53 protein-coding genes, 1 pseudogene and 3 other annotated features (1 of these 57 only partly in view) are annotated in these 57671 nt (G+C 36.2%); of the genes and pseudogenes, 7 read left to right on the forward strand and 47 right to left on the reverse strand.

What is annotated here, in order from left to right; all coding sequences use genetic code 11:
• From polX to zapA, 3 genes are all read right to left on the reverse strand, one after another.
• Nucleotides 1-1718: the 5' portion of a DNA polymerase/3'-5' exonuclease PolX gene (gene polX / locus J2S19_RS10540; protein ID WP_307341200.1), read on the reverse strand. It extends 10 nt beyond the left edge of the window; 1718 of the gene's 1728 nt are visible here — the first part of the coding sequence; its start codon is at nucleotides 1716-1718; its stop codon lies off the left edge, out of view.
• 91 nt (nucleotides 1719-1809) lie between these two features.
• Entirely contained in the window at nucleotides 1810-2349 is a 540-nt protein-coding gene (locus J2S19_RS10545; protein ID WP_307341203.1) for a CvpA family protein, read from the reverse strand.
• A 10-nt stretch (nucleotides 2350-2359) separates the two neighbouring features.
• Complete coding sequence (gene zapA, locus J2S19_RS10550) at nucleotides 2360-2614, reverse strand: cell division protein ZapA (protein WP_307341205.1); 255 nt, start codon at nucleotides 2612-2614, stop codon at nucleotides 2360-2362.
• Between the two features lie 163 nt (nucleotides 2615-2777).
• Here zapA and rnhC point away from each other — a divergent pair, with 163 nt between their 5' ends.
• Entirely contained in the window at nucleotides 2778-3710 is a 933-nt protein-coding gene (gene rnhC / locus J2S19_RS10555; RefSeq protein WP_307341209.1) for a ribonuclease HIII, read from the forward strand.
• Between the two features lie 152 nt (nucleotides 3711-3862).
• Here rnhC and pheT read toward each other — a convergent pair whose 3' ends face one another.
• From pheT to J2S19_RS10570, 3 genes are all read right to left on the reverse strand, one after another.
• Nucleotides 3863-6277, reverse strand: coding sequence for a phenylalanine--tRNA ligase subunit beta (gene pheT, locus J2S19_RS10560; protein ID WP_307341211.1), 2415 nt, complete (start codon nucleotides 6275-6277; stop codon nucleotides 3863-3865).
• 17 nt (nucleotides 6278-6294) lie between these two features.
• Complete coding sequence (pheS, locus tag J2S19_RS10565) at nucleotides 6295-7329, reverse strand: phenylalanine--tRNA ligase subunit alpha (protein ID WP_307341213.1); 1035 nt, start codon at nucleotides 7327-7329, stop codon at nucleotides 6295-6297.
• A gap of 65 nt (nucleotides 7330-7394) precedes the next feature.
• Nucleotides 7395-7638 (reverse strand) — a binding site (T-box leader).
• 49 nt (nucleotides 7639-7687) lie between these two features.
• On the reverse strand, nucleotides 7688-8440 hold the full coding sequence (locus J2S19_RS10570) for a TrmH family RNA methyltransferase (protein WP_307341216.1): 753 nt from the start codon (nucleotides 8438-8440) through the stop codon (nucleotides 7688-7690).
• Between the two features lie 127 nt (nucleotides 8441-8567).
• Here J2S19_RS10570 and sspI point away from each other — a divergent pair, with 127 nt between their 5' ends.
• Nucleotides 8568-8777, forward strand: a complete 210-nt coding sequence (sspI, locus tag J2S19_RS10575) for a small acid-soluble spore protein SspI (RefSeq protein ID WP_307341218.1) — start codon at nucleotides 8568-8570, stop codon at nucleotides 8775-8777.
• A gap of 28 nt (nucleotides 8778-8805) precedes the next feature.
• Here the strand turns inward: sspI and J2S19_RS10580 are convergent, their stop codons facing one another.
• A complete protein-coding gene (locus J2S19_RS10580; protein WP_307341221.1) occupies nucleotides 8806-9891 on the reverse strand; it encodes a M42 family metallopeptidase in 1086 nt (361 codons plus the stop codon).
• 78 nt (nucleotides 9892-9969) lie between these two features.
• Nucleotides 9970-10458, reverse strand: a complete 489-nt coding sequence (locus tag J2S19_RS10585; RefSeq protein WP_307341225.1) for a dUTP diphosphatase — start codon at nucleotides 10456-10458, stop codon at nucleotides 9970-9972.
• Between the two features lie 234 nt (nucleotides 10459-10692).
• Here J2S19_RS10585 and J2S19_RS10590 point away from each other — a divergent pair, with 234 nt between their 5' ends.
• Nucleotides 10693-11103: a sigma-w pathway protein ysdB gene (locus tag J2S19_RS10590; protein WP_307341228.1), complete on the forward strand. Its 411-nt coding sequence runs from the start codon at nucleotides 10693-10695 to the stop codon at nucleotides 11101-11103.
• 105 nt (nucleotides 11104-11208) lie between these two features.
• On the opposite strand, the gene J2S19_RS10595 is transcribed toward J2S19_RS10590, so the two are convergent.
• The 26 genes from J2S19_RS10595 to J2S19_RS10720 all read right to left on the reverse strand — a co-directional run bounded on the left by J2S19_RS10595 (nucleotide 11209) and on the right by J2S19_RS10720 (nucleotide 38301).
• Complete coding sequence (locus J2S19_RS10595) at nucleotides 11209-11343, reverse strand: hypothetical protein (RefSeq protein WP_307341230.1); 135 nt, start codon at nucleotides 11341-11343, stop codon at nucleotides 11209-11211.
• A 61-nt stretch (nucleotides 11344-11404) separates the two neighbouring features.
• Nucleotides 11405-11992, reverse strand: a complete 588-nt coding sequence (locus tag J2S19_RS10600) for a TVP38/TMEM64 family protein (RefSeq protein WP_307341233.1) — start codon at nucleotides 11990-11992, stop codon at nucleotides 11405-11407.
• A 66-nt stretch (nucleotides 11993-12058) separates the two neighbouring features.
• The gene (locus J2S19_RS10605; protein WP_370875122.1) at nucleotides 12059-12328 is read right to left on the reverse strand and encodes a DUF1294 domain-containing protein; all 270 of its coding nucleotides are present in this window, start codon (nucleotides 12326-12328) and stop codon (nucleotides 12059-12061) included.
• Between the two features lie 65 nt (nucleotides 12329-12393).
• The gene (rplT, locus tag J2S19_RS10610) at nucleotides 12394-12753 is read right to left on the reverse strand and encodes a 50S ribosomal protein L20 (RefSeq protein WP_095300629.1); all 360 of its coding nucleotides are present in this window, start codon (nucleotides 12751-12753) and stop codon (nucleotides 12394-12396) included.
• 32 nt (nucleotides 12754-12785) lie between these two features.
• Nucleotides 12786-12986 carry a 50S ribosomal protein L35 gene (gene rpmI, locus J2S19_RS10615; protein WP_066326889.1) on the reverse strand — a complete coding sequence of 67 codons (201 nt, stop codon included), beginning with the start codon at nucleotides 12984-12986 and terminating at the stop codon, nucleotides 12786-12788.
• A gap of 20 nt (nucleotides 12987-13006) precedes the next feature.
• On the reverse strand, nucleotides 13007-13528 hold the full coding sequence (gene infC / locus J2S19_RS10620) for a translation initiation factor IF-3 (protein ID WP_307341446.1): 522 nt from the start codon (nucleotides 13526-13528) through the stop codon (nucleotides 13007-13009).
• Between the two features lie 84 nt (nucleotides 13529-13612).
• Nucleotides 13613-13741: a sequence feature (ribosomal protein L20 leader region), on the reverse strand.
• Between the two features lie 341 nt (nucleotides 13742-14082).
• Nucleotides 14083-16020, reverse strand: a complete 1938-nt coding sequence (gene thrS, locus J2S19_RS10625) for a threonine--tRNA ligase (RefSeq protein WP_307341241.1) — start codon at nucleotides 16018-16020, stop codon at nucleotides 14083-14085.
• 107 nt (nucleotides 16021-16127) lie between these two features.
• Nucleotides 16128-16372: a binding site (T-box leader), on the reverse strand.
• A 68-nt stretch (nucleotides 16373-16440) separates the two neighbouring features.
• Nucleotides 16441-17274 carry a putative sporulation protein YtxC gene (ytxC, locus tag J2S19_RS10630; protein WP_307341245.1) on the reverse strand — a complete coding sequence of 278 codons (834 nt, stop codon included), beginning with the start codon at nucleotides 17272-17274 and terminating at the stop codon, nucleotides 16441-16443.
• Between the two features lie 182 nt (nucleotides 17275-17456).
• The gene (gene dnaI, locus J2S19_RS10635; RefSeq protein ID WP_307341246.1) at nucleotides 17457-18392 is read right to left on the reverse strand and encodes a primosomal protein DnaI; all 936 of its coding nucleotides are present in this window, start codon (nucleotides 18390-18392) and stop codon (nucleotides 17457-17459) included.
• Nucleotides 18393-18421: 29 nt separating this feature from the next.
• Nucleotides 18422-19876, reverse strand: a complete 1455-nt coding sequence (locus J2S19_RS10640) for a replication initiation and membrane attachment family protein (protein ID WP_307341249.1) — start codon at nucleotides 19874-19876, stop codon at nucleotides 18422-18424.
• 84 nt (nucleotides 19877-19960) lie between these two features.
• Entirely contained in the window at nucleotides 19961-20419 is a 459-nt protein-coding gene (gene nrdR / locus J2S19_RS10645; protein WP_307341253.1) for a transcriptional regulator NrdR, read from the reverse strand.
• Nucleotides 20420-20452: 33 nt separating this feature from the next.
• Nucleotides 20453-20848: a cytosolic protein gene (locus tag J2S19_RS10650; protein ID WP_307341256.1), complete on the reverse strand. Its 396-nt coding sequence runs from the start codon at nucleotides 20846-20848 to the stop codon at nucleotides 20453-20455.
• A 429-nt stretch (nucleotides 20849-21277) separates the two neighbouring features.
• Nucleotides 21278-21658, reverse strand: coding sequence for an adenosylmethionine decarboxylase (speD, locus tag J2S19_RS10655; RefSeq protein WP_307341259.1), 381 nt, complete (start codon nucleotides 21656-21658; stop codon nucleotides 21278-21280).
• A 342-nt stretch (nucleotides 21659-22000) separates the two neighbouring features.
• Nucleotides 22001-22597, reverse strand: a complete 597-nt coding sequence (coaE, locus tag J2S19_RS10660) for a dephospho-CoA kinase (RefSeq protein ID WP_307341262.1) — start codon at nucleotides 22595-22597, stop codon at nucleotides 22001-22003.
• 17 nt (nucleotides 22598-22614) lie between these two features.
• Nucleotides 22615-23253 (reverse strand): sporulation membrane protein YtaF, encoded by a 639-nt coding sequence (gene ytaF / locus J2S19_RS10665; protein ID WP_307341264.1) that lies wholly within the window; start codon nucleotides 23251-23253, stop codon nucleotides 22615-22617.
• 386 nt (nucleotides 23254-23639) lie between these two features.
• On the reverse strand, nucleotides 23640-24464 hold the full coding sequence (mutM, locus tag J2S19_RS10670; RefSeq protein ID WP_307341267.1) for a DNA-formamidopyrimidine glycosylase: 825 nt from the start codon (nucleotides 24462-24464) through the stop codon (nucleotides 23640-23642).
• Between the two features lie 28 nt (nucleotides 24465-24492).
• Nucleotides 24493-27135 carry a DNA polymerase I gene (gene polA / locus J2S19_RS10675; protein ID WP_307341448.1) on the reverse strand — a complete coding sequence of 881 codons (2643 nt, stop codon included), beginning with the start codon at nucleotides 27133-27135 and terminating at the stop codon, nucleotides 24493-24495.
• A gap of 288 nt (nucleotides 27136-27423) precedes the next feature.
• On the reverse strand, nucleotides 27424-28350 hold the full coding sequence (hflC, locus tag J2S19_RS10680) for a protease modulator HflC (RefSeq protein WP_307341269.1): 927 nt from the start codon (nucleotides 28348-28350) through the stop codon (nucleotides 27424-27426).
• Nucleotides 28340-29332, reverse strand: a complete 993-nt coding sequence (gene hflK, locus J2S19_RS10685) for an FtsH protease activity modulator HflK (RefSeq protein WP_307341271.1) — start codon at nucleotides 29330-29332, stop codon at nucleotides 28340-28342. The genes hflC and hflK overlap by 11 nt, the downstream gene beginning before the upstream one ends.
• Before the next feature lie 725 nt (nucleotides 29333-30057).
• Nucleotides 30058-31815, reverse strand: coding sequence for a two-component system histidine kinase PnpS (gene pnpS, locus J2S19_RS10690; protein WP_307341273.1), 1758 nt, complete (start codon nucleotides 31813-31815; stop codon nucleotides 30058-30060).
• On the reverse strand, nucleotides 31808-32533 hold the full coding sequence (locus tag J2S19_RS10695; RefSeq protein ID WP_307341276.1) for a response regulator transcription factor: 726 nt from the start codon (nucleotides 32531-32533) through the stop codon (nucleotides 31808-31810). Before J2S19_RS10695 ends, pnpS begins: the two co-directional genes overlap by 8 nt.
• A gap of 482 nt (nucleotides 32534-33015) precedes the next feature.
• Complete coding sequence (locus J2S19_RS10700; RefSeq protein ID WP_307341281.1) at nucleotides 33016-33480, reverse strand: MaoC/PaaZ C-terminal domain-containing protein; 465 nt, start codon at nucleotides 33478-33480, stop codon at nucleotides 33016-33018.
• A 167-nt stretch (nucleotides 33481-33647) separates the two neighbouring features.
• Nucleotides 33648-34586, reverse strand: coding sequence for a malate dehydrogenase (gene mdh / locus J2S19_RS10705; RefSeq protein ID WP_307341284.1), 939 nt, complete (start codon nucleotides 34584-34586; stop codon nucleotides 33648-33650).
• A 116-nt stretch (nucleotides 34587-34702) separates the two neighbouring features.
• Entirely contained in the window at nucleotides 34703-35974 is a 1272-nt protein-coding gene (icd, locus tag J2S19_RS10710; protein ID WP_307341287.1) for an NADP-dependent isocitrate dehydrogenase, read from the reverse strand.
• 215 nt (nucleotides 35975-36189) lie between these two features.
• On the reverse strand, nucleotides 36190-37308 hold the full coding sequence (gene citZ / locus J2S19_RS10715; protein WP_307341289.1) for a citrate synthase: 1119 nt from the start codon (nucleotides 37306-37308) through the stop codon (nucleotides 36190-36192).
• Nucleotides 37309-37839: 531 nt separating this feature from the next.
• Nucleotides 37840-38301, reverse strand: a complete 462-nt coding sequence (locus J2S19_RS10720; RefSeq protein ID WP_307341292.1) for a DUF441 domain-containing protein — start codon at nucleotides 38299-38301, stop codon at nucleotides 37840-37842.
• Nucleotides 38302-38667: 366 nt separating this feature from the next.
• Between J2S19_RS10720 and ytvI the strand changes: the two genes are divergently transcribed.
• The gene (gene ytvI / locus J2S19_RS10725; protein ID WP_307341294.1) at nucleotides 38668-39783 is read left to right on the forward strand and encodes a sporulation integral membrane protein YtvI; all 1116 of its coding nucleotides are present in this window, start codon (nucleotides 38668-38670) and stop codon (nucleotides 39781-39783) included.
• Nucleotides 39784-40102: 319 nt separating this feature from the next.
• On the opposite strand, the gene J2S19_RS10730 is transcribed toward ytvI, so the two are convergent.
• The 8 genes from J2S19_RS10730 to dnaE form a co-directional block, all read right to left on the reverse strand.
• Nucleotides 40103-40489, reverse strand: a complete 387-nt coding sequence (locus J2S19_RS10730) for an FxsA family protein (protein WP_307341297.1) — start codon at nucleotides 40487-40489, stop codon at nucleotides 40103-40105.
• A 202-nt stretch (nucleotides 40490-40691) separates the two neighbouring features.
• Nucleotides 40692-42452 (reverse strand): pyruvate kinase, encoded by a 1761-nt coding sequence (pyk, locus tag J2S19_RS10735; protein WP_307341299.1) that lies wholly within the window; start codon nucleotides 42450-42452, stop codon nucleotides 40692-40694.
• Nucleotides 42453-42608: 156 nt separating this feature from the next.
• Nucleotides 42609-43568: a 6-phosphofructokinase gene (gene pfkA, locus J2S19_RS10740; RefSeq protein WP_307341302.1), complete on the reverse strand. Its 960-nt coding sequence runs from the start codon at nucleotides 43566-43568 to the stop codon at nucleotides 42609-42611.
• A gap of 344 nt (nucleotides 43569-43912) precedes the next feature.
• The gene (gene accA, locus J2S19_RS10745; protein ID WP_307341305.1) at nucleotides 43913-44890 is read right to left on the reverse strand and encodes an acetyl-CoA carboxylase carboxyl transferase subunit alpha; all 978 of its coding nucleotides are present in this window, start codon (nucleotides 44888-44890) and stop codon (nucleotides 43913-43915) included.
• Complete coding sequence (gene accD, locus J2S19_RS10750) at nucleotides 44884-45762, reverse strand: acetyl-CoA carboxylase, carboxyltransferase subunit beta (protein ID WP_307341308.1); 879 nt, start codon at nucleotides 45760-45762, stop codon at nucleotides 44884-44886. Before accD ends, accA begins: the two co-directional genes overlap by 7 nt.
• A gap of 368 nt (nucleotides 45763-46130) precedes the next feature.
• Complete coding sequence (locus tag J2S19_RS10755; RefSeq protein ID WP_307341311.1) at nucleotides 46131-46757, reverse strand: FadR/GntR family transcriptional regulator; 627 nt, start codon at nucleotides 46755-46757, stop codon at nucleotides 46131-46133.
• A gap of 15 nt (nucleotides 46758-46772) precedes the next feature.
• Complete coding sequence (gene ystJ, locus J2S19_RS10760; protein ID WP_307341314.1) at nucleotides 46773-48002, reverse strand: NADP-dependent malic enzyme; 1230 nt, start codon at nucleotides 48000-48002, stop codon at nucleotides 46773-46775.
• A 125-nt stretch (nucleotides 48003-48127) separates the two neighbouring features.
• A complete protein-coding gene (gene dnaE, locus J2S19_RS10765) occupies nucleotides 48128-51511 on the reverse strand; it encodes a DNA polymerase III subunit alpha (RefSeq protein WP_307341316.1) in 3384 nt (1127 codons plus the stop codon).
• A gap of 172 nt (nucleotides 51512-51683) precedes the next feature.
• Between dnaE and ytrH the strand changes: the two genes are divergently transcribed.
• Together ytrH and ytrI are read left to right on the forward strand one after the other, a co-directional pair.
• The gene (ytrH, locus tag J2S19_RS10770; protein WP_307341319.1) at nucleotides 51684-52019 is read left to right on the forward strand and encodes a sporulation membrane protein YtrH; all 336 of its coding nucleotides are present in this window, start codon (nucleotides 51684-51686) and stop codon (nucleotides 52017-52019) included.
• On the forward strand, nucleotides 52016-52516 hold the full coding sequence (gene ytrI, locus J2S19_RS10775; protein ID WP_307341322.1) for a sporulation membrane protein YtrI: 501 nt from the start codon (nucleotides 52016-52018) through the stop codon (nucleotides 52514-52516). Before ytrH ends, ytrI begins: the two co-directional genes overlap by 4 nt.
• A 433-nt stretch (nucleotides 52517-52949) precedes the next feature.
• Here ytrI and J2S19_RS10780 read toward each other — a convergent pair whose 3' ends face one another.
• Nucleotides 52950-53891: a DHH family phosphoesterase gene (locus J2S19_RS10780; protein ID WP_307341324.1), complete on the reverse strand. Its 942-nt coding sequence runs from the start codon at nucleotides 53889-53891 to the stop codon at nucleotides 52950-52952.
• 231 nt (nucleotides 53892-54122) lie between these two features.
• Here J2S19_RS10780 and J2S19_RS10785 point away from each other — a divergent pair, with 231 nt between their 5' ends.
• The gene (locus J2S19_RS10785; RefSeq protein ID WP_307341326.1) at nucleotides 54123-54416 is read left to right on the forward strand and encodes a YtpI family protein; all 294 of its coding nucleotides are present in this window, start codon (nucleotides 54123-54125) and stop codon (nucleotides 54414-54416) included.
• 47 nt (nucleotides 54417-54463) lie between these two features.
• Here the strand turns inward: J2S19_RS10785 and J2S19_RS10790 are convergent, their stop codons facing one another.
• From J2S19_RS10790 to ald, 4 genes and pseudogenes are all read right to left on the reverse strand, one after another.
• Nucleotides 54464-55780, reverse strand: a complete 1317-nt coding sequence (locus tag J2S19_RS10790; RefSeq protein ID WP_307341328.1) for a DRTGG domain-containing protein — start codon at nucleotides 55778-55780, stop codon at nucleotides 54464-54466.
• Between the two features lie 92 nt (nucleotides 55781-55872).
• Nucleotides 55873-56118 carry a hypothetical protein gene (locus tag J2S19_RS10795; RefSeq protein WP_307341329.1) on the reverse strand — a complete coding sequence of 82 codons (246 nt, stop codon included), beginning with the start codon at nucleotides 56116-56118 and terminating at the stop codon, nucleotides 55873-55875.
• 116 nt (nucleotides 56119-56234) lie between these two features.
• Nucleotides 56235-56333, reverse strand: a pseudogene (locus J2S19_RS10800) (metal-dependent hydrolase); the annotation flags it as partial.
• Between the two features lie 4 nt (nucleotides 56334-56337).
• Nucleotides 56338-57450, reverse strand: a complete 1113-nt coding sequence (ald, locus tag J2S19_RS10805) for an alanine dehydrogenase (RefSeq protein WP_307341331.1) — start codon at nucleotides 57448-57450, stop codon at nucleotides 56338-56340.
• Nucleotides 57451-57671: the final 221 nt, after the last annotated feature.

The following is a 57671-nucleotide window of genomic DNA, read 5'->3' on the forward strand; positions in this document are numbered from 1 at the left end:
TGTTGATGACGCTGTAAGAATGATTCTAAACGTTTAAAATCCCAGGTATTAATGACATTTTCACTGTTTATCCATCCTTTTTTTGCGGTTGATACTCCAATTGCCATATCGTTTAGCATATCTTTATTATGTGCATCTGTGTTTATAACTAGTTTTACTCCTGCCGCTTGTGCCTTCTTAATATGCTCGGCACTTAAATCTAATCGATTTGGATTTGCATTCAACTCCAAAGCAGTGTCCGTTTCCTTTGCAAGCTTTATTAACATATCAAGATCAACATCATACCCCGCACGTCTTCCTATGAGTCGTCCTGTTGGATGTGCAATTATATCAACATGTGGATTGTTAAGCGCCGCTTTTAAACGTTTCATAATGATATCTTGAGCTTGTGAAAAGCTTGAATGGATTGATGCAATGACTATATCCATTTCACTTAGTAATTCATCATCATAATCCAATGTTGCATCTGGTAAAATATCCATTTCGACACCTGCAAGGATAGTTATATCATTATATTCCTCATTTAAAGCACGTATTTCTTCTCTTTGTGCTCTTAAACGTTCTGGTGTAAGTCCATTTGCAACTCTCAAATATTGTGAGTGATCAGTAATCGCGATGTATTTATATCCTTTTTCACGGCAAGCTTCAACCATTTCTCTTATCGTATAAGCGCCATCGCTCCAAGTTGAGTGCATATGTAAATCACCTTGTATATGCTCTATTTCGACTAATTTTTCATCACCTGAAAACAGATCTACTTCCGACCCATCTTCCCGTAACTCTGGAGCAAAATGCGGCAAGTTAAAATACGAATAAAAGTCTGCTTCGGTTTCAAATGTTTTGATTTCACCCGTTTCAATATTTTCAACGCCATACTCACTTATTTTTTCTCCACGTTCTTTTGCTAGTTGTCTCATTCTTACATTATGGTCTTTAGAACCTGTAAAATGATGGAGGGTTGTTGCAAATTGTTCGTCAGTCACGAGTCGAAAATCAACACTTACTTCGTATTCATAACCTAATTGAATGGATACCTTCGTATCACCATTTGCAATAACATCCGTTAATAGCGGAATTGCTAGCAGCTTCTTTCGTACTACTTCCGGATTGTTAGTCGATATTATGAAATCCAAATCTTTAATTGTTTCTCTCATTCTTCTTAAACTACCTGCACGTGAAAATCTAACAACCTCAGCAATGTTGCTTAAATAAGCCTCTATTTCATTAGCAATTGGAAGCATAAATGCAAGCGGCAGACGTTCTGGGCGGTTTCCTGCCTCATCGATTGCAGCAAGAATTTTTTCTTCTGTTTTCTTCCCAAAGCCAGCAAGTGCTTGAATTTTGTTTGCTTCACAAGCCTCCTTTAGAGCCTCGATACTATCAATTTGCAATTCTTTGTATAGCTTTGCAATTTTCTTGCCGCCTAAGCCCGGGAGCTTTAACATTGGCAAGAGCCCTTTAGGAACTTCTTCTTCAAGACTATCTAGCACTTCAGACTTACCTGTTTCCACATATTCTTTAATAACCGCTGAAGTCCCTTTTCCAATTCCGGCAATCGCTGTAAAATCTTCAATAAGTGCTAAACTGCGATCATCACTTTCTAGTGCATTTGCTGCTTTTCGAAACGCTGATATTTTAAACGGGTTTTCTCCCTTTAACTCCATAAGTACGGCAATTTTTTCTAATAATCGAATAATATCCTTTTTATGTATGTCCATCAAATTTCACCTCAGTAAAATGATACAAATAATTCTGCTAAATGTACAATTTTCTATATACAAAAAAACTTCTCCATGTTAACTAGAGAAGTTAAGATATGTACTGAATCCAAAGTTCATTAATCTTATCAGAGAAAAATGGAGTATGATTAACTATTAAATCTGCTAATAATGATTGGTCAAGTAATTGCTGTAATTGTTCTACTGGAAGAAGTGCACCAATAAATAGTAAAATAAATAAAACTAAGTATGATTCCAAAAAACCTAGCAACATGCCTGCCAAACTATTTAATTGCTTTAATATCGGTAACAGTGCTACAAAATCTAACATTGAACCAATGATATGCATCGCTATTTTAGTGCCAATAAATAAAATCACGAAGGCTACTGCACGATAATATGCTCCTTCAAGGTCTTCACCATTTAATAATGAAAGCATCGCAGGGCCATCATTTGTGACAGGATAGGGCACCCATAACGTTAATTTCGGTGCAAGATCATCAAAAAATTGGTATGCTACAATATATGCAACAATAAATCCAGTCAGGTGAATAAATTGAAGGATAAAACCGCGTTTTAAGCCGACTAGTATCCCTAACAAAAGAATAATAATTAATACTAAATCAAGCATCTTCTTAGCTTCAATCCTTTTCTATGAGTTTCTCAAGCTTTTCAAGTTCTTCTTTTAACTTTAAATAATCATGAACAACATTAACTGCAGTTAACACAGCTAATTTATTTATATCAAGAGATGGATTCTTACTATTAATCTCTCGCATTTTATCATCAACGATCGAAGCAACTGCTCTTATATGACTGGTGCTTTCAGTTCCGATGATTGAAAATTGCTGACCATATATATCTACTGTTGTTTTCGTTTTTGGGCGATTTGACAAAGATAAATCCTCCATTTCTGCAAATCCTATTCATTATCATACCATGAGATATAACAATATGGGAAGATATTCAATCATTGAGATAAAACAAGACAGCAAGCTACAAATTTAATGAAAATAACCAATAATCCGACCTATAAAGTGGATGCGAAAGGATGTTATGATGGGCAATTCAGTTATACAAGTTGATTTATCCACGATAAAGAAAATGGAAAGCTATTATGCAATAAATAAGGTAACGAAAACACCACAAGGGGCAATTTTTTCCGCAAAAATTTCTGGGTGTACTCTTACTGCTTATAAATCTGGAAAAGTTCTTTTTCAAGGTACAAATGCAGAAGTTGAATCAAGTAGATGGGGAAAGACGCTCGCTTCAAAGGCGAAGCCAAACTTGAGTAAAACCCCTGAGAGATATCAGCCACCTCAAAATATTGCAAACCTTTCAATCATTGGTTCAGATGAAGTTGGCACTGGTGATTTCTTTGGACCTATGACGGTTGTTGCCGCTTATGTGAAAAGTGACCAAATATTATTGTTGCAGGAGCTCGGAGTAAAGGATTCTAAACATTTAAAAGATCCACAAATCGTTAATATCGCAAAAGACTTAATTCAGACAATCCCTTATAGTCTCCTTGTTTTACATAACGAAAAATATAACAAACTACAACAGCAAGGTTATTCTCAAGGGAAAATGAAGGCGTTATTGCATAATCAGGCGATTAATCACTTACTCAAGAAAATCTCTCCTGAAAGGCCTGACGGAATATTAATTGACCAATTTGCTGAACCTGCAATATATTTTAAACATTTGCAAGGAAAACAAATTGGAGATGAAAAATTTTACTTCTCGACAAAAGCTGAAGGCGTACATTTAGCTGTTGCGGCCGCTTCAATTATTGCGCGATATTCGTTTATTAAAGAGTTCGATCGAATTAGTGAAATAGCTGGGGTACAAATACCAAAAGGTGCTGGCGCTCAAGTTGACATAGCCGCAGCGAAGATTTTACGGAAGAATGGACGTGAATTTTTAGAATCGATTACGAAAAAACACTTTGCAAATACTGAGAAAGCAATTAAGCTTGCAAACAAGTCATAGTTATAATTAGATACATTGCAAAAGTTATTTTCCTTCAAATAAGAAAGAGGGTGACTCATATGCGTCAATACCCTTCAACAAGCACAAAAAGCTCGTGTTTGATAGGTCTGGCACTTTAGTTTGAGTTCACCCTCTAGTTTTTTAACTATTTACTAACCACGTAAAATAGCGCCGAATTGTTCTTCAACTGCTTTTAACACTTTATCATGGGCTTTTGACACATCTTCGTCTGTAAGTGTTCGTTCCGGGTCAAAATAGCGTAATGAGAACGCAACTGATTTCTTGCCTTCCTCAAGACGGTCACCTTCATATAAATCAAAAACAGAAACATCCTTTAAAATCTTGCCACCAGCTTGAGTAATCACTTTTTGAATCTCTCCTGCAACGACATCAGCATTAACAACTAATGCAATATCTCGACTAATCGAAGGATATCTTGGGATGACTTCAAAACGTGTCTCCTCGACCTCGACGTTCAGTATGTCTGCTAACGACAATTCAAATACATATGTTTCTGATAAATCTAATTCTTTTTGTACAGATGGATGTAATTGGCCAACAAATCCAATAAATAAATCTCCTAAATAGATTTCAGCTGTTCGTCCAGGATGCATATCATCACGTGTTGCTTGTTTAAATTCAACTTGATTTGATAACCCTAGTAGGTCAAATAATCCTTCTGCTATCCCTTTTATTACGTAGAAATCTACAGGTTTCTTCTCTGCTTGCCACATATGTGAATGCCATAGACCCGTTATTGCAACAGATAATCGTTCTTTTTCAAGTGGCTGCTTATTGCTTCCGTTAGCTAGGAAAACTGAGCCAATTTCATATAATGCTACTTGATCAATTTGTCTTGCAACATTGTATTTTAAGGCTTCTAGTAAATGGGGAAGTAAGCTTAAGCGTAAAACGCTTCGTTCCTCACTTATTGGTAATGAAAGCTTCGTTACATCTGTCTTTTCAATTGCAAATTTCCCTGCTTTTTCTTCGCTCGTTAATGAATAAGTAATCGCCTGATATAAGCCTGTGCCTTCTAAGTAACGTCTTACTTTTCGGCGTTTTTCTTGATAGCTTGTTAGTTTACCCGGGAACGCTTGACCGACTGGTAACGTTGTTGGGATGTTGTCATATCCATATAGTCGAGCAATTTCTTCCACTAAGTCTTCTTCAATTGTAATATCACCGCGACGTGTCGGTACTGTGACAATTAAAGTTGTTCCATCTAATTCAACACCAAATTGCAGGCGGTCTAAAATTGATTTCATTTCTTCTGCAGATACATCCATCCCTAAAACTCTATTAACCTTTTCGACTGTAGTTTTAACAATTACAGGCTCAAAAGTTTTTGTTTGGACTTCAGCAATACCTTCTAATACATCTCCACCAGCATATAACGAAATTAATTGGGCCGCACGTTCTGCTGCTGCATGAACACGGTTCGGGTCAACACCTTTTTCATATCGGGCACTTGCTTCACTTCGTAAGCCATGGTCTTTCGATGCTTTTCTAATCGTTTGTGCCGTAAATAATGCAGATTCAAGTAAAACAGTTGTCGTATCTGCTTGTACTTCTGAGTTCGCACCGCCCATTACACCAGCTAAAGCGACAGGCTCATTGCCGTTCGTTATCACTAAATGGTCAGGTGCTAAAGTACGTTCTTGTTCATCCAATGTGACGATTTTTTCGCCTGCTTTTGCCCGTCTCACAACAATTTCCTTTGAACCGAAGCGGTCGTAATCAAACGCGTGTAATGGTTGGCCATATTCTAAAAGGACAAAGTTTGTAATATCAACTACATTATTATGCGGACGTATGCCAGCTGCCATTAAGCGTGATTGCATCCATAATGGAGATGGTGCAATCGTAACGTTTTTAATCACTTTAGCAACATAAAGTGGATTGTCATCAGCTGCATCTATTCGTACTGCAATTACATCACTAGCCTTCTCATTTGAGCTTTCGTATGAGATTTCAGGGTACTTTACGTCACGCTCTAATATCGCAGCAACTTCATGCGCAACACCTAGCATACTTAATGCATCAGAGCGATTCGGTGTCAAACCCAGCTCTAAAACTGCATCATCTAATCCTAATTGTTCAAGTGCATCAACACCAACTTCGACATCGTTAGGAAAGACAAAAATCCCTTCAGAATACTCTTTAGCAACAAGCTTTGATTCAATTCCCAGTTCTTGTAACGAACAAATCATTCCATTAGATACTTCGCCACGTAGCTTTGCTTTTTTTATTTTGAAATTACCAGGTAGAACTGCACCAACTGTTGCGACTGCTACCTTTTGCCCTTTATCAACATTTTTCGCACCACAAATAATTTGAACGACTTCACCTTCACCAAGGTCTACTTGGCATTTATTTAATTTATCTGCATCCGGGTGCTGTTCCTTTTCAACTACATACCCTACTTTCACACCTTTTAGACCTTCGTTACGTACATCAACACTTTCAACTTCAATACCACTTCTTGTAATTTTCTCTGCTAATTGTTCTGGCGTAATTCCAGACAAGTCTACATATTCAGCTAACCATTTATATGATACAAACATTCTTGTAACCTCCTTTATTAAGCTCGTTTAAATTGTTTTAAGAAACGCACATCATCTGTATAGAAATGACGAATGTCATCAACGCCGTATTTAAGCATCGCTATACGCTCTGCGCCAATTCCAAATGCAAAGCCACTGTATTCATTTGGATCAAATCCACCCATTTCGAGAACATTCGGATGAACCATTCCTGCTCCTAGTATTTCAATCCAACCTGTTCCTTTACAGATGTTACAGCCTTTACCTCCACATGAGAAACATGATACATCAACTTCTACAGACGGCTCTGTAAATGGGAAGAAACTTGGTCTAAGACGGATTTCACGTTCAGCACCAAACATTTTTTTCGCAAATACCTCAAGTGTCCCTTTCAAGTCACTCATTCTAATGTTTTTATCTACAACAAGTCCTTCAATTTGTGTAAATTGGTGTGAGTGTGTCGCATCATCATTGTCGCGTCGGTACACTTTACCTGGACAAATGATTTTAACCGGTCCTTTACCTTCATGTTTTTGCATTGTTCTCGCTTGTACTGGTGATGTATGTGTACGAAGTAACAATTCTTCCGTAATATAGAAAGTATCCTGCATATCGCGTGCTGGATGACCTTTCGGCAGATTCATGGCTTCAAAGTTAAAATAGTCTGTTTCCACTTCAGGACCTTCTGCAATTTGATAGCCCATGCCGAGGAATAAATCTTCAATCTCTTCTAATACAGCTGTTAAAGGATGATGATTACCAACTCGGATTGGTCTTCCAGGTAATGTAACATCAATTGTTTCTTTCGCTAGTTTCTTTTCAACTTCCGCTTGTTCAAGAAGTACCTGCTTATTTGTAATAGCTGTCGCGATTGCTTCGCGTACTTCATTTGCAAGTGCTCCCATTACTGGACGCTCTTCAGCAGAGAGCTTGCCCATGCCTCTAAGTACTTCAGTAATTGGCCCTTTCTTACCTAAATACGCAACACGAATGTCATTTAATGCTTTTAATTCTAGTGCCTGTTCTACTTTTTCAAGTGCTTCTTGTTGTAGCTGCTTTAGTTGCTCTTGCATTGTATTTCCTCCTTTAAATTGACTTTACTTCATTAACATTTTGGCAAAATAAAAAACCCGCCCCAAAAAGGGACGAGTTGATATCGCGTTACCACCCTTGTTAGCCAATGCTCAAATTTTCAGCATTCGACTCACTTCATTTCGTTAACGGCAAAAACCGGAGCACCTTTACGTATGAAGCTTTCATACGGTCCAAGTGTCAACTCGAGAGGTGAATTCATTTACTACCATCTAAAAATGCTTCCAGTCTATGGCATTTCTCCCTGTGTAGACGTACTGTAAACTACTCTTCTCTGTCAACGTTGCTACTTCATATGTAATTCTATCTTATTATAATCAAAACGAATTGTTCCCGCAACTACTCATGTAAATGATAAAGAAGAATACCTGTCGCAATGGCTACGTTTAATGATTCAGCCCCGCCATAAATTGGGATAAAGAGATTTTTAGAAGTCTTCTCTAGCAGTTCAGTGTGAACACCATTTCCTTCGTTACCAATTAATAGACTATATTTTTTTTGCGGAGATACGTTACGATAATCGACTCCGTTTTGCAACGAGGTCCCATAAACAGGGATATCTTTCGACTTCAGGTTATCGATCCAATCAGATAGATTACCTTTTATTATCGGTAAATGGAAAATCGAACCTTGACTCGAACGAATCACTTTTGAGTTGTAGTGATCGACTGTTCCGTCACCTAAGACAATTCCATCAACCCCTGCAGCATCAGCCGTTCTAATAATTGTTCCTAAGTTGCCAGGATCTTGTATACTGTCGATTAACAGGATACGTTCCCAGTTATCTGAAGAAGCACTTGGTTTCATTTCACAGATGGCCGCAACCCCCTGCGGTGCCTCTGTATCACTAATCGTCTTCATAACTTCTTTCGTTACAAGCTTTACACTTAAATCATCTACATTCCAGTGGCTTGGCAGGGATACTTCAGTTGATATAATCAAATCCCGAATGATTTCTTTAGTCTTCAAGGCTTCTTCTACTAAATGAAGTCCTTCGATTAAGTATGTTCCAGTCGCTTCACGTTCTTTTTTAGTATGTAATTTCTTCCATTGTTTAACTTTTTGATTTTTGACAGATTCTATACGTTCCACTTGTATTCTCCTTACTTAGCTATTACAAATACTCTTATCATCATACATAATTTTCAAGCGTTTAACAAATGATAATCGTAAATCTGAGCCTAACTACCGGCTTAATCAAAAAAAGGGGTGTTTTATCGTGAACTTAAATTTACGAAATGCTGTTATTTCAAATGTATCTGGCAATACGCAAGCACAGTTAGAGGATACTATCGTCGATGCGATTCAAAGTGGTGAAGAAAAGATGTTACCTGGGTTAGGTGTATTATTTGAAGTCATTTGGCAAAATGCGGATAGAAAAGATAAACAGGAGATGTTAGAGACATTAGAGAATGGGTTGAAGAAGTAATGAAAAGGAGGCATTTCGCCTCCTTTTTTTAATCAAATGTAATACGATTGACCGTTTCGCGGTCAAGTCGTTTGACAACTTCAGTAATTAATTTTACCGCATGTTCATAATCATCACGATGCAGCATCGCAGCATGTGAGTGAATATAACGAGTCGCAATTGTTATAGACAATGCGGGTACTCCATTTGCTGAAATGTGAATCGAACCGGAATCAGTGCCACCGCCCGGCATAGATTCAAATTGATATGGGATATCTAGCTCTTCAGCAGTCGAAATGACAAAATCACGTAAACCTTTATGTGAAACCATTGAAGCATCGTATAACACAATTTGTGGACCGTCACCCATTTTACTCGCTGCTTCTTTATCTGTAACTCCCGGTGTATCTCCTGCAATTCCTACATCTACACCGAACGCAATATCTGGTTCAATGAGATTAGCCGATGTTTTCGCACCGCGTAATCCAACTTCCTCTTGAACAGTACCTACTCCATACACAATGTTTGGATGCTTTTCATTCTTTAAGTTTTTCAATACGTCAATAGCGATTGCACAGCCAATACGATTGTCCCACGCTTTTGCTAGAAGCATTTTTTCATTTTTCATCACAGTAAATTCAAAGTATGGAACAACTTGATCTCCTGGCATGACACCAAATTCCTTTGCTTCCTCACGACTTGAAGCACCAATATCGATAAACATATCTTTAATTTCTACTGGTTTTTTGCGTGCATCCGGTGAAAGGATATGTGGCGGCTTAGAACCGATGATTCCTGTCACATCACCTTTTTTCGTAATAATTGTTACGCGCTGTGCAAGCATAACTTGCGACCACCAGCCACCAACTGTTTGGAAACGAAGAAAGCCTTTGTCATCTATTTGTGTGACCATAAAGCCTACTTCATCTAAATGACCAGCAATCATAATTTTAGGTCCGTTTTCCTCACCGACCTTTTTGGCAACTAAACTTCCTAAATTATCCGTTGTTACTTCATCAGCATAATTTGATATGTACTTTTTCATCACGTCACGAACTTCACGTTCATTACCTGGAATACCTCGAGCATCTGTTAGCTCTTTCAGCATTGTTAATGTTTCATCTAGCTTTGTCATCCATTTTGCCTCCTTCAATTAACAAGCTACAATTAAGTATACATGAAGATGTAATGATTACGAAATCATTCAACCTGATTAATAGCCCTGCATCTGTCTTTCGTGGTTTACATCATTTTTAGCTACGTAAGCCTGTTCAATTTGCTCATTTGAAAAACCTAGTAGTTTACCCAAGTGGATATAGTGGTTAAATAGCGTTACATAGTTCTCAGATGTTAGTTTTTGTTTTAATGTTGCAATTGATTCATAAATTGTTAGAAATTGCTCCGTAACCGTGCGATCCTCACCACCTTCAAAATGCAAATCTGTTTTATCTAGTTTCAATTCTAGGCCAATTGATAAAATAAAGTGAATGCCATCAACATATTCCTCTAAGATGACTTGAACAGGTGCAGGTGGCTTCACACTCCAAAACTTAAAACATCTTGTTTCATTGGCAAGCTCACCTACCTCAACAAGTAACGCTAATAGTTTTTTCTCAATTAATGGTTCATTATGAAGGCCATGTTTCGCTTCAATTTTTTCGTCTAATTCTTTCTGCATTGAAAATAGTTTATCTAAATTCAAATGTATTCCTCCATTCACTAAATACTTCTTATACTGTTTCTAAAAGGTTTCTACCCATGAATTTCCTCTCACATATTACGAGAATTCGTAATGAACTTAATCTCCACTAATACTTAGAAACAACATTTTTTTAGTAAGACCTTAAAAAAATTATAACAAATTGAAAAAAACTTGAAACCTTTTTTAAACTCATCCGTAAATAAGGGTAAAATACCTCCCGGGAGGGTCTCAATTATGTTTATCATATTAATTCGTTTACTAGTTTTCGCTTTGATCATATTCCTTATTTACAGTGGATTTAAATATTTATTTAACCCTAAAAGAAAATTAGAGTTGGCTAAAGAGCAAAAGCAATTTTATTTTTTAGACGATAAGGAAGATGTCAGAAAAAACTTTATGGTGACCTATAAAGGTGTCTTATTTGAAGGAGAAAAATACTTAGGGACGACTTCACAATCATTTGAAGTTGTATCGATTTTTGTTTGGGCAAAATCCTCTAGTGCCCTGCAAGGATTAACCCTTAAGGACTTTTATTATATAGAAGAGGAAATTAAGCAGCGTTATCCATATGCAGACGTCGATTGGAAAAGTCCGATAAAAGAATTACTAGATAAAAAACGCAGCCAAGGTGAAAAATGGAGTTAGACAAAGCGAGGTACAAAAAGGGGGTCTGACTTCTCGCAACTCAAATTTCTAGAATGAGAGGTAATCATTCTAGAAATTGTGTTTGTGGGGTCGACCCTTTTGTTTTTAATCAAGTTCATGTTTGATAAATCTTTCAACTGATTCATCTAATAACCTTTCCCGATTCGGGTCCTCATTCACATCTGAATCTACTTCTAAGTGTTGGTTTGAAATATGCTTATCATTGTCTTTTCTCTTCATTTGTCTGTTTCCATTCCTTTAAAGGTAGTAGATAAAATAAATAAACAATTAAAATTTTACATTAACCTTTTTGCTTCACAAAAAAATCATCCCACTTAATGAATGCTTGTTTCTCACGTAGGACGTAGACAAGAATGAATAAGATAATCATTAGTGATCCTAAAAATAAAGGTGATAGCTTTTGAAGGAAAGCACCTAAAAAAGTGAAACATATGCATGACGGGATGTGTGTGACCAAAGATAATTTAACGTATCGCTTAAAAGATTTAGCCTTTTCTAATATACAAAAGCATATTAATGAGAAGTTCATAAATGGAATTAATCTCAGTATAATAATTTGGCCAAAAGATATATTTGTATACGCCCCAATATATTTCTCTTTCATATTGACTAATCTTTCATAAAATGATGGCAGCAGTTTTGTCATACTGTAAAAAAGAATACTCGACCCCGTTAACCCGATTAACGAGTAAATTGACCCTAATTCTCCTCCGAATAACACACCACCAACAATACATACGACAGCAACCGGAATAAAGAGAAACTGTCTAATGAGATGAAATAAAATAAAAACGATAGGTGCAAAAAAACCTGTTGTCTGAATCGCACTTACGACAGAGGATGTAGCTAGTTCAATCGTCCTCACCACTTTCTTGTTAGCATTTCAAAAGATGTGTGCAGTGCTTCGATACAGTTTACGAGGACTTCGCTATAGTTATGCTAAACTTTTATATAGGTAAACAAAAAGTAATAAATGACCTATAAAAATAAGCGGGAGTCCATATTTAAATATGGCATGCTTTGTTTTATGACGAAAGTGATTCATTCCTAGAGTTGCACCTAATGCTCCCCCGATAATTGCAATAAGCCATATCGTAGATTCCTTTATACGCCATTCTCCACGTCTAGCGCGGTTTTTATCAATCCCCATTAAACTAAAGCTAATCAGATTAACGGCAAGATAGATTGTAATTAAGATAACCATTACTACGCTCCTTTCAAGAAAATGGAAAAAAGCTGACTCATCGGTGAGTCAGCTTTATATTACAATTATTTGTTTAGTTGTGCTTTTGCAGCATCAGCTAATTGTGCAAATGCTTTTTCATCAGCCACAGCTAAGTCAGCAAGCATTTTACGGTTTACTTCAATACCAGCTAGCTTTAAGCCATGCATTAAACGGCTATATGAAAGACCATTTACACGAGCAGCTGCGTTGATACGAGTAATCCAAAGCTTACGGAAGTCACGTTTTTTCTGACGACGGTCACGGTAAGCATATAAGTAAGATTTCATTACTTGTTGGTTTGCTACTTTATATAATGTATGTTTAGAACCGAAATAACCTTTAGCTAATTTTAAAACTTTTTTACGACGTTTACGTGAAACGATACCGCCTTTTACTCTTGGCATATAAATTCCCTCCTATATTACGGTGTGTACGATTATTTAATGTTATCTAATAAGTGACGAATGCGTTTGAAATCGCCTTTACTTACAACTGTTGATTTACGTAATTTACGTTTTGCTTTTGTAGATTTGTTTGCAAATAAGTGACTAGTGTAAGCATGTGAACGTTTAAGTTTACCAGATCCGGTCTTTTTGAAACGTTTAGCAGCTCCACGGTGAGTTTTCATTTTTGGCATAAGGTATTCCTCCTTAAGTATTATTGCTTTTCATTTTTCGGTGCTAATACTAAGAACATGCTACGTCCATCCATTTTTGGATGTGATTCAATCGTACTAATGTCCGCACATTCTGCTGAGAATCGATCAAGCACCTTCTGACCAATTCCTTTATGTGTAATAGCACGGCCTTTGAAACGGATAGAAGCTTTCACTTTATCGCCTTTTTCTAAGAACTTACGTGCATTTCGAAGCTTTGTATTAAAGTCATGTTCATCAATTGTAGGGCTCAAGCGAACCTCTTTAATATTGATAACCTTTTGATTTTTACGCGCCTCTTTGTCTTTCTTTTGCTGTTCAAAACGGAATTTTCCGTAATCCATGATACGGCATACAGGAGGCTTTGCATTTGGTGCAACTAAAACTAAATCAAGATTAGCTCTAGTAGCAATTTCTAACGCCTCTTGACGAGATTTAATTCCAAGCTGGTCTCCATTGGCACCGATTAGACGAACCTCACGTGCGCGAATTCCGTCATTTACCATCATATCTTTGCTAATAATTAGCCACCTCCAAGGTTTTTTCAACTGAATAGTAGTGATATATCCGATTTTGCTGTTGGCTTTTTTATTTCGAATAAAAATTCGAGCAATAAAAAAGTGTGGATGCACAATACACCCACACTACGATTATATTCGTTAAAAGATCATCGTAACCTGGCAACTACAAAACGGATGTGTCAATCAGGTGAGAAGCGGGTGCTTCTGCTTTATCATATAATAGACTATTCAATTACCTTGCAAATTATATCATTACTACAAAGATTTTGCAAGTAGAGCATTGCTTTTTTAACAACAAAATTAATTCTATCAAAAGGTTTCATTTCTAGCAAGTCTTTTTTTATAAGTATTTGAAATGTTTATTTTCATAGTGTTTTTTAATTAGGCTGTTTTCGAAGACATTGTTGCTTTATACATAGTTAGCATTTTGGGTTGGTCTCCTCTTGCAGTACTCACGGGTAGCCGGGTGGGTGGTGAGCCTGTCTCATTGCAATCTCTTATAATGAGTATCACCATCCCCACTTCATTTGTCAGTCAATTGCCATAATAGCTTTAGCTTATTTTTTTATCTCATTTAAGATAGCTTGTTTAAATTGCTCAAAAGGAACAGTTTCTGATTTTTGTTCACCGTATTTTCGCACATTTACGGCATTTTCAGTAATTTCATTATCACCTACAACGAGCATGTAAGGGATTTTTTGCATTTGTGATTCACGGATTTTATAACCAATTTTTTCATCTCTAGAATCCAATTCAACACGTAGCCCAGCTTCCTGTAGCTGCTCTTGAACCTGTTTTGCGTAATCTAGATGAATTGCTGGCGAAACCGGAATGACTTGAACTTGTACAGGTGCAAGCCATGTCGGGAATGCTCCTTTATATTCTTCAATTAAGAATGCAACAAAGCGTTCCATTGTTGATACAACACCACGGTGAATAACAACAGGACGATGTTGTTTTCCATCCTCACCGACATAAGTTAAATCAAATCGCTCTGGAAGTAAGAAGTCTAATTGAACAGTTGAAAGTGTTTCATCTTTGCCTAATGCAGTTCTTACTTGAACATCAAGCTTAGGACCGTAGAATGCCGCTTCTCCCTCTGCTTCATAGTAGTCATGACCTAGCTCATCCATTGCATCTTTTAACATACCTTGTGCCTTTTCCCACATTGCATCGTCATCATAATACTTTTCTTTATCCTCAGGATCGCGGTAAGAAAGTCTAAAAGAATATTCTTCAATTCCGAAATCTTTATAAACAGCTTCTACTAAGCGAACAACACGAATAAATTCATCTTTAATCTGGTCAGGACGTACAAAGATATGTGCATCATTTAATGTCATCCCACGAACACGTTGTAAACCTGTTAATGCTCCAGACATTTCATAGCGGTGCATTGTCCCGAGTTCTGCAATACGAATTGGTAATTCGCGGTAGCTATGAATATCATTTTTATAAATCATCATATGGTGTGGACAGTTCATTGGACGGAGAACTAAGTCTTCATTATCCATTTCCATAATCGGGAACATATCTTCTTGATAATGCTGCCAGTGCCCAGAAGTTTTATATAATTCTACATTTGCCAATACAGGTGTATAAACGTGCTGATAGCCAAGACGCTCTTCCTTGTCAACGATGTAACGCTCGACAATGCGGCGGATTGTTGCACCTTTTGGCAACCATAGTGGTAAGCCTTGTCCAACCTTTTGATTAGTTGTAAATAAGCTTAATTCTTTCCCAATCTTACGGTGGTCACGTTCTTTTGCTTCTTCAAGAATTCGCATATGCTCATCTAAATCAGCCTTTTTAAAAAATGCAGTTCCATAAATACGTTGAAGCATTTTGTTTTTACTATCACCACGCCAGTATGCTCCAGCAACGCTTAATAGTTTAAATTCTTTAATTTTCCCAGTTGAAGGGAGATGAACACCCCGACATAAATCGAAGAACTCACCTTGCTCATAAATTGAAACTGTCTCACCTTCTGGAATTGCTTCTAAAAGCTCAAGTTTTAAAGGATCCTGTAATTCCTCATAGCGCTGTTTTGCTTCTTCACGGCTCACTTCAACACGAGTAATTTCTAGGTTTTCATTGACGATTTTCTTCATTTCCTTTTCGATAGCAGGTAAATCCTCAGGTGTAATGGCACGCTCCATATCGATGTCATAGTAGAAGCCACTTTCGATAACTGGACCAATTCCAAGTTTAATTGATTCATCTTTGAATAGGCGTTTAATTGCTTGTGCCATTAAATGTGCAGTTGAATGGCGTAAAATTTCTAACGCGTCATTACTATCTTGTGTAACGATCTCAATTTTGCCACTTTCTTTTATAGGTGCTCGCAAGTCAATAAGATTCCCGTCTAATTTTCCAGCAAGGGATTTCTTTTTTAACCCAGGGCTAATGGATGCAGCAACTTCTTCTGTTGTTGTTCCAGCTGCAAACTCCTTTACAGCACCGTCTGGAAATTCAAGTTTTAATACATCTGACATTGCTTATCTCTCCTTTTAGCTTAAATTCTTCATATTTTATCGATAACCAATCCTCTACCTGTAAGGCTTCATCTAACAATGGGCAAAAAAATAAACCCGTCCCCTATAAAAGGGACGAGTTTTTACTCTTGTCAATGGATCGTGGTTCCACCCTTATTCCCAAATTTAAAAACACATACATAAATTTGGCTTAAAAATCGATAACGGGAAGACCGTCAGTTATTACTAAGTGAACTGTTCACAACTGAAGTTTAAAGGTGGTAAGATCGATAATCGTGTTAGGAAGGTCACAGCAATCCTTCCCTCTCTTGGAACCGTATTGTCAATCTCTTGTCCTTATCATAACTGTTAGAATGATTGGTTATTTTCAATTAATCATATTATAAAGATTCTTATTTCAAAAATCAAGCAAGAATCGAATCAAACCTTAAATGCACAGAGCTTATGTATGCTTACACGTTCTTGGAATACGTTTTGAACGGTTTGGACCATTCCATCAAACGGGTCGTCTGTATAAAAAGTGATTTGTTTCGGTGCAATAGAAACGATTGGGCCTAAAAGGTTTGAATCGACATACATTGGATGCTGTGCGATAAACGTTTCATCTAAATTTGATTTTAGCTCATCATCACTGATTTCTTTTTGTTGATCATTAAATACTTTATACGTATTTGAATTACTTTCATGAACAATTGATAACTGCTCGATTTTACATTCTCTTTTTTCAAGTAGTTCGCGTAAATTTTGGATAAAATTTTGGTAATCTTGTTCAAGTTTATACTCTTCAATCGCTACTTCTACTACTTCACGTAAACGATATGCGTATTCACGAAGGCGAAATTTCTCAAATGAAGCAAAACTGAAAAATAAATCTGGCCTTAGAAACTGTTCAAGTGTATCCTTTAGAATTTCTTCACGATGGGTGAATTCTTGAATTCCAGGTATATCTTTGCGCTCACCTTCAATAATTGACTGTGCAATATGGAGAATTTGTTGTTGTTCTTCATCATCTGTAAAGTAATAGTCTTCATGTATCATCGACAACATCATATGGTGTTCTTTATGGTTTACAATAAATTGTACAATACCTGGTATGACTAAGCCTTCTAACGAACGGTCCCAAATCTTCGGAATAATTTTGACGCATCGTTGGTTAACTAATTGAAGTTCTGATTCAAACCCTTTACATAATGAATGAAAGATAGAATAAATTACTTTTGCCTCTTTCGGAGACTTTAATAAAATCTCGAGCATGATTGTCCCCCCTATTTGCCAACACATGTTTCATGTATATGGGGGAATGGAGGAATTTAGAAGTAATAATTTGTTTTGTATGGTGCATGGAAAAGATTAATGAGATGAGTAGGAAAACGGGGGCGGTTTTAAATACTATAAAAAAACGGCAAAGTCCAGTTTCAGACTTGCCGTTTGTTCTTTTACATATCTCTTCGATTTTTACCTATTAACTCAATCGGAATCGCCATATGTTTTATCCGCTCCATAATACGTGCTGCCTTGACTGGCTCCTCTTCTCCACGTTGTGAGATAGATAGATGGTGTTGTAATTGTTTTAAGTTAAAATTTGATGAGAAAAATGTTGGTAAATTTTCTAGCATCCGATATTGTAAAATAGTCCCGAGAATTTCGTCTCTAGACCAACTAGACATTGCTTCAGCACCAATATCATCGAGCATAAGGACCGGGATTTTTTTCACTGCTTCTATTTTCTCATCCAGTGAGGAATCTTGAAATGACCCTTTTAATTCCCGCATAAACTCAGGAACATACACTAGCATTGATGACACTTTATGTGAAGCTAGTTCATTCGCAATTGCTCCTAGTATATATGTTTTTCCTACACCGAAAGAACCGTGTAAATATAAGCCTTTTGCACGTTTACCGTTATTATATTGTTCAACAAAATCTTGGGCTAACCCAATAACTTTTAGTCTAGTTGGGTCATCGACATCGATCTCCTCAAATTGAGCTTCTAAAATATCCTTTGGAATATACATGCTTTTTATTAATAAAGCATGCTTTTTCCGCTCATCATGGATTTCCTTTGAAGGACATTTTTCATACTGAATATTAATCATTTTACCTTCTATCACAAGCTTAGGGTGATATCCCTCAAGTAAATTTTTACATTCAGAAAGAGATGGACAGTCATGACAGTTTTTACTTTGATTGACAAATTCAAAAAGCTTTACTAAACTTCTGTCGATCATTCCATCTTCTATTTCTGCAGCATGATTCGTGATAAAAGATTGAACCTCTGGATTGTTTAATACTTGATTTTTAAGATGATTATAACGTGATTGGAAATCAGGGCGATTCGTTAAATTTTTGAAAGAATTTCTCATATGTTCCAATGTGTTCACCACACTTCCTAGTAAGGGGTTTAATTTTGTGTATTGTTTGTATCCTTATATTTTTTGATACGGTCTAATAGCTTCCTTTTTTCAGCTTCGAATTTTTCTTGTTCAATTTGGCTTGATGTAGCTTCCTTTGTATCTGCAGGTTCTTTTTGCTCTGTTATACTATCATCTTCACTTAACCAAGCAGGAAGCATTTCTTTTCGAATCGGCTTCTTTTTATAGTTTGTTTGTTTTTTATTTGTCTTTTCCTCTGCCCATTGCTGATATTGCCGGTGTTCATTTTTGGCAAGCTCCATCGCTGCTCTAACAGTTGTAATTTGCTTTCTAACCCAATGGCTAGCGATTTTTTGTACATATGCTTTCGTCAGTTTCATATCTGTTTTTAACATGACGTAATAGATTAACACATTGACAACACCTGGCTGTAATTTTTGCTGTAACATAACTTCTTCAATGATTTGCAAATCACCAACACTAGGGTTTAGTCCACCAGATACATCTGTTAAAAATTGCCGAGGAGAGATTGTCTCAAGCTGATAAATCATTTCTTCCTCTTGCGTCCTTGTCTTTGTTTCATCAACGGTTCTTAACGGAAGAGGCTGTACCTTGTCCAATAAAGCAGGCAACTCATCACCATATTTAAATTGATACCAATCCCTTGCTGATTTCCGTAACTGTTCAATATCGATTTCATCATATTGATTAATACTATTCATTAATACATTTTTCATTTCAACTGCATCAATACCGTATAAATAGGATAATTTTTTTATTACCTCTTTTACAGATGCAGTAATGGCACGAGTCGGAATAATCGATTCAGATAAGCCTGAAAAAAATAAGTCAAAATTAAAGACATCATCAGCTATTTCAATTGATGCACGTTTTTCCGTTTGCATAAATTCTCGTTCTGTTGATAAGGTTAAGTCATTTAATGTTTCTTTATTAATCTTCGCAATCATATTTGCTGATTGATTTGAATCAAAAATGTCGTTAAAACTGCGTGTAATATCCTTCATATCTTTATCAATTTTCTCATCGGAAAAGAACTCTTTTAGTTGTAAATATTTCGTTTTACCTACACGGTTATAAAGATAGATGTTAAGCACACCATCTTGAAAAAATTCATCAGGTCTTAATGGCGCCTGTAATTCGTATAGATATGACTTTATTTCATCAGTTTCTTTCATATATGACTTTAACAAACCTAACCCTTCAAGCTTCAATCTTTCTTGATAAATTTCCCGTAAATTAGATTGCATTGTCGTCATTAAACTATGGTGTGTTGAATCCACGCCCCAGAGGCGGTTCTGCTCAAGCTCCCCCCATAATGTCATATAGAGGCTAAAACCTTTTGAACCTATTAGCGGCTGATATAATAACGTTAAAATTTTTCTGTCTAAATCTTGAAGGATAGAACTACTCTTTACTATATACCGATCGATAGCTAGCAACTCTTTCCAATGCTGTTGTTCCATCCCTAAAACCCTTTCTTTAAGCCTATTCTCTATTGAAAAAAGAGCTAGAAGATGTTTCTTCATGAGCTCTCATTTTTCACATAACTATTTAACCTTTTTTATTAAATCAGACAGTTCTTCAATAAATACATTAATATCTTTAAATTGTCGATAGACAGAGGCAAACCGTACGTAGGCTACCTCATCAACTTTCGCTAGCCTGTCCATCACCATCTCACCGACTAATTCACTATTAACTTCTGATACACCTTGATTTCGAAGTTCTTTTTCTATATCATGGACAATGTCTTCTAGCTTTTGTAGAGGGACTGGACGTTTTTCACAGGCCCTAATAAGCCCTCTTAATATCTTATCACGGCTAAACTCTTCTCTGGTACCTTCTTTTTTCACAACAATTAATGGAATTTCTTCCACCTTTTCGAAGGTTGTGAATCGAAATAGACACTCTTCACATTCCCTTCGACGTCTTATTGCTCTACTATCATCAACAGGCCTTGAGTCAAGGACTCTCGTTCCGTTATGCTGACATGAAGGACATCTCATCTTACCAGCTCCATTCAAAATGTCAAGTTTCTACTAATTACTTCTACTAGTCCCGATAAAATTTTCCTTTTTATCAAGCTTACTATATAGATTTAATATTACCTTTCTACTATAACCAAAGTCTGTTGGTAAGAATGTATCTGTTGTTACGGTAAAATCAACAGCTGTTTCAATCGGACGAACCGATACAATTGTCACGACTAAAAAAGCTTTTCTTGGTGAGGTGATGTTTACACTCATTTCGCCCCGTTCTTCAGAAATGGAAGTAATCGTCATCCCTGGTGTTTGTTCAATTAATTCTTTTACTGATTGTACTGCTTTTTTATATGTAAGTTTGTAATAATGACTTTGTAAATTAGGGTTGTAATGCTTTTCTCTTGTTTCCTGATGTGTACTGAAGAAATCTTTTACTTTATTTAAAAAACTCATTTGTTAAGTTTCCCCTTCCCAGTTAGAAATATTTTCAGACAGTATGATATTCTATTGTTTTTTCTTAAATCTTGGCTGTTATTGAGTTCGTTATTAATTATTTGTAATACCTGTCGTTATGGCAGTTACTCTTTTAGTGAAGCTATCATAAATTTAGACATTTCCATTTGCCTCCGGGTACTTTACTGTTTACCAATAACGTTAAGTAACACACTGTCCCAAAACTACAAATAATTAGAATAAGCGCTCCTATGTTATCATTCGAGTCGTTAATAATATTTTACCATACAAACTATGTACTTAGTCTATTGATGAGTTCAGATATTCTTTTAGTACAAATAAAATATATTATCTCTATCATACTGAAAAATTACGACAATAAAAAGAGGTGCGGAATAAATAATCCAACACCTCTGTATATTCCATTTATTAAAAGGCTTTTTCATTTACTCGTTTCAGTTCTATCGGACCCTTCCCGCGAGGAATTTCAACTGTTTCTCTTGTTTGGGCATTTAATGTTTCCGCGATATAGTCAACAGCTACATTTGGATTTAAATCTCCACATGTATAGACATCAATACTTGCATAGCCATGCTCAGGAAAACTATGAATGGTTAGATGAGATTCTGAGATGATGACAACACCACTAACTCCTTGTGGCGCAAATTTATGAAAGGCTACTTCTCTAACTTCAGCACCCGTTTTAAGCGCGGCCTGAACAAATGTTTTTTCAATAAAATCGATGTCATTAAGTTTCTCAATGTCACATCCCCATAATTCTGAGATGACGTGTCTACCGATTGTTTCCATGTACATGTCTCCCCCTTTACATATAACGAAATGAATTCTTTGCTAATGGTATACATGGTACTACCACGGGGGATCGTTAGTCCTAAAGGCCCTAACCCTTAAGTAGCCGACATACCTTGCATTCGTTAAGAAGTTCACGAAAAAGTATACTTTGTTTCAATAGGTTTTGCAACTTTGATTAGTTGTATATAAGATCTGTAACCGTTAGGCTCGTACACCATTTACTATTAGTCGTATTTGCTTAATATATTCATGACGAATCCTTCAATATGAATAGATTGAAGGATGTGTTGAACGATTAAAAGACCTCCTCATTTGTATTATGAAGAAGGCCCACGCTACTTAATGTATGATATAACTTAAAATGTCATGTAGCTGTTTTTTCGTTTCCTCGATTGTTCCATTATTGTTAATCAGTTCATCTGCTAATAATCGTTTTTCTGTTAACGGCATTTGGGATTGAATTCGCAGTACAGCTTCTTCCTCAGAGAAACCATTTCGTTGCATCAATCGTTTTAATTGGGTTTCTTCATCGACATATACAAGAATTGTTTTATCAACTAAGTAGGTTAACTTACTTTCAAATAGTAACGGAATATCAAGGACAACCGCATTTGAATGTTTTCGTTTCTCGTCTTCGATCTGTTTCAACATTTCTAATCGAATCGCGGGGTGGACGATTTCATTTAGCTGAAGGCGCTTCTGTTCACTAGAGAATATTATTTCGCCAAGCTTTCCACGATTGATTTCACCATTATCAAGCAATATATCTAAACCAAATGTTTCAACTATTTGTTGATATGCCGGTTTTCCAATTTCAACAACTTCCCTTGCAATCACATCTGCATCAATGACACGAATTCCCAACTCTCGTATCATCTTCGAAACTGTACTCTTCCCACTTGCAATGCCACCAGTTAATCCAAGTACTATCGTCACATTTTATCCTCCATCTATTATAATTTCCATACCCCTATCATAATGAGGATAATCCCTGGGAGGCAAGAAAATTTATTCATCCAAGAAAATTTAGAAAAGATGTTACCTGACCTAATTCCTAACAAAACAAACATCGAACTCATTGCCGCGACTAGTAAGCTCATGATTAATGGGGAGTAACCTAATAAAGCAGCCCCGATTCCAGCTCCAAAGGCATCTAAAGATAAGGCAAATCCTAATAAAAATGCCTCGACTCCTGTTATTGTACCAGATTTATCAAAGTCAGCTGACATAGGTTTTCTTAAAATGTTGATGACGATACCTAATGTTTTAATTTCAAAATTGATTAGTGTCTTTTCAGTCTCCACTTCTTCACTTGTTTCTTTTTCCGGTCTGAAAAATTGATATAGAACCCACGCTCCAATGAGAACTAAGATAATGCCACCAAGTTTTTCGGTAATCCAAATTGGAAATATTCGTGTTAACAAATCACCAACTACCATTGCAATCAACATTGTAATAGCTGAACAACAAGCGATAATGAGGATTGACTTTATAGGAATTGTCATTTTGCGCATACCATACGTAAAACCGACTGAAAAACTATCTAAACTTACTGCGAATGCTAATAACAAAAGAGATGCCATTTGAAACATGATGCCCTAGCCCCTTCCATCTAATTGCTAACATAGTGTATGACAGTCGCCTAGATATTGTTAATAAAACGTTGCATCCCATTGTATGCAGCTATAGGACTGAAAAGACGAATGAAAGAGTTAGTTTGAATTTATAAAAGGCTCTTCTCTAAAAGATTGTTGTTTTAAGCTCAATCTTTATCAAGGATTGGTTGGAGCGTAAATGTGAGACTTCTGCGGGATGTATGGAAAGGGGATACCCCGCAGAAAGTGTGTACTGTAAGAGGAGACCATCCCAAAGCCAACTAAGTATAAAGCAACAATGTTTATGAAAAGCATTATAAAATAAGTGACAATAAAAAAAGCAAAAAAGATGAGCAACAATTGAGTGTGCTCATCTTACCAAATTATTTTTGACAGTTATGACAAAAATGTGTTCCTCTTCCTCCGACAACAGTTTTCGTCAGTGGTGTACCACATTTTTTACACGGTTCCTCAGTTCTTCCATATACGAAAAGCTGGAGTTGAAACATACCGATTTCTCCTTGCGAATTGACATAGGAACGTATTGTACTCCCACCCGCATCAACTGCCTCTTTAAGTGTCGCAATAATCTCATTATGCAATTTTTTATATTCATCTATTGTTAATTGACTCGCAATACGTTCTGGGTGAATCCCGGCCCGGAATAAGGCTTCATCTACATAAATATTGCCTAAGCCTACAACATTGGTTTGATCTAATAATGCAACTTTGATTTTCCTTGACGTTTTCTTTAAGCGGTTTTGTAAGTATTCAACCGTAAATTGATCTGAAAATGGCTCAGGTCCTAATTGGGAAAGCGGCAACTCGTTCTCCTCTTCACCTATTTTATATAGATGCATTGTGCCAAATTTTCGGACGTCGCGATAACGTAGCTCACTTCCATCTGTAAACGAAAAGATGACATGTGTATGCTTTTCAAGTTCTTCATCTGCTTGAAATAAGCCATACCTTCCTTCCATCCGTAGGTGGGAGACGAGTACGTAATCATCTAATATAAATTTTAAAAACTTTCCTCGCCGCTGTACGTCGTTAATTATTTGTCCTTTTAAAGCATCTTGAAATTGTTCAATTTCGTGTGGTTTCTTAATTATTTTTGGCCAATATACACGTACAGATTGTATTTCTTTTCCTTTAGCAAGCTCTAGTAATGTTCGGCGCACCGTCTCAACTTCAGGTAATTCCGGCATTTAATCACTTCCTTCTCCCTTCATTTCATCACTTTGCATCATACCAAGAATCACCATAAGAATAATCAACCTTTAATGGGACTTTTAATTGTACTGCGTTTTCCATCACTTCAGGGACGATTTTTTCTAAAATCTCAATCTCATCTTTAGGCGCTTCAAAAATCAGTTCATCATGAACTTGAAGTAGTAATTTTGTTTGAAGCTTCTCCGTTTTGAGTCGTGCAGCCATTTCAATCATAGCTTTCTTAATGATGTCCGCGGCACTCCCTTGTATTGGTGTATTCATCGCTGTTCTCTCTGCAAAGCTGCGCAGATTAAAATTACGGCTTGTAATTTCGGGAATATAACGTCGTCGTTGAAGTAATGTTGTAACAAAACCTTTCTCACGGGCCTCAACAACAATATCATCCATATAATGTTGGACCCCGACAAACGATTCTAAATAACGCTTAATAAATTCCCCTGCTTCCTTACGTGTAATCCCCAAACTTTGTGATAGACCATAGTCACTTATTCCATACACAATTCCGAAGTTAACTGCTTTCGCCTGTCTTCTCATGTTCGAAGTTACTTCATCCGCTTCGACATGGAAAACATCCATGGCTGTCTTAGTATGAATATCCAGATCATTTTGGAATGCTTCAATTAAGTTCTCATCACCTGCAATATGTGCAAGTACTCTCAGCTCAATTTGAGAATAATCTGCAGCAAAGATGACCCAGTCTTCCTTTGTTGGGACAAATGCTTGTCTAATTTTCTTTCCTTCTTCTAAACGGATTGGGATGTTTTGTAAATTCGGATCCGTTGAGCTCAAACGGCCAGTAGTTGTTAACACTTGATTAAATCTTGTATGAACACGATGTGTGTCGCCATGTACTACTTTAAGTAGACCTTCTATGTAAGTCGATTGCAGTTTTCCAAGCTGGCGGTAATTTAAAATTTCTTTAACAATTTCATGTTTATCCTCTAATTTTTCGAGGACATCGGCAGACGTTGAGTAACCTGTTTTTGTCTTTTTAACTACAGGTAATTGTAGCTTTTCAAATAGAATAACTCCAAGTTGTTTTGGAGAATTAATATTAAATGACTCTCCAGCATGCTCATAGATTTTACCTTCAAGTGTTGTTAATTGTTCTGCTAGCTCCTTACCCATTCGCTTTAAACGCTCAATATCTACTTTTATACCGGTTGCTTCCATTTCAGCAAGAATAACCGATAATGGCATTTCTAAATCATTAAATAAGGCAGATTGATCATTATCAGCTAACTGAATTTCTAGCTTTTCTTTTAAATCGAATATTGCTTGTCCTTTACGTACAAGGTGTTCACTTAATTCGTTTTCTTCCGGAATTGATCGTTTTGCCCCTTTTCCGTAAACAACCTCATCTGATTGCACGATTGTTAACCCATTTTTCTTCGCAACGCTTGCAACATCATCAAATGTTTCAGAAGGGTTCAATATATAAGCTGCAATAAGGACGTCAAACGTGCTGCCTCTTAGTTCGATTCCTTTCCAATGAAGAGCAACTGCTGTCTTCTTGCCGTCATATACAATTTTCTGTTTTGTTTCATCTTTTGCCCACTCTTTAAATGAAGGGGATGCTAAGGCAATATCGACCGGAATATAAAAGTTACCTCGTTCATTATGAATTGCGATTCCATGTATATCTGCCTGATGATAACTTTCTTCAAGCACTTCTACATATAGTGCTGAATCGTCAGTTAAAATTTGCGACATTTTGTCTTCGTCTGTTACTTTTTCAAAGGTAATTTCTTCAACAGTTATTTCTTCCTTTGGCACATCTCCGCCGATTTTTTCGAGCAACGTATTGAAGCCAAGTTCTTTAAATATTTTCGTCACCTTTTCCACATCGAAACCTTCATAACCGATATCATCTACAGTTATTGTGATTGGTGCCTCGCAATCAATCGTTGCTAGTTCCTTACTCATAAGGGCTTGGTCACGATTCTCTTCTAGTCTTTCCTTTAATTTTTTGCCACTAACTTTATCGATTGAACCTAGCACATCTTCTAATGTACCGAATTCCTTTAATAGCTTAATTGCTGTCTTTTCACCTACACCAGGAACACCAGGAATGTTATCGGATGAATCTCCCATTAATCCCTTCATATCGATAATTTGTTCAGGGGTTAGTCCATATTTTTCCTGAACAAATGATGGTGTATATGAATCGACATCTGTGATTCCTTTACGGGTAATATCAACGGTAACATTACTTGTGACAAGCTGTGTTAAATCTTTATCACCAGAGATTACTTTTACTTCATAACCATCCTGTTCCGCTTGTTTTGATAGTGTTCCAATAATATCATCTGCTTCATAATTTTCTAATTCATAACGAGAAACTTGATAAGCATCTAAAAGCTCTCTAATAAAAGGGAATTGCTCTGATAATTCAGGCGGTGTTTTTTGTCTCCCACCTTTATATTCCTGAAACGTCTTGTGACGGAACGTTGTTTTTCCGGCATCAAATGCGACAAGTAAATGCGAAGGCTTTTCATCCTCTAGAATCTTCATAAGAATCATTGTGAAGCCGTAAACAGCATTCGTATGTACACCTTTATCATTGTTTAATAACGGTAAAGCAAAAAAGGCACGATATGCGATACTGTTTCCGTCTATTAATACAAGTTTTTTTGACACGATTATGTTCCTCCTGTTATTCAAATCGATGTTACGTTTATTTTCTGACAGAATAAAGCGTAAACGCCTTGTTCAACCCCCGTTAGTATTAGACGATTTAGAAGAGAAGACATCCTCTACCCTCTATTCTAAATGACTTATGCCACCTAGGATTAGGCGCTGGAGCTAGTTGTCTAGCGTTTAACCACAAGTTCAAGAATTTTTATATCCTAAATATAAAAAACCATTCTCCCTCTATCTTATCATGAGTAGAAATAGAAAGGAAAATGGTTCATAAATTATATATATGTTGTGTTATTGTTCGCCCTTAAGCAATCGCGCATACGGTGAATCAAATGGAATGATGATAACCGTTTCTTCATCTAAAGTTTGTTTATAAGATTGTAATGTACGGTACATCTCGTAAAATTCCGGGTCTTTTGAATAGGTCGAATTGTAAAGCTTAGCAGCTTCACTTTCCCCTTGACTTCGAATTTCCTCTGCATCAGCTTCGGCTTTCGCTAACATTTCCTTTACTTCCCTGTCAGTATCAGCAATAATCCGATTTTTATCAGCATCCCCTTTTGATAAGTATCCTTGGGCTGTTGATTCACGTTCAGATATCATTCTTGTAAAAACTGATTGCTCATTCTCTGCTGGTAAATCTGTACGTTTTATACGGACGTCGGTGACAACAATACCGTAATTGTCTTTTTCTAGTAAGTCATTTACTATGTCTGTTACTTGGTCATTCAAACTTCCTCTTGAAGACTTTTCATCATTGATTATCTCATCGTAATTTAAGCGTCCAAATTCCGATCGAACTGTCGAAAAGACGAATTCAGCCATTTTAGTCTCAGCATTTACAAGTGTTCTTGCATTGGAAATCATCTTTTGAGGGTCTTTAATTTTCCAAACAGCATAGTTATCGATGATTAATCGTTTTTTATCCTTTGTATTAATTTCAGCCTCTTGAACATTGTACGTCATTTGGTATTTTGGTAATGTCGTAACAGATTGGATAAACGGAATTTTCATTTTCAAACCTGGTTCATCGATAATACGGACAACTTCTCCAAATTGTCTAATAACTTTATATTCATTTTCTTTCACAATAAAGAGATTTGTAAGGACTGTAATTAGTAATATGATTGAAACGAGAAGAATGATGCCCAATCGTATATATCCCTTAAAGGAAAATGTTTTTTTCTCATCTAAATTTACAACGTTATCATTGCCCATTTGTTTCACTTCCTTCACTATCAGCTGTGTTTTCTTCTGGAGGTACTACAGCCTTTGTAGCTTGTGAATCTTTAATAGGGAAATATTTCATTGTATTACCGTCGTCTTCCATAATATAAACTTCAGCATTAGGCAAAACTTGGTCGATTGTTTCTAAAAGCAGACGCGATTTTGTAATTTCTTTTGCATTGGCATATTCATTATAGATTGCATTAAATTGTGATATATCACCACGCGCCTCTTCAATACGTGCTGCTTTATCCCCTTGCGCTGCTGAGATAATTGCATCCTTTTCACCTTTTGCCTCTTCAGTACGCTGGTTTCGATATTTATCTGCTTCATTTTTCCTTGTATTCATCGTTTCACGTGCATCAGTCACATTTGTGAATGCTGCTCTTACTTCTTCATTAGGTAAGTCAACATCTTGGAGCTTTACAGCTAATATAGAGATTCCAATATCATAGTTGTCAATAAGTGTCGTTAATAATTCCTGTACTTGCTTTTCAATTTCAACTTTACCTGATGTTAGCGCATCATCAATTGTTGAGCTTCCAATAATACTACGTAACGAAGCTGATGTTGCATCCTCTAATATTTCCTTTGGATTTTCTGCATTGAATAGGTATTTACCTGGCTCAGTAATTTTCCATTGGACAACCATATCAGCAAGAACGATATTTTCATCACCTGTAATCATTTTTGTTTCTTTTGGAAAATCCTTTACCTCACCGTCTTTATTCTCTTTATATCCAAATTGTAAACTAAATGTTTCCTTTGAAAGCACTTCAACCTTTTGGATAGGCCAAGGATATTTAAAATGTAATCCCGGTTCACTAATTCCTTCTTCCACCTCACCGAGAGTAATCATTACAGCCTGCTCTGACTCATCAACTGTGTACCATGACGTAAATGCAGCGATTGCTAAAATGACAATAAGAAAGATAAATCCGATTATTGCATATATTCTTTTGATGCTAATCATCTTTTCCCCCACTTTCTCCATTCATCTTTATTATCTCCTCTATTTCATACGGATGACGTATAAAAAGGTTCCCGATTTCTGATTGTTTTCCAACCAAGTATTTTGCAAAAATGTTTTATCTAATGTTTTGTTTCTTTCCTGTATCTTTGTCTTTCATCTAAAAGATTGTGGCTTTTTGGACTTATCTATTTAAGGGTTTGCTGGAGCTGATTGCGAGACTCTTGCAGATTGCTTGGGAGTGGGTGACGTGAGCAAGCGTTTGGCGCTGAGACGATTTAAAAGCTTAGGCTGCTTGCTCATCGACGTACAAGCTCAGATGGGCATCGACTATAGATTTAGAATTCTTGATGAGCCGTAGAAGCAAAAAAAGGGACGAGAGCAGGTTTTGCTCTCGTCCAAAAGATTGGCTCCTTGGATGAAGGGGTTTTCACTATGTATCATATCAACTGTATATTAAGATAGCATAAAGTCCATGTAAATTAATTGTAAAGTATGTCGAAAAGACACTCTTTTTCAAATACGTTGCTTATTTCTTCCATTATAACGAGAAGAGAGGCTTCCTTAGAGACAATAAATTCATTATCTAGATTGAAGAAGGACTCCCCACAGAATTAGCGCTGACAGCTGAAAGGCTTTTTTAAAAACCTTTCAGTGTACGTGGAATTCGTAGAAAATCCTTCATAATCAATATCTTTGTTTAATGTTTCTTCAATACTCTTTTCCGATTATTCAAGCTTATCATTGAGACTAACAATAAAACTTGTCCCTTCACCAAGTTTACTTTGTACATTGATTTGCCCTTTATGAGCTTCAACTAAATGCTTTACAATTGCCAAACCTAGTCCGGTCCCACCGGAATTACGGCTACGCGCTCGGTCTACACGATAGAATCGCTCGAATATGCGTGGAATTTCCTCTGTCTTAATGCCAATCCCATTATCTGATACTGTTATAACAACCGTTCCATCTTGTTTTTTTGCTTCGACATGAACAGCGCCATCTTTTGGTGTATACATTAAAGCATTATTAATTAAATTTATAAATATTTGCTTAATGCGATCAATATCTCCTTCAACGATTAAATCGTCATTTGCAATTGAAAAGGTTAATAATATCTCTTTTTCTTTTGCCTTTGATTTTAGAATGATGTGAATATCCTCTAATATTTCCTTCAGATCACATTTTTGGATCGATAGTTTAAAGCCTTGCTGTTCGATTTTCGAAAGATCAAGCAAGTCTTGTACAAGTGTTTGCAAGCGGTCGCTTTCTTTTAAGATAATCGATAAAAAATATTCAGCCGTTTCGATATCATTTAATGCACCATCTAGTAGCGTCTCACTAAAGCCCTTTATCGATGTAATCGGCGTTTTTAACTCGTGCGAAACGTTGGCAACAAAGTCCTTTCTCATTTGTTCCAGCTTCTTTAGTTCTGTTATATCGTGGAAGACGAGGACGATTCCTTTCCACTCGTCATTTGTGCCAATAATAGGTGCACCATATACTTCAAAATGTCTTATTTCAATCTGTAATGGCAACTGTAATTGTTTTCTTACCTTTACTTCTGTCATAAATATCTCTTCAACCAGGTCATTAATTTCTTGATGTGAAAAGGCATCATAGTAGAGTTGATAGAGAAATTTAGCGGATTCTACATTGAATAACTCTTTGTAAGCCCGATTGACAAGGTTAATATAACCTCTCCCATCAATTAGAATAAGGCCACTTCCCATGTTTTCTATTAATGTTTGAAGACGGTCCTGTTGCATCTCTTGAGCTCGTGTCATATCTTGTAAATTTCTAGCTAATATATTAATAGATTGACTTAACATACCAGTCTCATCAATATGTTCCTCATATGTACGGGCTTTATAATTTCCTTTAGCCAATTCCATTGCTACCTTAGTTGCAGATTCAATCGGTCGCATATATTGACGTGTTATCCTTACTCCGATAAAAATGATAATAATAAACGCAATACTTAAACAAAGTGCTAATAATCCCCACATCTTTCTTATCACTTCATTAAGTTCCTCAATTGACGAACTGACGAGGACCATACCTTTATATGTATCATTATCCATTACAGGTAAACTATAATATGCCAACTTATGCTTTGAATCAGTTGTGTAATGTCCATTTGGCTTATTTTTCATAATCGGAAGAGAATTCGTCATGATATGTTGCTCATTCACTCCAGAAAATCTCCCTGAGGCATGGATTATTCGGTCTTTATCGTCAAGTACGATGATTTGTGATGTAAAGGATTCACTTATATTTGTAACAAGATTTGACGCTTCTTTTGCAGATAACCCTTTATCAAAAATTAACGTCCTTGCTAACTTGGTTTCTTGCTCTAGCATATTTTTATAAGAATTAATATAATAGCTTTGAAAAATTTGCCCTAGCAGCAACCCTAAACCTACTAACACTGAAATAATTAAAATTAGTAAACCAAATAATAAACGAGAGCGAAACTTACTCATCCATTTTAGGCTCCTCGAGCTTATATCCTAGTCCCCTAATTGTTTTTATATAAAGTGGCTTTTTTGTGTTACGTTCGATTTTCTCACGCAAATGACTTATATGCACATCGACAATTCTAGTATCGCCTGCAAAGTCATAGTCCCAAACAGCACTTAATAGTTGGTCACGTGTGAGGACACGTCCTTTATGTTTAGCAAGATACACAAGTAGCTCAAACTCTTTCGGTGTTAAATCCAAACGTTCATTTATATAGTAAGCTTCATAGTGCTCAGGAAGTACCTTTAAATCCCCAATAATCATTTGTTCTGGATCTTCTGTTTCCTTATTCTCTACTTCTATTTGCTGTAAATGGATCGATCTTCTTAAAATCGCTTTAACTCTTGCAATGACTTCGCGAGGGCTAAATGGCTTTGTCATATAATCATCTGCTCCTAATTCAAGCCCTAACACTTTGTCAAACTCATCATCTTTAGCTGTTAGCATTAAGATTGGAACCATAATCTTTCGTTGACGAAGTTCCTTGCACACTTCGAGGCCATCCATTTTTGGAAGCATTAAATCTAGTACAATTAAATCAGGCTCTTCATTCAGACATTTCTGAATACCTTCTTCACCATCCATTGCTGTTTGAACAAGATAACCTGATTTTTCCAAATTATATTGCAACAACGTTAAAATAGACTGCTCATCATCTACAACTAATATCCTCTTACTCATAAAATCCTCCAACCATCATATTTCCCCTCAAACAATTATCCAAAGAATGCTTTTTTATATTTATTATATAGTGAAACTTACTTTTCGTGGGGTTTTTTCCAAGAAAAGTTTAGGTGGAGATATACTCCAACGTATAAATATATACGCCACATACCAGATTAATAGATTGTTATAGTAGCTATTCTTTTATCATATCGTTTAACTATCTATACTTCCAGTGTAATAATTGATATTTACCTGTTATATAAGCTAATGCCCGCTAAATAAAATGAAGAATGAATCGATTGGAAACTAGAAAAAGATGAAACAGGGCTTTCTATATATTATGTTTTGAAGCTGTTGATAAATCGTAGAGACAACCGGACCGAGGCAGCTGTATATTCATTACTCTTACTGCACGTAACACAGGTTCAGCTTCTCAAAAGCTTAAAAAACCCATGTTCTACTGAAAATGGGTTCCTAGCTAGAAAATTTAAAAATTCTCAAGAGTTACCTACCTCATTGCTTAATTTAACAGGAGGTATGATCGTCAAATCGCCTTCGATTGTTACTTCTGAATCTTCATTTACTGCATTTACATGAATAGTTAATTTATTTTCTCTTATCATGATTTTAGTTACCTCTATAGTGAATTGGATAATAGAATAATGGTAAATAGGTTTTATAAACGAAAGATTTTGTTTTACGATATGACTACCTGGGCCAGGTAAATACTTTGAAATAGCTGAAGTGATAATTCCCGTTAGCATGATATTTGGAACGATCGGTTTTTTGTATTGAGTTTGTGAGGCATATTCGTGCTGTATGTAGAGTGGATTTGCGTCATTCGTCAGACCAAGATAGAGCAACAAATCTTTATCTTCGATTTTTTCAGTAAGTGTAATTTTTTCTCCTACAGATATTTCATCTACAGATTTACCGGGTTTTCGCTTCTTACCTAAAAGCATAATGAACACCACCTATTATGAATTATCATAATCCTTACTATATTATAAAAGAGAGCTATCTTATAAATTTTACATACATGCTACAAAGGTTAATGTAAAAAAGAAAATTGGGGCTTATCCCCAACTTTCTTTTATTATTTACACCTATTGATTATCGCCAGTAAGAATTAAGATAATACATCCATTACATTTTTAACAGAGTCAACGGATTTTTGAAGTGCTTTCTGCTCATCTTCCGTTAAATCTAATTCAATGATTTCTTCTATTCCGTTCCCACCTAATACTGTTGGCACACCTAAGTAAATCCCGGTAAATCCGTACTCACCTTCTAAGTATGCAATTGCTGGGATAATGCGTCTTTGATCCTTTATGATAGCCTCAACCATTTCGACAATGGAAGCAGCTGGTGCATAATAAGCACTACCATTTCCGAGTAGGTTCACAATCTCTCCCCCACCTTTGCGTGTTCTTTCCACAATTGCATCGAGACGATCTTTAGCCATTAGCTTTTCTAAAGGTATACCTCCTGCGTAAGAGTATCGGATAAGCGGCACCATATCATCCCCGTGACCACCCAGTACAAAACCTGTGATGTCTTTTACTGATAAGTTCAATTCTTGTGCTACAAACGTGCGAAAACGTGCTGTATCTAATACACCAGACTGCCCGATTACACGGTGTTTTGGAAAACCGGACTCTTTAAATACTGTATATGTCATTGCATCTACCGGATTTGTTAAAACTATAATTGTACATTGTGGAGAGTGTTTTACTATTTCCTCCGTTACTTTTTTCATTATGTTTGCGTTTGTTGTAACTAAATCATCACGACTCATCCCAGGTTTCCTTGCCATCCCAGCAGTAATAACGACGATATCAGAGTTCTCAGTATCTTCATAGTTCGATGTACCAACGATATTCGCATCAAAGCCAAGCACTGGACTTGCTTCTAACATGTCAAGCGCCTTCCCCTTTGTCGGACTTTCATTTTGCGGAATATCCACTATCACGACATCTGCTAATTCCTTTTGTGCGATAAGAAAGGCTGTTGTTGCACCTGTAAACCCACTACCAATGACAGAAATCTTTTTACGTTGTATCGCCATAAAAAAATCCACCCCTTATTGAGTATTGGTTTAGAAAAAAGGGACTGTTCAATTTGGTTTCCCTTATAGAACAGTCCCTTATTACTTATTCAAGATACATAAAACACTACTTTTAATTAGCCTAGATTTTTAATAAGTTCATCTGCAAATTCAGAACATTTAACTTCTGTAGCACCTTCCATTAAACGCGCAAAGTCGTATGTTACAACTTTAGATGCAATTGTTTTCTCAACAGAGTTAGTAATGGATTGTGCCGCTTCAGTCCAACCTAAATGTTCTAACATAAGTACACCAGAAAGCAATACAGATGAAGGGTTAACTTTATCTAAACCTGCATATTTTGGTGCAGTACCGTGTGTTGCTTCAAAAATGGCATGCCCTGTTTCATAGTTAATATTTGCTCCTGGAGCTATTCCGATACCACCAACTTGTGCAGCTAACGCATCTGAAATGTAGTCTCCATTTAAGTTCATTGTAGCAACAACATCAAATTCACGTGGACGTGTTAAGATTTGTTGTAAGAAGATATCAGCAATTGAATCTTTAATGATAATTTTACCAGCTGCTTCAGCATCTGCTTGAGCTTTGTTTGCCGCATCTTTACCTTCTGTTTCAGCGATACGGTCATATTGTGCCCATGTGAATACTTTATCACCGAATTCTTTTTCAGCTAATTCATATCCCCAGTTTTTGAAGGCACCTTCTGTAAATTTCATAATGTTACCTTTATGAACTAAAGTAACTGATTTACGGCCGTGTTCAATAGCATAGTTAATCGCTGCTCTTACAAGGCGGCTTGTACCTTCTTGAGAAACTGGTTTAATACCGATACCTGAAGTCTCAGGGAAACGAATTTTATTAACACCCATTTCATTTTTAAGGAAGTTGATTAATTTTTCTACTTCTTCTGTTCCTTTTGCATACTCGATACCTGCATAAATATCTTCTGTGTTTTCACGGAAAATGACCATGTCAGTATCTTCTGGACGTTTTACAGGTGATGGAACACCTTGGAAATAACGTACTGGTCGTAGGCAAGTGAATAAATCAAGTTCTTGACGTAAAGCTACGTTTAAAGAACGGATTCCGCCACCAATTGGTGTAGTTAGAGGTCCTTTAATCGCGATTAAGTATTCACGAATATCTTCTAATGTTTCATTTGGTAACCATTCACCTGTTTGGTTGAATGCTTTTTCACCAGCAAGTACTTCTTTCCAAACGATTTTCTTTTCACCGTTATATGCTTTTTCAACTGCTGCTTCTAAAACACGAGATGCTGCAGCCCAAATATCAGGACCGATTCCGTCTCCTTCAATAAATGGAATAACAGGATTGTTTGGTACGTTTAATACACCATTTGTTACTTGAATTTTTTCGCCTTGTGTCAAAAAAATTACCTCCCAGGTTATGTATATATTTTATTTATCCAATGGATAGATAATACAATAATAGTATAGTAGTCTTCAAATAAAATTACAGGTGTTTTTCTGAATTTTCTAGCAAAACAACTGTGTTCATTATAATACAGGTTACATGCATAAGTAAAACTACATACTAGTAATCCCCCAAAAATTACGGATTACTAGTATGCAGATTATTCAGATTATAGACGTTGTTCGACTGGCACGAATGTTTGTTGGACAGGTCCATCATATTCAGCACGCGGACGAATTAAGCGATTGTTCTCGTATTGCTCGAGAATATGTGCTAGCCAGCCCGACACTCGACTTACAGCAAAAATTGGAGTGAATAAATCATGGTCAATTCCTAAACTATGGTACATAGAAGCCGAATAGAAGTCCACATTAGGTGGTAATGGTTTTTTTGCTGTCACAAGCTCTTCAATTTTAGTAGACATTTCATACCATTTTGGCTGTCCTGTTAATTTTGTCAATTTTTCAGACATAATTTTCAAGTGCTTTGCTCTTGGGTCACCTTTTCTGTATACGCGGTGGCCAAAGCCCATAATTTTTTCTTTGTTTGCAAACTTTTCATTGATATAAGGTTCAACATTTTCTACTTCACCAATTTCAGTTAGCATCTTCATAACTGCTTCGTTGGCACCACCATGTAGTGGTCCTTTTAAAGCACCAATAGCAGATGTAACACCTGAATAAACATCAGATAATGTCGCTACACATACTCTTGCAGTAAAAGTTGACGCATTTAATTCATGGTCGGCATGTAAAACGAGAGCTTTATTAAATGCCTCAACTGCTACTTCACTTGGCTCTTCACCTGTCAGTGTATATAAAAAGTTCGCAGCCATTGATAAATCAGTTCTCGGCTCAATTGGTTCCAATCCTTTACGAATACGAGCAAATGAAGTAACAACAGTTGGAAGCTGTGCTTGTATACGGATAGCTTTTCTATAGTTTGCATCATTATTCATTACGTCAGCTTCATCGTCATATAAACCTAGTAATGAAACAGCTGTGCGCAGTGCCGCCATAGGATGCACTTTATTGATAGGGTATGATTTGAAGTGGTCAATGACCTGCTGTGGAATTTTTGCATTTTCCGCAAGTTGCTTTTTTATTTCGTTTAATTGTTCTAGATTCGGAAGTTCTCGATGCCATAGTAAGTAAACAACTTCTTCGAAACTTGCATGTTCTGCCAAATCGTCAATATTATAACCTACATAAGTTAATGTATCATCAATAATTGAACTTACCGATGAAGTAGTCGCTATAATTCCTTCTAGACCGCGTGTTACCGTCATAAAATCCTCTCCTTTGCTTTTAATTCCCCATTAAAAAAGTCTAAAAAACTATTAAACTTGTTTTCCCATCTCATTTTTTCTTTATCGCCGTATCTAGAAAAACATCTAAACTATATGTATTTCCTAAAGTGTACACACTTTAAACGAAAAGAATGGGTAATTTAAACTACTAGATTTAGCGTCTGCTCACCGTAAAACAGGAAAAAGAAAATGCTTACATTTCCACATAGGTGAAAGATAAAATAAACGTTACGAGACCCATACAGCAATATTGCCTATAACAGAAAAAGTTTCCATTTTAGACAGAAAAGTCCCATTGAAATAGGCAAATTTTATGAATCTATGCTTATTATAAACAATATTGCTCGTTTTGTGAATGAAAAACACTCAATCCCCTTAAAAAATTTGTTAGAAAAGTTTTATTTTAACGTTTTTCCTAGCATATTCATTTTTATTTCGCTCGTTCAACTATAAAAAAATTATTGTAATGTTATCAATTTTTAACGATTTATTACTAACAAACTTAAATAATTACTGAAATATTTTAACCATTTGCATGGCTAAATAGGCAATACCTGCACCGATAAGTGGTCCTACAGCTACACCATTAAATAACGCAACTGCTAAAATGGTTCCAAAAACGAGTGCAGTTGTAATATGTGGGTCCTCAGCTAATAAAACAAGTCCATTTTTAGCGATTAAGGCTACAGCAATCCCTGCTCCTAATGCGATCCAAGCATAAAATGATTTCATCGCATCCAATAGCTGCTTAAATCCTATATCACCAGTTGCAATTGGAACTAACACAGCAATTGTAATAACCGTTACTCCCCAATTTATTCCCTTCGCACCTACTGTCGGTAAAACTTTTGACTCTAGCCCAATTATTTTTATCACCATTAAACTAAATGCAGCAATCATTAAAGATTGATTTTTAGCAATAAAGCCTATTATTAAGAGAATAAATAAAAAAAGCATTGGTTGATTAAACATGAAATGACCTCCGGTGTAAATCTCTATTTGTAATGAACAACCTACTTATCAAGCATTTTGCTCACAGGTTTCTATAGTTATCTATTTTTCGAAGTATGAGTTCTCTTGTTAAAAACTTATTTTGTCCACATAAACAAGCATTCTATCCCATATATTTCTAATGAGGTTATTTTGTTAAGCTTTTGATTATAGCACTAGGATGGGGTGTAATTCCTACAAACTTTAATAAGAAGTAGCTCTAATATGGCTCACTCAATCATCCACATACGAACTAAATAAGTTATGACTAGATAAAGGAATCAATGCTCCCATGAAAATATTCATATAGTCGATAATTACGATAAATCATTAACAGGAGGAAAAACGTTGAGTCTGCAGTATGTATATAGTATGTTGAGACTACTATTAATTGTTACGTTAATTTTCGTGAGTTTGTTTACTTTGTATTACATATCTTCCTTGACATATCCTTTTATTATTGCAATTTTTATTGCTCTCTTCATTAATCCTTTTGTAAATCTACTTGAATCCAAAGCGAAAGTTCCCCGTGGCTTTGCTGTATTAATCGCCATACTTTTATTAATTTGCTTAGTTATCGGGATTCTTATTCTATTAGTCGCCGAGATCGTTACCGGTACGACCTATCTAGCAAAAGTTATACCAGGTCACTTAGATTTATTAGCACAGTATTTAGAAAACTCCTTCATGGAACACATTATGCCATTATATAACCAGCTAACTTACCTGTTTAGTACACTTGATACGAGTCAACAGCATTCAATTTTAACTAATATACAAAATATCGGAGAACAGATGACGAAAAGCATCGGTTTATTTATTAAAGATTTTTTAGAAAATATTCCGATGATGATTAGTTGGCTTCCAAATGCGGCAACTGTCATTATCTTTTCTTTACTAGCTACCTTTTTCATCAGTAAGGACTGGTATAAATTCAAAGCTGTTTTAACAAAGATTCTTCCTCAAAAAGCTAGAAGTAGTGGCAGGACCGTGTTTGATGAGTTAAAAAAAGCGTTAATTGGATTCATACGTGCACAAGCAACGTTAATATCAATTACAACGACAATTGTATTAATTGGTCTGCTCATTCTAAGAGTTGACTATGCAATTACCATTGCTCTTCTCATTGGTTTAGTTGACATTTTACCCTATTTAGGGACTGGTTTGGTGTTTGTACCATGGATTATTTATTTATCCTTCAGTAATAATTTACCACTTGCAATAGGTTTAGGTATTTTATATCTAATTGTACTTATTCAACGGCAAGTGATGGAACCTAAAGTTCTTTCATCAAATATTGGATTGGACCCACTAGCAACATTAATTGCGTTATTTATCGGGTATCAGCTGATCGGATTTCTAGGGTTAATTGCAGGTCCTGTTGTATTAGTTATCTTAAAAACGTTACACAGTGCAGGAGTATACGAGGATTTGTGGCAATTTATTGTTGGGAAAGGAAGGTAATTTCAACACTTTTTCCGACAATGTTTATAAAATAAGGCTGTTTTCGTAAATATTGTTGCTTTTAACTCAGTTGTCGTTTAGGGTTTGTATGCTCTTGCAGTACTCGCTTTCCGCGGGGTGGGTGGTGAGCCTGTCTAGCTCCAACAAACCCTTAAAAAAGGTTAGTGCATAAAGCCACAATCTCTTAGAAAAGCTCCTAAAATAAAGATTCATAAAAATGTTGAAGAAGAGGTGAGATTCAGTTTGTGTCGCACACAGCAGGAACACACCTCTTCCTCTTTTTTAAATAACATAGCCTGCGTCATATTTTAAATATATTTTAGCGAATAATCGTAACTTTGTTTCGTTCAATCATTTTCCTGATAAGTAGGTTAAGTATTGGCTTTAGCCGTTTCCGACTGAAAGGAAACAATAACAAAAAACCACAAATATCAGTAATATAGCCAGGTGTTAATAATAGAAGCCCACCGATAAGGATACAAATTCCATCTATTATTGCTTCGCTGGGGATTTGTCCATAATGTACTTGCTGTTGCATATTTTTTATCGTTTCCATTCCTTGTTTCTTTGCAAGCCAAGCCCCTATAACGCCTGTTAAAATAATAATTAAAATAGTTGGTAATACACCTATCGTTTTTCCTGATAATAAAAGTACCATTATTTCTAGTGCCGGAATCACTATAAAAAGCGCCGTTAAATACCTCATCGGTTCACCCTTTCAAACAAGCTATTAAATCTCTTGTATATCTCTATATTATGAGAAATGTAAACAAGTAGCAACAAATACAACAACCATCTCTAAGTGAAAAATAGTGAGTTATGAGTTCTTCTCTTACCTTCCATGAAACTTGTTTAAACAATAAAAAAGAGAGAAAGGGCTTATTTCCCCTTCTCTCAAATATCAATTTTTACAGTACACTAGCATGTCCTTGGTAAATTACCCCGCGAACTGCGTCAACTGTAATGTCTTGGCCATCTTTAAAGATTGTTGTTGCATTTTCAACCCCGACAATGACTGGAATTCCTAAACTTAGCCCAACTACTGCAGCATGACTAGTTAAGCCACCCTCTTCAGTAATTAATGCAGAAGCTTGTTCTAGAGCTTCCATCATATCACGATCTGTACTTTGTGCTACAAGAATTGCACCTTTTTTCATTTTTGCTGATGCAACTTCAGCTGTGCTGGCAACAACTACTTTACCGAATGCTGATTTGCGACCAATACCTTGACCTTTGCCAAGTACATCACCGATTACATGAACTTTCATTAGGTTTGTTGTTCCTGCTTCGCCAACTGGTACACCTGCTGTAATGACAACTAGGTCACCATGTGTAACAAACCCACTGTTAACCGCTTCATTTACTGAGCTATCTAGCATTTCATCAGTAGAAGTTGAGTGGTTACCAGTGCGTGGGTAAACGCCCCAGACAAGTGCCAATTTACGTGAAACAGCCTCAGAAATTGTTACAGCAACGATTGGTGCTTTAGGACGATATTTTGAAATCATTCTTGGTGTGTGACCACTTTCAGTTGGTGTAACAATTGCAGATACACCAAGTTTTAAAGCTGTATATGCTGTAGATTGTCCAATTGCATCTGTAACCGTTGTGCCAACTTCATCACTGCGTTTTGAAAGGATTTCTTTATAATTTAATGCTTCTTCTGCTCTTGAAGCAATATTATGCATTGTTTTAACTGCTTCGACTGGATAAGATCCTGCTGCAGTTTCACCAGATAGCATAATTGCATCTGTACCATCAAAGATTGCATTTGCTACGTCACTAGCTTCTGCACGTGTTGGTCTAGGATTACGTTGCATACTGTCTAACATTTGTGTAGCAGTAATAACCGGTTTACCTAATGCATTACATTTTCTAATTAATTCTTTTTGCACTAACGGAACTTCTTCGGCAGGAATTTCTACACCTAAGTCTCCACGTGCAACCATTAAGCCGTCCGAAACTTCAAGAATTTCATCGATATTATCGACACCTTCTTGGTTTTCGATTTTTGGAATGATTTGAATGTGTCCCGCATTATGTTCTTCAAGTAATTCACGAATTTCTAACACATCAGAAGCACGACGTACGAAAGATGCAGCAATAAAGTCAACATCCTGTTCGATACCAAATACGATATCTTTAGCATCTTTTTCAGTGATTCCAGGAAGTTTAACGCTTACACCTGGTACGTTAACACCCTTTTTATTTTTTAGGGTACCACTGTTTTTAATTTTTGTTTTAATTTCACCATTCGCTTGGTCTAATCCAATAACCTCTAATTCAATAAGGCCATCATCTAATAAAATCGTTGAACCGATATGAACGTCATCAATTAATCCTTCATAAGATACTGAGAATTTCTCAATAGTCCCTAGAACTTCTGTCATTGAAACGATAATTTCTTTACCAGCTACTAATTCGATCGCTCCATCTTCCATCGTATGTGTACGGATTTCTGGACCTTTCGTATCTAGTAAAATCGCAACTGTTTTATTTAATTTACCAGCAGCTTCTCTAATATTTTTAATACGATTACCATGCTCTTCAAAATCACCGTGAGAAAAGTTTAATCTTGATACATTCATACCAGCTTCAATTAATTCTGTAAGCTTCTCTGTCGATTCACTTGCTGGACCGATCGTACAAACAATCTTCGTTTTACGCATTATATGTTCCTCCTACTATTTTACAGAAAGGAAAAACCTTCATAGAGATAGGTCTTTCCAGTTTTATCATTATTAATGTGCTAATGGTTTCTATTACTATAAATCATTTTCAGGATGATGGTTAATCCATTATGAAAACGATCCCATGTTTTTTCTTTAAATTGATAATTCTTGTGATAGACGGTACATATCTTTATCAATCGTATGCTTATGCTCTAGTATTTCAATAATATCGTGGTGAACTAGTTTATTGTTTTGAATTCCAACACAACGTCCACCTTTACCTTCTAACAGTAACTCAACAGCAAATGCACCTAAACGACTAGCTAGCACTCGGTCAAATGCAGTTGGAGAACCACCACGTTGAATATGCCCTAACACAGAAACCCGTGTTTCAAATGAAGTTGCTTCTTCAATTTGCTTTGCGAATTCAACACCGCTGCCAACACCTTCAGCAACCATGATGATACTATGCTTTTTGCCACGCTCATGACCTCTGTTAAGGCGAGCAATGATATCATCCATATCATAATTCTCTTCAGGAATTAATATTGTTTCTGCACCACCAGCTAAGCCTGCCCATAAAGCGATATCGCCAGCATGTCTACCCATAACTTCAATGATATATGTACGTTCATGTGATGTTGCTGTATCACGAATTTTATCAACTGCATCAATTACAGTATTTAAAGCTGTATCAAAACCGATCGTAAAGTCTGTTCCAGCGATATCATTGTCAATTGTACCTGGAACACCTACACATGGGAAGCCATGTTCAGTTAGCTTTTTCGCTCCCATATAAGAGCCATCTCCACCGATTACGACAAGTCCTTCAATACCATGTTTTTTAAGTTGTTCAATACCCTTTTTCTGTCCTTCAACAGTTTTAAACTCCGGGCATCTTGCAGAATATAGTTTAGTACCTCCACGGTGAATAATATCACCAACAGAACCTAATTCTAATTTTTCAATACGTCCTTCAATTAACCCTTGGTAGCCATGGAATACTCCATAAATCTCAACATCGTGGAAAATTGATTTACGAACTACAGCACGAACAGCAGCATTCATACCTGGAGAATCTCCACCACTTGTTAGGACACCAATTTTTTTCATTTTTCTTCACCCCACTATAATCTAGTAGCATAATGCATTTCTTTCAAAATAACATGAAAAGTAGGTCGTTACAACAAAGTGAGTGTCTCACTTTTTGTCGAATAAACTTTTATGAGCCTTTTTCATTATACAATAAATAATCCCGTAATGTTTATTTAAATATGTAATTTTGCAAAATAATTGTCTTTTCTTGCAGTGAACAATCGTTCATGCTCTTAAATTTGTATCAATCTTTTATTAGAATTATTGTAGCTTCAAATTTACTTAAATAAACTTTTCCTACTGAACCATTATTATAGCCCTTTTTAATCCAAAAGAAAACGTGGGCATATGGCCGCACGTTTCTATTTTACCCCAAGTAATTCATTTGTATAGGTTACTTGACCAATTTTTTTGAATTTATCATAGCGTTGATTAATTAACTCTTCACTTGACATATTACATAATGTTTTTAACGAACTTGCTAATACTTCTTCAATATATTGAGCTTGCTTTGTGACATCTTTATGTGCCCCACCTTTTACTTCAGGGATTATTTCGTCAACAACACCAAGCTGCTTTAAATCAGGAGCTGTAATTTTCATTGTTTCTGCCGCTTTCTTGGCTAAACCGGAATCTTTCCATAATAAAGCTGCTGCACCTTCAGGAGAAATAACTGAATAGGTCGAGTTCTCTAACATGTGAATATAATTACCTACACCTAGCGCTAAAGCTCCACCACTTCCACCTTCACCAATAACGATACAGATAACTGGTACAGATAGGCCTGCCATTTCGAAGAGGTTTTTGGCAATCGCTTCACTTTGACCACGTTCTTCTGCTGCTTTACCAGGATAGGCACCTTTCGTATCGATAAAGCAAATAATTGGACGGTTAAATTTATCTGCTTGTTTCATCAAACGTAAAGCTTTACGATAACCTTCCGGATGTGGCATGCCAAAGTTTCTGCGAATATTCTCTTTCGTATCTTTTCCACGTTGATGTCCAATTACTGTAACAGGTATGTCTCGGAATTTCGCAATTCCACTAACAATGGCATCGTCATCACCATAATACCTGTCTCCATGACACTCGAAAAATTGTGTAAAAATACGTTCGATATAGTCTAAAGTAGATGGTCTGTTTGGATGTCTAGCAATTTGCACCCGGTCCCAAGGCTTTATATTTGTATAAATCTCATTTTCTAGTTTTTCTAATCTAGATTCTAGCTTTTCGATTTCAGATGACAAATCGACATCTGAGCCTTTTGTAAATTCTTTAAGGTCACTAATTTTATTTCTTAATTCCACTACCGGTTTTTCAAATTCCATTTCTCCTACCAAGTTATTTCACCTCCTGGTTGATGAATATCAAGGATATTAGTAAGTGTCTGTTTCATCTCTTGCCGATGAATGACCGCATCTAATTGACCATGTTTTAGTAAAAATTCTGCTGTTTGAAAATCCTCAGGAAGCTCCTCGCGTATCGTTTGTTCAATTATTCTTCGTCCAGCAAAACCGATTAGTGCTCCTGGTTCTGCAAAATTATAATCACCCAATGAGGCAAAAGATGCTGAGACTCCGCCTGTTGTCGGGTGCGTCATCACTGAAATAATTAACCCTTTATTATCACTGAACCGTTTTAATGCTGAACTAGTTTTTGCCATTTGCATGAGACTTAGTACGCCTTCTTGCATCCTAGCGCCACCCGATGCTGTAAAGATAATAAATGGGAGGCCTTGTTCATCTGCCTTTTCAATTGCTCTCGTAATCTTTTCTCCTACAACAGATCCCATGCTTCCCATTCTAAAACTAGCATCCATAATGGCAATTGAAGTTCTAAATCCATTGATTGAGCCTTCTCCTGTTATCACAGCTTCATTTTGCTTTGTCTTATAGCGGTCTTTTTCAAGCTTTTCCTCATAACCAGGAAATTGTAATGGATTTTCAGATACCATCTCTTTGTCATATTCAATAAAGCTGCCTTCATCAAATAAGCTTTTTACGCGCTCTTTTGCATTCATTTGATGATGGTAATCACAATTTATACAAACTTTTAAATTCTTATTAATTTCTTTTGTATACATGATTTTTTTACAGCTCGGACACTTTAAGACAATACCTTCTGGAACATCTTGTTTGGATTGTTCAGAAGGGATTTGCGCATATTTTTTCTTCTTAGGCTTTGCCGGTTTCGTAAATAAGTCTTTTAACAAAATGTTACCTCTCCTTTACTGAAGCTGTTTCTTTTCAACTCTTTTTATTTAAGGCGGTTTCGAAAGTTATGATGTATATTTTTTCTATTGTTTTTGTTTCACTTTGCTCCAGTATTCATATTTACTAGTAGATTATTGTGCCTCCGAGTATGTCACGCATGAAAAAAGAGCCTCACAATATAGCAAGAATCAACTAAAAAAATAGTAGAGCACACAACATGAACTAAAATGACATATAAATTGTCATTTAATAGTTTATTGCTAGTTATTATCTTATTATCAACACCAAAAAGTGGTGAGCCCTTATTTGTCGGTTAATCATACTGTAACGAATATCAGAAAGGGATGTTGTTGAAATTTGTCAATTTCTATTCGACATTTTCTTTTATTGAAATTGCAGCATATGCAGCAAATACTTCAGATTGTTTTCTCTCCAACAAAGAGGATACCAATTTGCTCATCTTTCCCTTATCTAGCGATTCTTCATTCATACTTCTTTTGGCTAATGTGACATACTCATTTAATACTGTCCAAATCCGGAAGAGGAGATGATTATTAGCTAGCTTAACAAGCTCCTTCATAAATTCATATCTAGTAAAGGAGCCCTTCTTCATTTGTTTTTCTAAGTTTAGCAAGCTATTTTCATCGTAGTCTCTCATGATTAATTGGAGAGCATTATATTCTAGCATATTGTTCATCTCGACAACATCTTGTATTGCTTTTGTATTATCTAAAATAAAGGTCCCTAATAATTCAATTAATTGATGGTCTCTAAAATCCTTTAAAAAGGTACCTTCCCCTTTTCTAGTTTCAATCATCCCTAACAATTCCAATGCTCTTAGCGCTTCTCTAACCGATGACCTGCCAACCTTAAGCTTTTCAGCAAATTCTCTTTCTGAAGGAATTTTATCGCCATAAGAGAGCTGATTTTCTGAAATATAGGATTTTATAAATTTGAGTATGCCAACGTACACCTTTGACTTCTCATTAGTCAAGACAAATCACTCACTTTATTTAATAATTGCCATCTGCCTTGTTCTTTCCGCTACTTCCTCAGGATTAACGGTGATTCTCGCAACACCGGTTTCCATGGCTGCCTTGGCAACTGCTTTTGCAACTGCCGGGGCAACACGTGGGTCAAATGGTGCTGGAATTACATACTCAGAACTAAGTTTTTCTTGGCTAACTAGGTCGGCAATTGCCTCTACAGCTGCTATTTTCATCATTTCATTAATATGTGTTGCTCTTACATCAAGTGCACCTCTAAATATTCCAGGGAATGCTAATACATTATTTACTTGATTAGGGAAATCCGAACGGCCGGTCCCAATCACCTTTGCTCCTGCCTCTTTGGCATCTTGTGGCATAATCTCAGGAACCGGGTTAGCCATCGCAAATATAATTGGGTCATCATTCATTTGTTTAACCATTTCTTTTGTCAATGCACCTTCAACAGACACACCAATAAAAACGTCCGCTCCTTCAATAACATCTGCAAGATTTCCTTGTTTCTGATCTCGGTTCGTAAACTTTGCCACCTGAGCTTTTACTTCGTTCATGCCTATTTGACGATTTTCGTAAATGGCACCTTTAGAATCACACATAATGATGTCCCGGACTCCGTATGTATATAACAATTTTATAATTGCAATGCCTGCTGCACCTGCTCCATTTGCTACAACACGGATACTTGACATAGACTTGCCGACTAATTTTAATGCATTTACAAGCCCCGCTACAGTTACAATGGCAGTACCGTGCTGATCATCGTGAAAGATTGGTATATTTGTTTCCTTTTTTAAACGCTCTTCAATGATAAAGCAGTTAGGTGCTGCAATATCCTCAAGATTCACTCCACCAAAATTAGGACTTAATCGTTTGACAGTTTGAATAATTTCTTCGGTATCGGTAGTGTTTAGACAGAGCGGAAATGCATCTACGCCTGCAAAACTTTTAAATAGGACTGCTTTTCCTTCCATGACAGGCAATGCTGCCTCTGGACCAATATTACCTAATCCTAATACTGCTGTACCATCTGACACAACAGCTACCATATTACCTTTCATCGTATAATCATATACTTTATTTTTATCATCATAAATTTCTTTACAAGGCTCAGCTACACCTGGTGAATATGCAAGACTTAAATCATGTGCATTTCGAACTGGTATTTTTGATTTTGATTCCAATTTACCTTTGTTTACACGGTGGATATGCAATGCTTCTTCACGCAATGTCATTTTAACATCCCCTTACCTTGTAAAGTGATAACCAAAAGTGGTCTGACCACTTTTGATCATTTTTTAATAATAACATAATTCATTGTTTTGTAAAGTATGCTTTAAAATGAGATTATAGTAGTTTTTTATCGATTTTTATCTGCTGTCTCACGTAGGACTACATTCCTATCTCCGAGTAGTTTACATAAGCTTTTTATACATTCAGCTGTTGGCGTTATGAAAAATTCGGATGGTAAAAGGACAGTCTTTTTTTCTGTATCGTAATACAAATAAACAGGTGTTTCACCTTTATATCTTTTCAATAAATCCTTCATTTGGACAAAATGAGCAGACTGTAACGAATCTTCAATTTTTAAAAATATTTCTTGTTTTTTCGCCTTATTTTCAAGTTCTTCTCCCCGTCGGATTGATTGAACGATTAGTTGAATTTTCCCTTGCCGTTTCTCAACCTTTCCGGAAAATAGTAAAATAGAACCAATTTCAATACTTTCACTTGCCTTCGCATATACTTGAGGGAATAATACTGCATCTACATCACCTGTTTCATCCCCTAAAATTAAAAATGCCATCGCATCTCCTTTTTTCGTTCTAATTGTCCGCTTTTGAACAACCATTGCACCGATTAAAACTTTTTTATCATGGTACTGTGTTAGTTGGTCAGCTAATACTGCACCATTGTACTGAAAGGTGTCTCGGTAAAGTTCCACAGGGTGGCTGGAAAAGTAAAAGCCTAATGCTTCTTTTTCATATTTCAACTTTTCCTCAATTTTGAAAGGTTCAACCTCAATGTACTTTGGTTTAATTGAATATTCATCATCAATAAACAGGTCAAATTGATTTTCGCTGTCTGGTGTCAATAGTTCTGCATGTTCAATCGCGACATCCAAGCTCGCTAATAATATTGCCCGATCAACCGCAAATTCATCAAATGCTCCCGAAAATACCAACTGTTCCATAATTCTACGATTAACTACTTTCATTGAAACCCGTATACAAAAATCAAATAAATCAGTATATCTTTTTACTTTTCTACCGTGGAAGATTTCTTTAATTGCAACTACACCAACATTTTTAATCGCAGCCAAACTATAGCGAATACAGCCTTTTTCAATTAGAAATGGAAAGGCACTATCATTAATAGAAGGTGGTAGCAACACTAATCCCATTTGCTTCGCTTCACGAATATAACTAGCAATTTTTTCATCGTTGCCAATAACACTTGTTAAAAGTGCGGCCATAAAGTAAAGCGGGTAATTTGCTTTAAGGTATGCGAGCTGATAAGCAATCATGCTATAAGCGACAGCATGACTTCTGTTAAATCCGTAATTTGCAAATTTTACAATTAAATCATAAATATCATTAGAAATTTGTTCATCATAGCCATTTGCAATACAGCCCTTTACGAAATGTTGACGTTCTTTATCTAAAATATCCTTTTTCTTCTTTCCTACCGCTCTTCTTAGTAAGTCTGCTTCACCGAGTGTAAAGCCTGCAATTTTCGAGGCGATTTCCATTATTTGCTCTTGATAGACGATTACACCAAAAGTCGTTTCAAGGATGGGCTTTAAATCAGGATGAAGATAAGCTATTACACTTCGTTTATGCTTTCGTTCGATAAAACTTGGGATATTTTCCATTGGACCTGGGCGATACAATGCGTTCACCGCGACAATGTCTTCTAATGTTGTTGGTTTCAGACGTTTTAATACACTTCTCATTCCTTCTGATTCCAATTGAAAAATCCCTGTTGTATCACCTTTAGCTAGAAGTTCAAAGGTTTTTTTATTTTCATAAGGTATACCCGCTAAATCAATTTTGCGTCCTTCTTCACGCTCCACTAATTTTTTAATATTGTCTAATAATGATAAATTTCTTAAACCTAGAAAATCCATTTTTAATAAGCCTAAATCCTCTAAATAATCCATCGAAAATTGTGTTAAATAAACATCTTGTTGACCGTTTTGTATCGGAACTATATTTGTTAATGGCTGACTACTTAAGACTACGCCTGCAGCATGTGTTGAAGTATGTCTCGGTAATCCTTCAATCTTTATTGCAATCTCAATAATCTTTTTATATAACTCATTTTCATTGATAAGCTTTTGAAGTGTTTGAGATTGATTAATCGCTGCTTGTAACGTAGTTCCCGGCTTTGAAGGGATTTGTTTTGAGAGAATGTCAGTTTCCTTTGGAGATGCTCCTAGCACACGCCCGACGTCTCGTATTGCTCCTTTTGCAGCTAGGGTACCAAACGTAATAATTTGGGCAACATGTAACTTCCCATATTTTTCAGCTACATATTGTATCATTTCATCACGTCGTGTATCAGGGAAGTCAATATCGATATCAGGCATTGAAATTCGCTCAGGATTTAAAAACCGTTCAAATAAAAGTCTGTGCTTAATCGGGTCTACCCCGGTTATATTTAACACATAGGCAACAAGTGACCCAGCTGCCGATCCTCGACCAGGGCCAGTTAAAATATTGTGCTCATGTGCATACTTCATAAAATCCCAGACAATTAAAAAATAATCACTAAAATTCATTCTCTTTATGACATCTAGTTCATACAAAAGTCTGTCAATATAAACTTGATTTGGTGTTTCAAACTGTTCTCGTAAGCCCTTGATACAAAGTTGTTCTAAATATTCATCAGCCGGCTCATTATTAGGCGTTGGATATTTTGGTAACTGTGTAAGTCCCAGGTTTAAATCCACTTGACACCTATCTGCAATTTTTAATGTATTTTCTAAAGCATCTGGTAATTGTTCAAACGTTTTGACCATCTCATGGGGTGTCGTCAAATAATCTTCCTTGTTTGAATGTAAATCAATGTGGTCATCTGAAAATTTTTCGCCATTTTTTATCGCGAGTAAGCTTTTGTAAGCAAGTAAATCTTCTTTTTCTATATATGAAACGTGATGCACCGCTACTATTGGCACATCAAGCTGCTGTCCTAAATTAACGAATCCCGTACTAAGCGAATTGCCTTCACTTACCCAATTACTATGAATCCCTAGAAAAAAGGAGTTTTGCCCAAATATTGATTCATACTTTTTAATTAGTAGCTTTGCTTCATCGACTCTACCGTCTGCTACACATTGTTCAAGTTCACCAGTTTGACCAGATGTAAATGCGATAAGTCCTCTGCTATAACTTTTTAACCATCTCTCTGGTAATCCTTGCGGTGATTTCGTTTGTATTGCACTGCTAATTTTCACTAAGTTTTGATAGCCTTCATTCGTTTCTGCTAGAAGGACAAGTGGTGTCACAACTGAAGTTTCGTTCGCCTCATCTGCAATAACTTCAACTTTTAGTCCAATTATTGGTTTTATATCGTGCTGCTTACACAGTTTGTAAAACTCAACTGTCCCGTACATGACATTTTCATCTGTTAGAGCTAAAGACTGATAATTCATCTGTTTTGCTTTCTTAACAAGCTTTTCTAATTTAGCTGCACTTGATAAAAGACTATATGCACTTTTAACCTGTAGATGTACAAATGGCAAAACAATCCCCTCCTTTCTGTTTTCTAATCTATCTTCATTATAAACGACAAGTCCTATCTGACAAATAAATCAGAATCGCACTCTAATTTAAACAAATTTCTGTTAATTCACTAATTAAAAAACATACTTGAAAAAGGTCGTCCATATACATGATAATAGGAGGTTGATTCGTATGAACAACGAAGCCTTTTTCCCGGCTTTTATACATAGTTATTTCATCGCATTAGGTGTATTGTTAGGTGGTACTCTAATTGGAGCGATCGGTGCCTTTTTAGCAGGTGAACCACCATTATCGAAAATGTATGATTTTGCTAATCAATTAAAAATATGGGCACTAGTAGCTGCAATCGGCGGTACTTTTGATGCTTTTTACAGCTTTGAACGGGGAATTTTACAAGGTGAGACGAGAGATATTGTCAAACAAGTATTATTGATTATCTCTGGTATGGGCGGTGCACAAACTGGCTGGGTTATTATATATTGGTTAACACAGGAGCATATTTCATGAGAATACCACCATATTATCATCAGCCTACATGGCAACGTTTCTTCGCAGGTGTAGCAATTGGTGCTGTTATCAGTTGGTTAGTTTTCTTATTTATTTACGGTGTTTTGCAGGAAAAACATCGGACAATCATCGAAAAGCAAAAGCTAACGATTGAAGAATTGGAAAAAGATATACAAATCTATCAAGAAGAGTACGCTAAAATAAACAAAGAGGCTCAAGAAAAAGTTACGATTCAATCAATTGATGTTCATTTAAGCAATGGTGATAAATTTCAATTTAAAGAATTTAAAATTCAACAAATAGAAAATAAAATAAAAGACGATTTAGCAGACTTAGTTGCGAAAGATATGCAAAGTGTCTATACGAACCATAAATTAATCGAGAGAATGATAGAAAACCAGTCTATACCCATTGATGGCAAGGAATACAAACTGAAAATGACGAAATTCATGTTATATACAACGATATATATTGAAATGGAGATTTCTCTGAGGTAATGACTTCTATTTTCTAACGTTTTGCTAAACATTCTATAATAGATTTCTATGACGTTATAAAATCATTCATTATCTGTTGTTTAAGAGTGTGGCATTTTTTGTACTAACTTTATAAGTGTTAATTGGAGCTGAATGTGAAGACTCCTGCAGTCGTAACGCCGAGGAGTTCGAAAATCGGTGGCTGCTTGCCTATCAATGTACAAACCCAGTCGCATCAATTTAGGAATCACGATAATCCACATGGCAAATCGCTGATGACTTATCGTAGGAAGATAGCCTGAAGTTTGCCTATTCGTGTAGATAGCTATGATGCTCACCGTACTCGTGCTGTAAACAACCACGGGGAATGGTTTATTAGTAAATTGTATAAGCATCAATATCTTACGAAAGCAGTGAATAAAAGGACCGGCACCAATACCGCTCCTTTTGTCTACTATAATTTCGCTTGACATAATTCCTCTAAATCTTTAATCACTTGTTTCGATTCTTCCCAGCTATAAATGGAAGCACCTGATGCTAACGGATGTCCGCCACCATTATATTTTTTAGCAAGTTGATTAATCACAATATCTCTAGACCGTAATCTAACTCGAATTTGGTCGTTTTCCTCAACAAAGAATACCCAGGCTCTGACTCCTTCAATATTACCTAATATACTAACAAGCTGCGATGCTTCAGATGGGGTTACTTCATATTCATCAAGAATTTCTTTTGATATATTCATTGATGCTGCACCAGACGAAGACAAGCTGAAATTTTGTAGAACATAACCACTTAATTTAGCTACATTTCGTTTTGTTTTGTATAACTCATCATAAAGTGGAACGAAATCAATTCCTTCAGATATTAATGCGCTAGCATAACGGAATGTCTTTTCAGTAGTGCTTGGGAACAAAAATCTGCCAGTGTCACCAACAATGCCTGCATATAATAGCTTTGCAGCCTTTTTCGATAATGTAAGGCCTTGGTCTTTACCTTCTAAGTAAAATTCATAAATCATTTCACTCGTTGCACTTGCAGATGTGTCGACCCATAAAATATCACCATATTGATCCTCATTAGGGTGGTGGTCTATTTTAATTAATCGCTTTCCTGTATTGTATCGTTGGTCACTAACCCTTGCCTGATTTGCTGTATCACACACAATCACAAGCGCGTCGTTATATGTATCATCTTCAACCTTATCCATTTTATACAAGAACTCCAATGATGGCTCACTTTCACCTACTACATAGATGGTCTTATCCGGAAAAGAGGCTTTTAGTAATTCTGCTAATCCACATTGGGAACCATATGCGTCAGGGTCTGGTCTAACATGTCTGTGAATGATAATCGTTTCATATGCTTTTATTTCATCTAAAATGAGTTGTTTCATATGTATCTCCTTTATGCTCTTTATATGTATTAAAACACAAATTATTTAAAAATGGAACCTTACTGCAGTATCGTTTTTACAGTGATAAACCATGTACGATGAACGTTTTTTGATATGATTCATTTACCATCACATAACGAAATTATTACCTGATGCTGCAATATATTTTTTCATTAAGACATGTTAAAATCATAAAGTACATACACTATACATATATCCGGAGGTTTATCGATGCCTATATTAGTTATATTCATTGTCATATCTTTTTCTTTTTATATTTATTTTCGTATAAAAGCATATCGTGCTCATAATCAAGTTGAAAAGAAGTGGAGAGCGGCAGAAGCAAGTATTGCATTAGGAATATTTGTTGCTTCATTTGGTTTAAATCAATTAATTATTAACAGGTCGATACTGGCCTTAGTTGTAGGGATTATTTTTTTCATTATCGGCGTAGGGAGCAGCTGGGCAGGTTTTCGCGCTTATAAGCATTATTTGCCACAAGTTGCGAGTCAAACTCAAAAATAAGCTACTTCATAACATGAAAAAAGAGGGTGATAAATTCCCCTCTTTTTTTATCGTTCAATTATTTGGACCATCATCAGTGCTTTGCCGACAACAGAACCATTGCTAAATGCTTCTATATCAATTTTCCCGAATTTCCGGCCAACTTCGAGTATCTTTGGCTGTATTTCTAAAATAGCTTCCATTTGGACAGGTTTAATAAAATAAATAGTGATATTTTCGACGATAATATCACCTTTTTTCAATGATCGTAAGTAGCGATTAACTGCTTCGGTGACAAGTGTTGTAAACACTCCATATGAGATGGTTCCAAGCTGGTTTGTCATTTGTGGACTTACTTCACATCGAAAAGTTTGACCTCGATTCGTTTCATCATCAATTGTAATAAATTGATTTGTGATAATATCATCGAGTTTCTCACCAATTTGCGGTTGTCTTTGGATCATTTGTAAAGCCTTCAACACATCTTGTCTACTAATAATACCGTGAAGACGATTTTGCTGATCAACTACAGGAAGCACCTCAATCCCTTCCCATACCATCATCTGTGCAGCGGATGCAACTGAAGTTTTCCCAATAATCGTAACTGGGTTTTTGGTCATCATTTTTTCAATTAAGGCGGAATGATTCTGACCAATTACATCCTTTGCAGTTATCATCCCGACTACCTTCCTGTTTGTATCAATAACAGGAAAGCGACTATGACCCGTATCCTCATTTAGTTGATACCACTTCCCGACATTTTCATCCGTGTGAAGGTAAATTGTTTTATCAAGTGGCGTCAAAATATCCTCAACTTGGACTATTTCCTTTTTTATTAATTGGTCATATATCGCCCGATTAATCATCGTCCCAACTGTAAAAGTATCATAACTAGTAGAGATGACAGGTAATGCAAGCTCATCCGCTAACTTCTTGACATGGTCTTCTGTGTCAAAACCACCTGTTATGAGTACAGCTGCACCAGCTTCTAATGCATATTGATGTGCATCTGTCCGATTTCCTACAATCAATAAATTGCCAGCGCCTGTATAGCGCATCATCGCTTCTATTTTCATTGCACCAATAACGAATTTATTTAATGTTTTATGTAAACCGGCTCGTCCGCCTAGTACGTGACCATCGACAACATTCACGACCTCAGCATATGTTAGCTTTTCGAAGTTTTCTTTTTTCTTTGTTTCAATTCGGATTGTCCCGACACGTTCAATCGTTGACACATACCCTTTATTTTCTGCTTCCTTTATTGCCCGGTAAGCTGTTCCTTCACTAACATTAATCTCTTTAGCTATTTGTCTAACAGAGATTTTTTCACCTACTGGTAGAGAATGAATGTATTGGAGAATTCGTTCATGCTTTGTAGACAAGCGATATCACCCTTTATTTTACGTACTGATAATCTATTATCATTATAAGGGTGACATCCTCTTCTCGCAACGTATGATTCTATAGGTGCAGTTTATTGACGGAGATAAGTCTTTTGTTTTATAGGGCGTTTCTTCATTTCGGTATGGGCGTGTGTACGATGATTACGTTTTTTAGGTCCATATAAATAATGTGCAAAGTTCCCGCCTATCACAAATATCGCTAAACATAACCAACTCATGACAAATACAACTTGCATATCAGAACCTGTCCATGTTATCTGTTGGAGTCCGACATAAAGCATACACATCGCGATAATGGCATACAATAAATTTTTCATCATGAACATCCTTTCAAAACAGTGTTGCTTAATTGTATGCATGTACTACACAAAAAAGAAGTGGTTACTTCCCCACTTCATAGATTGTATTTATAAAGTTATTTTTTCACCTGGTTTTAAAGGACACCTACTCCGCTTGGCAGCATATTCACAAATGCAGTTGGGTCTTGCTTGATAGCAGGGAAAGTATTGTAATGCATTGGTACTACTTGTTTACCGTTAGAATAGTGTGGTTATACTTGAGGCTGATAAATTATGTGCCTTTGCAACTGCTTCATATGTAACACAACCTTTCATCGTATTAATTCCTTTCAATAGTTCTGGAAAATCAGTACAAGCCTGCTTTAACCCTTTCGTTGCAATTTGCACAGCGTATGGTACCGTTACATTTGTTAAGGCATTTGTAGAGGTTTGAGGTACTGCACCTGGCATATTTGCTACAGCATAATGGACAACACCGTGTTTAAGATATGTTGGATGATCGTGTGTTGTCACTTTATCTGTCGTTTCAAAAATTCCACCTTGGTCAATCGCGATATCAACAATGACAGAACCTCGTTCCATTGATTTAACAACATCCTCAGATACAAGCTTTGGCGCCTTTGCACCCGGTATTAGTACTGCACCAATGACTAAATCAGCATTTGAAACAGTTTCTAATATTGTTAATGGATTTGACATTATAACGGTTAATGAATGACCGAACATAACATCTAACTGTCTCAATCTCTGTGGACTGACGTCTAAAATGGTAACGTCTGCACCTAAACCGACGGCAATTTTTGCAGCATTTGTTCCGGCAACACCACCACCAATAATTGCAACCCTCCCTCGCTTCGTTCCAGGGACTCCAGATAATAATATTCCTTTCCCACCTTTTGGCTTTTCTAAAAACTGTGCACCGATTTGCGGCGCCATTCTTCCTGCGACTTCACTCATCGGTGTTAGCAACGGAAGGGAGCCATTTGATAGCTCAACTGTTTCATATGCAATAGCTGTTACTTTATGCTTAAGTAATGCATTCGTTAGCTTAAGTTCAGCAGCTAAATGGAAGTATGTAAAAATGATTAAGCCTTCCTTAAAATATTGATACTCTGTCTCTAGAGGTTCTTTCACTTTCATCACCATGTCTTGATCCCAAGCCTCACGTGGTGTATCCACGATTTGTGCACCCGCCTGTTTGTATTGCTCGTCTGTAAAACCAGAACCTATCCCTGCATTTCTTTCAATGAATACCTTGTGACCTGCAGAAACGAAATGGTAAACACCTGCTGGCGTAATCGCAACTCGATTTTCATTATTTTTTATTTCTGCTGGTATTCCTATTTTCATTTTGTTTCCTCCATTCGATTCTTAGAAGTAATGCTAAATATGACCATTGGGGTAACCGGATGAATTAATACCCAGTTAACACATCTGTTTATTCCTTAATATAGATTTCATTCCCTTAAAACTATCCTATTACTATTGTGTTAAAACATATCTTCAATTTTAAAAAATTGCTGTCTTATAGTTTGTAATTTTTATAAGGCTGTTTTCGTAAACATTGTTTT

Origin of the sequence: Metabacillus malikii, from assembly GCF_030813355.1 — a bacterium.
GTDB classification, from domain to species: domain Bacteria; phylum Bacillota; class Bacilli; order Bacillales; family Bacillaceae; genus Metabacillus; species Metabacillus malikii.

Coding starts and splice junctions, on each gene's coding strand:
- J2S19_RS10545 (WP_307341203.1), bottom strand. CDS start 2,349: ATGCTTGATTTAGTATTAATTATTATTCTTTTGTTAGGGATACTAGTC.
- rnhC (WP_307341209.1), top strand. CDS start 2,778: ATGGGCAATTCAGTTATACAAGTTGATTTATCCACGATAAAGAAAATG.
- pheT (WP_307341211.1), bottom strand. CDS start 6,277: ATGTTTGTATCATATAAATGGTTAGCTGAATATGTAGACTTGTCTGGA.
- pheS (WP_307341213.1), bottom strand. CDS start 7,329: ATGCAAGAGCAACTAAAGCAGCTACAACAAGAAGCACTTGAAAAAGTA.
- J2S19_RS10580 (WP_307341221.1), bottom strand. CDS start 9,891: ATGACAAAGCTAGATGAAACATTAACAATGCTGAAAGAGCTAACAGAT.
- J2S19_RS10590 (WP_307341228.1), top strand. CDS start 10,693: ATGTTTATCATATTAATTCGTTTACTAGTTTTCGCTTTGATCATATTC.
- J2S19_RS10595 (WP_307341230.1), bottom strand. CDS start 11,343: ATGAAGAGAAAAGACAATGATAAGCATATTTCAAACCAACACTTAGAA.
- J2S19_RS10605 (WP_370875122.1), bottom strand. CDS start 12,328: ATGGTTATCTTAATTACAATCTATCTTGCCGTTAATCTGATTAGCTTT.
- rplT (WP_095300629.1), bottom strand. CDS start 12,753: ATGCCAAGAGTAAAAGGCGGTATCGTTTCACGTAAACGTCGTAAAAAA.
- rpmI (WP_066326889.1), bottom strand. CDS start 12,986: ATGCCAAAAATGAAAACTCACCGTGGAGCTGCTAAACGTTTCAAAAAG.
- thrS (WP_307341241.1), bottom strand. CDS start 16,020: ATGTCAGATGTATTAAAACTTGAATTTCCAGACGGTGCTGTAAAGGAG.
- ytxC (WP_307341245.1), bottom strand. CDS start 17,274: ATGCTCGAGATTTTATTAAAGTCTCCGAAAGAGGCAAAAGTAATTTAT.
- J2S19_RS10640 (WP_307341249.1), bottom strand. CDS start 19,876: ATGGAACAACAGCATTGGAAAGAGTTGCTAGCTATCGATCGGTATATA.
- nrdR (WP_307341253.1), bottom strand. CDS start 20,419: ATGAGATGTCCTTCATGTCAGCATAACGGAACGAGAGTCCTTGACTCA.
- J2S19_RS10650 (WP_307341256.1), bottom strand. CDS start 20,848: ATGAGTTTTTTAAATAAAGTAAAAGATTTCTTCAGTACACATCAGGAA.
- speD (WP_307341259.1), bottom strand. CDS start 21,658: ATGGAAACAATCGGTAGACACGTCATCTCAGAATTATGGGGATGTGAC.
- ytaF (WP_307341264.1), bottom strand. CDS start 23,253: ATGTTTCAAATGGCATCTCTTTTGTTATTAGCATTCGCAGTAAGTTTA.
- mutM (WP_307341267.1), bottom strand. CDS start 24,464: ATGCCGGAATTACCTGAAGTTGAGACGGTGCGCCGAACATTACTAGAG.
- hflC (WP_307341269.1), bottom strand. CDS start 28,350: ATGGGCAATGATAACGTTGTAAATTTAGATGAGAAAAAAACATTTTCC.
- hflK (WP_307341271.1), bottom strand. CDS start 29,332: ATGATTAGCATCAAAAGAATATATGCAATAATCGGATTTATCTTTCTT.
- pnpS (WP_307341273.1), bottom strand. CDS start 31,815: ATGAGTAAGTTTCGCTCTCGTTTATTATTTGGTTTACTAATTTTAATT.
- J2S19_RS10695 (WP_307341276.1), bottom strand. CDS start 32,533: ATGAGTAAGAGGATATTAGTTGTAGATGATGAGCAGTCTATTTTAACG.
- J2S19_RS10700 (WP_307341281.1), bottom strand. CDS start 33,480: ATGCTTTTAGGTAAGAAGCGAAAACCCGGTAAATCTGTAGATGAAATA.
- mdh (WP_307341284.1), bottom strand. CDS start 34,586: ATGGCGATACAACGTAAAAAGATTTCTGTCATTGGTAGTGGGTTTACA.
- citZ (WP_307341289.1), bottom strand. CDS start 37,308: ATGACGGTAACACGCGGTCTAGAAGGAATTATAGCGACTACTTCATCG.
- J2S19_RS10720 (WP_307341292.1), bottom strand. CDS start 38,301: ATGTTTAATCAACCAATGCTTTTTTTATTTATTCTCTTAATAATAGGC.
- J2S19_RS10730 (WP_307341297.1), bottom strand. CDS start 40,489: ATGAGGTATTTAACGGCGCTTTTTATAGTGATTCCGGCACTAGAAATA.
- pyk (WP_307341299.1), bottom strand. CDS start 42,452: ATGCGTAAAACGAAGATTGTTTGTACGATCGGTCCAGCAAGTGAATCG.
- pfkA (WP_307341302.1), bottom strand. CDS start 43,568: ATGAAAAAAATTGGTGTCCTAACAAGTGGTGGAGATTCTCCAGGTATG.
- ystJ (WP_307341314.1), bottom strand. CDS start 48,002: ATGACATTGCGTGAAGAAGCATTGCATATCCACCGTGTAAACAAAGGT.
- ytrH (WP_307341319.1), top strand. CDS start 51,684: ATGAACAACGAAGCCTTTTTCCCGGCTTTTATACATAGTTATTTCATC.
- ytrI (WP_307341322.1), top strand. CDS start 52,016: ATGAGAATACCACCATATTATCATCAGCCTACATGGCAACGTTTCTTC.
- J2S19_RS10780 (WP_307341324.1), bottom strand. CDS start 53,891: ATGAAACAACTCATTTTAGATGAAATAAAAGCATATGAAACGATTATC.
- J2S19_RS10785 (WP_307341326.1), top strand. CDS start 54,123: ATGCCTATATTAGTTATATTCATTGTCATATCTTTTTCTTTTTATATT.
- J2S19_RS10795 (WP_307341329.1), bottom strand. CDS start 56,118: ATGAAAAATTTATTGTATGCCATTATCGCGATGTGTATGCTTTATGTC.
- ald (WP_307341331.1), bottom strand. CDS start 57,450: ATGAAAATAGGAATACCAGCAGAAATAAAAAATAATGAAAATCGAGTT.